Origin of the sequence: Hahella sp. HN01 (assembly GCF_018986435.1) — a bacterium.
Taxonomy (GTDB): Bacteria; Pseudomonadota; Gammaproteobacteria; order Pseudomonadales; family Oleiphilaceae; genus Hahella.
In genome coordinates, this window is record NZ_JAHMIN010000026.1 from 1 (window position 1) to 56,468 (window position 56,468).

The 56,468-nt window shown below is 55.5% G+C and carries 57 protein-coding genes (1 of these 57 running past the window's edge); 30 read left to right on the top strand and 27 right to left on the bottom strand.

What is annotated here, in order from left to right; translation table 11 throughout:
* Positions 1-305: 305 nt before the first annotated feature.
* Positions 306-944, top strand: a complete 639-nt coding sequence (locus KP814_RS21875) for an ATP-grasp domain-containing protein (RefSeq protein ID WP_216738770.1) — start codon at positions 306-308, stop codon at positions 942-944.
* Between the two features lie 79 nt (positions 945-1,023).
* Entirely contained in the window at positions 1,024-1,662 is a 639-nt protein-coding gene (locus KP814_RS21880; protein WP_216738771.1) for an alanyl-tRNA editing protein, read from the top strand.
* A 32-nt stretch (positions 1,663-1,694) separates the two neighbouring features.
* Here KP814_RS21880 and KP814_RS21885 read toward each other — a convergent pair whose 3' ends face one another.
* On the bottom strand, positions 1,695-2,444 hold the full coding sequence (locus KP814_RS21885; RefSeq protein WP_216738772.1) for a hypothetical protein: 750 nt from the start codon (positions 2,442-2,444) through the stop codon (positions 1,695-1,697).
* A gap of 192 nt (positions 2,445-2,636) precedes the next feature.
* On the opposite strand from KP814_RS21885, the gene KP814_RS21890 reads away from it, so the two are divergent.
* Positions 2,637-3,032, top strand: a complete 396-nt coding sequence (locus tag KP814_RS21890) for a carboxypeptidase-like regulatory domain-containing protein (protein ID WP_216738773.1) — start codon at positions 2,637-2,639, stop codon at positions 3,030-3,032.
* A gap of 10 nt (positions 3,033-3,042) precedes the next feature.
* Here KP814_RS21890 and KP814_RS21895 read toward each other — a convergent pair whose 3' ends face one another.
* Together KP814_RS21895 and KP814_RS21900 are read right to left on the bottom strand one after the other, a co-directional pair.
* The gene (locus KP814_RS21895; RefSeq protein ID WP_253938551.1) at positions 3,043-4,008 is read right to left on the bottom strand and encodes a D-2-hydroxyacid dehydrogenase family protein; all 966 of its coding nucleotides are present in this window, start codon (positions 4,006-4,008) and stop codon (positions 3,043-3,045) included.
* Between the two features lie 110 nt (positions 4,009-4,118).
* Positions 4,119-4,886, bottom strand: a complete 768-nt coding sequence (locus tag KP814_RS21900; RefSeq protein ID WP_216738775.1) for an SDR family NAD(P)-dependent oxidoreductase — start codon at positions 4,884-4,886, stop codon at positions 4,119-4,121.
* Positions 4,887-5,138: 252 nt separating this feature from the next.
* Between KP814_RS21900 and KP814_RS21905 the strand changes: the two genes are divergently transcribed.
* Positions 5,139-5,867: an ABC transporter substrate-binding protein gene (locus KP814_RS21905; RefSeq protein ID WP_216738776.1), complete on the top strand. Its 729-nt coding sequence runs from the start codon at positions 5,139-5,141 to the stop codon at positions 5,865-5,867.
* A 29-nt stretch (positions 5,868-5,896) separates the two neighbouring features.
* Here the strand turns inward: KP814_RS21905 and KP814_RS21910 are convergent, their stop codons facing one another.
* From KP814_RS21910 to norR, 5 genes are all read right to left on the bottom strand, one after another.
* Entirely contained in the window at positions 5,897-6,373 is a 477-nt protein-coding gene (locus KP814_RS21910; RefSeq protein WP_216738777.1) for a hypothetical protein, read from the bottom strand.
* A 29-nt stretch (positions 6,374-6,402) separates the two neighbouring features.
* The gene (locus KP814_RS21915) at positions 6,403-6,831 is read right to left on the bottom strand and encodes a hypothetical protein (RefSeq protein WP_216738778.1); all 429 of its coding nucleotides are present in this window, start codon (positions 6,829-6,831) and stop codon (positions 6,403-6,405) included.
* A 17-nt stretch (positions 6,832-6,848) separates the two neighbouring features.
* Positions 6,849-7,352 carry a hypothetical protein gene (locus tag KP814_RS21920; protein WP_216738779.1) on the bottom strand — a complete coding sequence of 168 codons (504 nt, stop codon included), beginning with the start codon at positions 7,350-7,352 and terminating at the stop codon, positions 6,849-6,851.
* 89 nt (positions 7,353-7,441) lie between these two features.
* On the bottom strand, positions 7,442-8,329 hold the full coding sequence (locus tag KP814_RS21925; protein WP_216738780.1) for a GyrI-like domain-containing protein: 888 nt from the start codon (positions 8,327-8,329) through the stop codon (positions 7,442-7,444).
* Between the two features lie 120 nt (positions 8,330-8,449).
* Positions 8,450-9,979, bottom strand: coding sequence for a nitric oxide reductase transcriptional regulator NorR (norR, locus tag KP814_RS21930; protein WP_216738781.1), 1,530 nt, complete (start codon positions 9,977-9,979; stop codon positions 8,450-8,452).
* 155 nt (positions 9,980-10,134) lie between these two features.
* Here norR and ytfE point away from each other — a divergent pair, with 155 nt between their 5' ends.
* The 5 genes from ytfE (at position 10,135) to KP814_RS21955 (ending at position 14,637) form a co-directional block, all read left to right on the top strand.
* Positions 10,135-10,803, top strand: coding sequence for an iron-sulfur cluster repair protein YtfE (gene ytfE, locus KP814_RS21935; protein ID WP_216738782.1), 669 nt, complete (start codon positions 10,135-10,137; stop codon positions 10,801-10,803).
* Positions 10,796-13,066, top strand: coding sequence for a nitric-oxide reductase large subunit (locus KP814_RS21940; RefSeq protein ID WP_216738783.1), 2,271 nt, complete (start codon positions 10,796-10,798; stop codon positions 13,064-13,066). Before ytfE ends, KP814_RS21940 begins: the two co-directional genes overlap by 8 nt.
* Before the next feature lie 116 nt (positions 13,067-13,182).
* A complete protein-coding gene (locus KP814_RS21945; protein WP_216738784.1) occupies positions 13,183-13,536 on the top strand; it encodes a helix-turn-helix domain-containing protein in 354 nt (117 codons plus the stop codon).
* Positions 13,533-14,372 (top strand): lysophospholipase, encoded by an 840-nt coding sequence (locus KP814_RS21950; protein ID WP_216738785.1) that lies wholly within the window; start codon positions 13,533-13,535, stop codon positions 14,370-14,372. The genes KP814_RS21945 and KP814_RS21950 overlap by 4 nt, the downstream gene beginning before the upstream one ends.
* A complete protein-coding gene (locus KP814_RS21955; protein WP_216738786.1) occupies positions 14,305-14,637 on the top strand; it encodes a hypothetical protein in 333 nt (110 codons plus the stop codon). Before KP814_RS21950 ends, KP814_RS21955 begins: the two co-directional genes overlap by 68 nt.
* Positions 14,638-14,659: 22 nt before the next feature.
* On the opposite strand, the gene KP814_RS21960 is transcribed toward KP814_RS21955, so the two are convergent.
* Positions 14,660-15,508 (bottom strand): ABC transporter substrate-binding protein, encoded by an 849-nt coding sequence (locus tag KP814_RS21960; protein ID WP_216738787.1) that lies wholly within the window; start codon positions 15,506-15,508, stop codon positions 14,660-14,662.
* Positions 15,509-15,719: 211 nt separating this feature from the next.
* Here KP814_RS21960 and KP814_RS21965 point away from each other — a divergent pair, with 211 nt between their 5' ends.
* Entirely contained in the window at positions 15,720-16,505 is a 786-nt protein-coding gene (locus KP814_RS21965; RefSeq protein ID WP_216738788.1) for an ABC transporter substrate-binding protein, read from the top strand.
* Positions 16,506-16,508: 3 nt separating this feature from the next.
* Here KP814_RS21965 and KP814_RS21970 read toward each other — a convergent pair whose 3' ends face one another.
* A complete protein-coding gene (locus KP814_RS21970; RefSeq protein ID WP_216738789.1) occupies positions 16,509-17,921 on the bottom strand; it encodes a PLP-dependent aminotransferase family protein in 1,413 nt (470 codons plus the stop codon).
* Between the two features lie 99 nt (positions 17,922-18,020).
* Here KP814_RS21970 and KP814_RS21975 point away from each other — a divergent pair, with 99 nt between their 5' ends.
* Complete coding sequence (locus KP814_RS21975) at positions 18,021-19,403, top strand: aminotransferase class V-fold PLP-dependent enzyme (protein ID WP_216738790.1); 1,383 nt, start codon at positions 18,021-18,023, stop codon at positions 19,401-19,403.
* A 169-nt stretch (positions 19,404-19,572) separates the two neighbouring features.
* Here KP814_RS21975 and KP814_RS21980 read toward each other — a convergent pair whose 3' ends face one another.
* A complete protein-coding gene (locus KP814_RS21980) occupies positions 19,573-20,322 on the bottom strand; it encodes a spermidine synthase (RefSeq protein WP_216738791.1) in 750 nt (249 codons plus the stop codon).
* A 429-nt stretch (positions 20,323-20,751) separates the two neighbouring features.
* On the opposite strand from KP814_RS21980, the gene KP814_RS21985 reads away from it, so the two are divergent.
* From KP814_RS21985 to KP814_RS22010, 6 genes are all read left to right on the top strand, one after another.
* Positions 20,752-22,344 (top strand): peptide ABC transporter substrate-binding protein, encoded by a 1,593-nt coding sequence (locus KP814_RS21985; protein WP_216738792.1) that lies wholly within the window; start codon positions 20,752-20,754, stop codon positions 22,342-22,344.
* A gap of 67 nt (positions 22,345-22,411) precedes the next feature.
* Positions 22,412-23,338 carry an oligopeptide ABC transporter permease OppB gene (oppB, locus tag KP814_RS21990; protein WP_216738793.1) on the top strand — a complete coding sequence of 309 codons (927 nt, stop codon included), beginning with the start codon at positions 22,412-22,414 and terminating at the stop codon, positions 23,336-23,338.
* Between the two features lie 36 nt (positions 23,339-23,374).
* Positions 23,375-24,280, top strand: a complete 906-nt coding sequence (oppC, locus tag KP814_RS21995; protein ID WP_216738794.1) for an oligopeptide ABC transporter permease OppC — start codon at positions 23,375-23,377, stop codon at positions 24,278-24,280.
* 17 nt (positions 24,281-24,297) lie between these two features.
* Positions 24,298-25,266 (top strand): ABC transporter ATP-binding protein, encoded by a 969-nt coding sequence (locus KP814_RS22000; RefSeq protein WP_216738795.1) that lies wholly within the window; start codon positions 24,298-24,300, stop codon positions 25,264-25,266.
* Positions 25,263-26,306 carry an ABC transporter ATP-binding protein gene (locus KP814_RS22005; RefSeq protein WP_216738796.1) on the top strand — a complete coding sequence of 348 codons (1,044 nt, stop codon included), beginning with the start codon at positions 25,263-25,265 and terminating at the stop codon, positions 26,304-26,306. The genes KP814_RS22000 and KP814_RS22005 overlap by 4 nt, the downstream gene beginning before the upstream one ends.
* A gap of 291 nt (positions 26,307-26,597) precedes the next feature.
* Positions 26,598-27,314: a hypothetical protein gene (locus KP814_RS22010; protein ID WP_216738797.1), complete on the top strand. Its 717-nt coding sequence runs from the start codon at positions 26,598-26,600 to the stop codon at positions 27,312-27,314.
* Positions 27,315-27,352: 38 nt separating this feature from the next.
* On the opposite strand, the gene KP814_RS22015 is transcribed toward KP814_RS22010, so the two are convergent.
* Both KP814_RS22015 and KP814_RS22020 read right to left on the bottom strand, forming a co-directional pair.
* Positions 27,353-28,714: a sigma-54 dependent transcriptional regulator gene (locus tag KP814_RS22015; protein ID WP_216738798.1), complete on the bottom strand. Its 1,362-nt coding sequence runs from the start codon at positions 28,712-28,714 to the stop codon at positions 27,353-27,355.
* The gene (locus tag KP814_RS22020; protein WP_216738799.1) at positions 28,711-30,579 is read right to left on the bottom strand and encodes an ATP-binding protein; all 1,869 of its coding nucleotides are present in this window, start codon (positions 30,577-30,579) and stop codon (positions 28,711-28,713) included. Before KP814_RS22020 ends, KP814_RS22015 begins: the two co-directional genes overlap by 4 nt.
* A 268-nt stretch (positions 30,580-30,847) precedes the next feature.
* On the opposite strand from KP814_RS22020, the gene KP814_RS22025 reads away from it, so the two are divergent.
* The 6 genes from KP814_RS22025 (at position 30,848) to KP814_RS22050 (ending at position 35,481) form a co-directional block, all read left to right on the top strand.
* A complete protein-coding gene (locus tag KP814_RS22025) occupies positions 30,848-31,006 on the top strand; it encodes a hypothetical protein (RefSeq protein ID WP_164887189.1) in 159 nt (52 codons plus the stop codon).
* Positions 30,999-32,360: a cytochrome ubiquinol oxidase subunit I gene (locus KP814_RS22030; RefSeq protein ID WP_216738800.1), complete on the top strand. Its 1,362-nt coding sequence runs from the start codon at positions 30,999-31,001 to the stop codon at positions 32,358-32,360. Before KP814_RS22025 ends, KP814_RS22030 begins: the two co-directional genes overlap by 8 nt.
* 10 nt (positions 32,361-32,370) lie before the next feature.
* Complete coding sequence (locus KP814_RS22035) at positions 32,371-33,366, top strand: cytochrome d ubiquinol oxidase subunit II (protein ID WP_216738801.1); 996 nt, start codon at positions 32,371-32,373, stop codon at positions 33,364-33,366.
* A gap of 561 nt (positions 33,367-33,927) precedes the next feature.
* Positions 33,928-34,437 carry a hypothetical protein gene (locus KP814_RS22040; protein WP_216738802.1) on the top strand — a complete coding sequence of 170 codons (510 nt, stop codon included), beginning with the start codon at positions 33,928-33,930 and terminating at the stop codon, positions 34,435-34,437.
* A gap of 8 nt (positions 34,438-34,445) precedes the next feature.
* Positions 34,446-34,922, top strand: a complete 477-nt coding sequence (locus KP814_RS22045) for an MgtC/SapB family protein (RefSeq protein ID WP_216738803.1) — start codon at positions 34,446-34,448, stop codon at positions 34,920-34,922.
* A 25-nt stretch (positions 34,923-34,947) separates the two neighbouring features.
* Positions 34,948-35,481 carry a MauE/DoxX family redox-associated membrane protein gene (locus tag KP814_RS22050; RefSeq protein ID WP_216738804.1) on the top strand — a complete coding sequence of 178 codons (534 nt, stop codon included), beginning with the start codon at positions 34,948-34,950 and terminating at the stop codon, positions 35,479-35,481.
* Positions 35,482-35,499: 18 nt separating this feature from the next.
* Here KP814_RS22050 and KP814_RS22055 read toward each other — a convergent pair whose 3' ends face one another.
* The 3 genes from KP814_RS22055 to KP814_RS22065 form a co-directional block, all read right to left on the bottom strand.
* The gene (locus KP814_RS22055; protein ID WP_253938552.1) at positions 35,500-36,531 is read right to left on the bottom strand and encodes a phosphoribosyltransferase family protein; all 1,032 of its coding nucleotides are present in this window, start codon (positions 36,529-36,531) and stop codon (positions 35,500-35,502) included.
* A 108-nt stretch (positions 36,532-36,639) separates the two neighbouring features.
* Entirely contained in the window at positions 36,640-37,053 is a 414-nt protein-coding gene (locus KP814_RS22060; protein ID WP_216738806.1) for a hypothetical protein, read from the bottom strand.
* 85 nt (positions 37,054-37,138) lie between these two features.
* Positions 37,139-37,432, bottom strand: coding sequence for a hypothetical protein (locus KP814_RS22065; RefSeq protein ID WP_127968264.1), 294 nt, complete (start codon positions 37,430-37,432; stop codon positions 37,139-37,141).
* Positions 37,433-37,804: 372 nt separating this feature from the next.
* Here KP814_RS22065 and KP814_RS22070 point away from each other — a divergent pair, with 372 nt between their 5' ends.
* Positions 37,805-38,413 (top strand): peptidoglycan-binding protein, encoded by a 609-nt coding sequence (locus KP814_RS22070; protein WP_216738807.1) that lies wholly within the window; start codon positions 37,805-37,807, stop codon positions 38,411-38,413.
* The gene (locus KP814_RS22075) at positions 38,302-38,631 is read left to right on the top strand and encodes a glycoside hydrolase family 19 protein (protein ID WP_371824076.1); all 330 of its coding nucleotides are present in this window, start codon (positions 38,302-38,304) and stop codon (positions 38,629-38,631) included. Before KP814_RS22070 ends, KP814_RS22075 begins: the two co-directional genes overlap by 112 nt.
* A 47-nt stretch (positions 38,632-38,678) precedes the next feature.
* Here KP814_RS22075 and KP814_RS22080 read toward each other — a convergent pair whose 3' ends face one another.
* The 6 genes from KP814_RS22080 to KP814_RS22105 all read right to left on the bottom strand — a co-directional run bounded on the left by KP814_RS22080 (position 38,679) and on the right by KP814_RS22105 (position 43,569).
* A complete protein-coding gene (locus KP814_RS22080) occupies positions 38,679-39,377 on the bottom strand; it encodes a zinc metallopeptidase (protein WP_216738809.1) in 699 nt (232 codons plus the stop codon).
* Between the two features lie 357 nt (positions 39,378-39,734).
* Positions 39,735-41,030 (bottom strand): ATP-binding protein, encoded by a 1,296-nt coding sequence (locus KP814_RS22085; RefSeq protein ID WP_216738810.1) that lies wholly within the window; start codon positions 41,028-41,030, stop codon positions 39,735-39,737.
* 61 nt (positions 41,031-41,091) lie between these two features.
* A complete protein-coding gene (locus tag KP814_RS22090) occupies positions 41,092-41,700 on the bottom strand; it encodes a chemotaxis protein CheC (protein ID WP_216738811.1) in 609 nt (202 codons plus the stop codon).
* Positions 41,701-41,702: 2 nt separating this feature from the next.
* The gene (locus tag KP814_RS22095) at positions 41,703-42,071 is read right to left on the bottom strand and encodes a response regulator (protein ID WP_127968254.1); all 369 of its coding nucleotides are present in this window, start codon (positions 42,069-42,071) and stop codon (positions 41,703-41,705) included.
* Between the two features lie 98 nt (positions 42,072-42,169).
* Positions 42,170-42,757 carry an ACP phosphodiesterase gene (locus KP814_RS22100; RefSeq protein WP_216738812.1) on the bottom strand — a complete coding sequence of 196 codons (588 nt, stop codon included), beginning with the start codon at positions 42,755-42,757 and terminating at the stop codon, positions 42,170-42,172.
* Between the two features lie 59 nt (positions 42,758-42,816).
* On the bottom strand, positions 42,817-43,569 hold the full coding sequence (locus KP814_RS22105) for an ABC transporter substrate-binding protein (protein WP_253938553.1): 753 nt from the start codon (positions 43,567-43,569) through the stop codon (positions 42,817-42,819).
* 338 nt (positions 43,570-43,907) lie between these two features.
* On the opposite strand from KP814_RS22105, the gene KP814_RS22110 reads away from it, so the two are divergent.
* A complete protein-coding gene (locus KP814_RS22110) occupies positions 43,908-44,597 on the top strand; it encodes a hypothetical protein (RefSeq protein ID WP_127968251.1) in 690 nt (229 codons plus the stop codon).
* Between the two features lie 29 nt (positions 44,598-44,626).
* Here the strand turns inward: KP814_RS22110 and KP814_RS22115 are convergent, their stop codons facing one another.
* Positions 44,627-45,898, bottom strand: a complete 1,272-nt coding sequence (locus KP814_RS22115) for an esterase-like activity of phytase family protein (RefSeq protein ID WP_216738814.1) — start codon at positions 45,896-45,898, stop codon at positions 44,627-44,629.
* 263 nt (positions 45,899-46,161) lie between these two features.
* Here KP814_RS22115 and KP814_RS22120 point away from each other — a divergent pair, with 263 nt between their 5' ends.
* The 3 genes from KP814_RS22120 to KP814_RS22130 all read left to right on the top strand — a co-directional run bounded on the left by KP814_RS22120 (position 46,162) and on the right by KP814_RS22130 (position 52,225).
* A complete protein-coding gene (locus tag KP814_RS22120) occupies positions 46,162-47,916 on the top strand; it encodes a di-heme-cytochrome C peroxidase (RefSeq protein ID WP_216738815.1) in 1,755 nt (584 codons plus the stop codon).
* Between the two features lie 39 nt (positions 47,917-47,955).
* Complete coding sequence (locus tag KP814_RS22125) at positions 47,956-50,274, top strand: cytochrome c (RefSeq protein WP_216738816.1); 2,319 nt, start codon at positions 47,956-47,958, stop codon at positions 50,272-50,274.
* A gap of 286 nt (positions 50,275-50,560) precedes the next feature.
* Complete coding sequence (locus tag KP814_RS22130) at positions 50,561-52,225, top strand: diguanylate cyclase (RefSeq protein WP_371824077.1); 1,665 nt, start codon at positions 50,561-50,563, stop codon at positions 52,223-52,225.
* Between the two features lie 77 nt (positions 52,226-52,302).
* On the opposite strand, the gene KP814_RS22135 is transcribed toward KP814_RS22130, so the two are convergent.
* From KP814_RS22135 to KP814_RS22150, 4 genes are read right to left on the bottom strand one after another with little or no spacing between them, the layout of a single operon-like run.
* Positions 52,303-53,091: an alpha/beta hydrolase gene (locus KP814_RS22135; protein ID WP_216738818.1), complete on the bottom strand. Its 789-nt coding sequence runs from the start codon at positions 53,089-53,091 to the stop codon at positions 52,303-52,305.
* A 29-nt stretch (positions 53,092-53,120) separates the two neighbouring features.
* The gene (locus KP814_RS22140; protein WP_216738819.1) at positions 53,121-54,374 is read right to left on the bottom strand and encodes an FtsX-like permease family protein; all 1,254 of its coding nucleotides are present in this window, start codon (positions 54,372-54,374) and stop codon (positions 53,121-53,123) included.
* A 20-nt stretch (positions 54,375-54,394) separates the two neighbouring features.
* Positions 54,395-55,168 (bottom strand): ABC transporter ATP-binding protein, encoded by a 774-nt coding sequence (locus tag KP814_RS22145; RefSeq protein ID WP_216738820.1) that lies wholly within the window; start codon positions 55,166-55,168, stop codon positions 54,395-54,397.
* Positions 55,169-55,185: 17 nt separating this feature from the next.
* Entirely contained in the window at positions 55,186-55,785 is a 600-nt protein-coding gene (locus KP814_RS22150; protein ID WP_216738821.1) for a DUF2796 domain-containing protein, read from the bottom strand.
* Positions 55,786-56,030: 245 nt separating this feature from the next.
* On the opposite strand from KP814_RS22150, the gene KP814_RS22155 reads away from it, so the two are divergent.
* On the top strand, positions 56,031-56,468 hold the 5' portion of the coding sequence (locus KP814_RS22155) for a DUF3299 domain-containing protein (protein WP_216738822.1). The gene runs 60 nt beyond the window's last position; only the first 438 of its 498 coding nucleotides appear in the window; its start codon is at positions 56,031-56,033; its stop codon lies off the right edge, out of view.

Consider the following 56,468-nt stretch of genomic DNA (forward strand, 5'->3'; position numbering starts at 1 on the left):
TTGCAGGTCCAGACCAATTAAGAAAGATGGCTTTAAAAATCCTTCGGAGCATGAAAAGAACGCCATCATTGATTCAAAGTTTATTTGGGCATCCAGAACTTAAATATATTATGGCTTAGTGATCGGATACTTATTTACGGGTTAGTAATGTCATATACAGCAAAACCCATGTAGCGATATATGACTTTAACTTCGAGCTGTTTTTCCAGTGTAGTCATCCCAGCTTTTTTGAGTCGCCATCCCTGTGCATATTGAGGGTTGGCGCAGTCGAAAACTACGCAGAGAAGTACTCTGAGTTGGCCGCAATGGGATTGCAGCCTGTAAACTCTCCAGACGAATTTCTGCGGGCCAGTGAACTGTCCCACTGGCTGCCTTATATAAAGGACATGACGCCCAAGACACTTTGTGTGGAACAATTCCCAGTAGCTGAGAGCATAGAAGTGCTATTTGGCTGGCCTGTATTTATCAAAGGGTCACGTCAAACCAGCCGACACAACCCAGAGCTATCTATCGCCCACGGGCCGGACGATTATCAACGCATCGTGGACAGTTACCAGCGGGATAAAATTCTGCATTGGCAGAAAATAGCGATACGGGAGTTCATCCCATTAGAGCCGGTCTCTGGTGGTATTCCGGGGAAAATAAGTCCCTCTCAGGAGTACAGGACATTCTGGTGGCATGGCGAGTGCGTCGGCTATGGCAGGTATTGGCCCTCGGATTACAGCGCCCCAGACCTGAAGCAGGGCTTACAACTTGCTCAGGAAGCCGCGGAGCGCTTGAAGGTCCCCTTTATGGTTATCGACATCGCCAAAACCCGGCAAGGGCATTGGATCATCATCGAATGCAATGACGCCCAGGAATCTGGTTACGCCAGCATCCCCCCACTACAGCTTTGGCGCAATATCCTGGAGCAGGTCAAAAGCAATAGTCAGGCTGATCATTGAGCGCCTCCCCTCTTGCAAACGCTGCAATGGTTGGCGAAGATTCCGCGTATCTGTTTAAAGGACTTTTTCAGGCAGAAGTATGACAAGAAAAATATTCTGGGAAGACCCCTATCTCACGACTCTCAGCACTTACGTCACCAGCGTCCAGGGCGCGGTAGTAACGGTTGAGGAAACTATCTTTTACGCATTTTCCGGCGGTCAGGAAAGCGATCATGGGACCATTGGCGGCTTCAGAGTGATCAGCGCGCGCAAGGAAGAGCAGGAAATTTTTTACGAGCTGCCGCAAGATCATGCGCTTCAGGTTGGCGACCCAGTGGAAATCACCATTGACTGGGAAAGACGGTATCGCCTTATGCGGCTGCACTTTGCAGCCGAGCTGGTGCTCGAACTGTTCTATCGCAAGCTGGGCGGCGTGGATAAAGTTGGCGCGCATATCGCGGAGGAAAAGGCGCGTATCGACTTTTCCTGGCCTCAAAGCATTTCTCCTCTGTTGCCGGACATCGACGCTGACGCGCAACGTCTCATCGACGAAAACCGCGACATCATCAGCGCGTTCAGTGACGCAGACGCGGAAAGACGCTACTGGCGGGTGGAGGGGTTTGCAGAAGTCCCTTGCGGCGGTACGCATCTGACCCGTACTGGCGAAGTCGGACGCATTTCCATGAAACGCAAGAATGTCGGCAAGGGCAAAGAGCGCGTGGAGATTTACCTGAGCTAAGCTCCGGGCGCGCCCGGAGCCGCTGTTCATGGTTATTCGCAGTATTTGATTGTCTTGGTCACGCTGTGCACTTTGACATTGGCTCCGGCGCGTATGACAAACTCGCTCAACCCCACTTCCGACTCCGGGTTGCCCCAGTCATAGGTGTAACCCAACCGGGTCCAGGGATAACCGTTTTCGCCGTACGACGTTTTGCGCAGATTTTTGAACCATTCCTTGTGCTCTTTGCTTATGGTGACAAACCGATCGGAAACCGGGTAGTCCAACTCCGCTTCATGGTCGCTGATTTCTGGATCTGGAGAGGGGCGGAACAAATCTGACGGACTCACCCACATTTCCACGAACTTGGTTTTATTATCCCCTGGCGGCAAACCCAGTAATTGCTCCAGTCGCAAAATGGTCTGTTCTGGAAACTTATAACGAGCGCGACAGAAGTTTTTCACTTCAGGAACCACCGTCACCCATACTTCTCTGGACAGAGCCTGCGTCTGGCCCACTGAGTTGTCGTAGCCGTCCCAGGATGTCCATGTCGTCACCAACACTTTTTGCCGGTCGCCACTCCATTCCAGAGCGGGATTCAGCGGCGTAATCGCCGTCAGGTTCTTGGATATCTCATTCGGCTCTACTATTTCAGCATCCCTGACCGCATCAGCATACGCCTGGCTCAGGTTTTTCTGTATGGGAGGCTTGGCGCTCTGATGGGCGCATGCGCCTAGCGCAAGCATCGCCCCCAGGGCGAGAATTTTTTTGATATCCCTATATCCATCTCTCCTGAAAATCATTCTTCACTCTCCGTTCTGTCCCGATTCTGTTGAGGCATGCATCTCCCTGGCCTGCGCCGAGCGCTATCGCCTATTGGGAGGCCAGCATGAAATATATATTAAAATTAACCCCTTACATAACCTTTACAGGGAAACATGCTATCATTCTCTACGCTAGCCATGATGTCTGCGCAAGACATGGGAGTCTTGGATATGATCGGCAAAGTATGCCTATTTTCAGAAGTTTACGGCGTGATTACCTACGCTGGCGAACCTGTATCAGGCGCCACAGTGACCCGCTGGGTCGAATGGCGTCAAAAATCCTCCGACAGTGTACGCACCGCTCAGGATGGGAGCTTCCGCCTGCCCGCTCTATATAAAATTTCTTTACTGGCGACGCTGTTGCCGATCCCGTTCCGTGCGGCGCAAACCATTTACGTCGATGTAAACGGCACTGAACACCTGATCTGGAGCACGATCAAAATCGGCTCAGAGCCCAATGACGAGCTGGCGGGACGCCCCCTGCGCTTTACCTGCGAACTGACGCGGAAGCGAAGATATGTACATCTGGGCGCAGCCAGCATTGAAAGTAACTGCGAGTGGCGCTAACCGCCAGGGATCAACCCATCACCCGAATCGGCGCCCCGTCCATATAAGCCTGAATCGCCTCGACGATCTGAGTGTAGTAAGTGCGGTAGTTATTCTCTGTGACATAGCCCAGGTGGGGAGTCGCCAGCACATTCGGCAGCGTACGCAGAACATGTCCTTCCGGCAGCGGCTCCTGTTCAAATACATCCAACCCCGCCCCAGCGATGCGCTTCTGCTGCAGCGCTTCCACCAGCGCCGTCTGGTCGACGATTTGAGCGCGGGAAGTATTTATCAACAGCGCAGACTTTTTCATCCGCAACAACGCCTCCGCATCAATCAGCCCCCGGCTGCGCTCACCTAACACCAGATGAATGGAGACGATATCGCTGCACGCCAGCAGAGCATCTTTCGAATCCGCAAGCGTCACGCCCATTGAGCTGGTCAGTTCCCCAGTAAGATTGGCGCTCCAGGCGACGACGTTCATGCCAAACGCCTGGCCAATCATCGCCACTTTCTGGCCAATATGACCAAACCCCAGCAAGCCGAGCGTTTTCCCTGCGAGATCAACGCCTACCGTGTTTTGCCATGGACCGTTGGCTTTGAATGCAGCGTCTTCTATCGCTATGTGCCGCGCCAGCCCCAGTATCAGCGCCCAGGTAAGTTCTGTCGGCGGCGCTTTCGAGGCCTGGGTGCCGCATACCGTCACGCCATTAGCGGCAGCGGCGGCAAGATCAATGGCGGCATTGCGGGGGCCGGAGGTCACCAGAAGCTTCAACCTCGGTAAACGATTCAATAACGTGGCGGCAAAGGGGGTCCTTTCACGCATGATGACAATCATGTCGAAGTCCGCCAGTTGCGCGGCGACCTCATCTTCATTGCCAAGATGGCGGTTGAACACCTGCAGATCTATGCGCGTTTCCAGCGCACTCCAATCCGCATAGGACTTAGCTACATTCTGATAGTCGTCCAATACCGCACAGCGCGGTCTCCTGCTCATCACCTCATCCATTACACGGCTACTCCTGTATATCGTATTAAGAGATATGGCGCGGCAGTATAGCAGGGCTCTCGCCGACCACGCAGCGAGCGAGCCCTGCATGAGGCGGGCTAATTGCGCCCCGCCATCACGCCGCCGTCTACGTCCCAAATCGCGCCGGTCACCCAGTCCGCCTGATCTGACAGCAGAAATATCGCCGCATTCGCCACATCCCCAACGTCGCCAATCCGACCAATAGGGTGGAATGCGTTTAACGTCGCCAAGGTCTCATCGACCTCTTCAGGGGCGATAAAGGCTTCATAGATCGGCGTTTTCACCACTGCCGGCGCGATGGCGTTGACGCGAACGCCATCATCCGCCAGCTCCATCGCCATATGCTGAGTCAGCGCGTGTAAGCCCGCCTTCGCCATGGAGTAGGCTGAGGAAGGTGTGGCTTTAACCGCCTGTTTCGCCCACATGGACCCAATGTTCAACACAGCGCCGCCGCCGTGTTTGCACATGTTCGCAGCGACCGCCTGAGAGATAAAGAACAGCGCCTTATTCAACCCCAGGTAGGCGTCGTAATCCGCTGGCGTATGCTGCAGGAACGGCTTGGGATTGAAATACCCGGCGGCGTTGACCAAATAGCGAATGGGCTCCCCCAAATCGTTCAGTTGAGATATCAAACCAGTGACTTGCTCGTCGTCATAAAGATCCACGCTAAACGTCCTGATTTCCGCAACGTCCCGCAATGCGTCGCCAGCCAGCTGCAGTTTTTCCCGACGCTTGCCAACCAGCATGATATTCACGCCCGCCGCCGCCATCCGGCGCGCAATTTCCAACCCCATCCCACTGGAGCCGCCCACGATCAACGCCCAGGAACCTTTTACCAATTGCATGATGTCTCACCTCTCTAAAGTCATTCGAAACAGGCCCCAGAGTAGGCTTCCAGAGAGAGTCAAAAAAGTAAGCACAAATTGGTCAGGTAGGCACTTATCGGTATAGATAGTTGATTCCAGACAAGAAAAAAATATTATTGCGCGACAACGCCAGTTAGGGACATACAGATAGCGCATCTCCTCCTTCGCATTGGACCTGGCTTGTACTATTATTCCGCCGGATATCCCGGGCATTATCTGATTGGACGCAAGATGCTCAAACCACTCGCATTACTTATTCTCACCAGCTTAATCAGCCACCTCGCCTGTGCGGAGGGGCCGGAACGCGTGACCTGGGCCACTCCAGAGTGGGAAGGCAGCGTGGAAAAAGACGGAACAGGACTGTACAACGAAGTCATTTTCGCCGCCTTCAAACATGTGAATATCGAGGTAAATCAGATTATCGTGCCGTGGAAGCGGGCCGAGCTGATGGTGAAAGACGGACACGCCGACATGTACGGCGGCCTCGATCCTACTGACGAGTACCCGCAAGCGCTCTACCCTATTTCCGTTATCACTGAAGCGGTCACTTTTCTGCCGGAGCACTTTGGCGAATGGAAAGGAGTCGCGTCGCTGGAGGGGAAAAACGGTGTATGGATTCGCGGTTATACGGATTATATCGACGACAAGGTGAAGCAGTATCTACAGGGAGAAGATCTGAACTCCCGGGAAAGCGCGCTATCCAAAGTCTATTTGAAGCGGGCGGACTACTACTTCGACAACCTGCGCCAGACCAACATTACTTTCAGCAATATTCTGGTGGATAAAACCCAGTTTCGCACTGAGCCGGTAACCCGGGTCTTCTTGTACATGACCTTCGCCAAAAACGAACGTGGCGAATATCTACGCGAGAAATATAACGAAGGCGTCTCTTACCTCATTGAAACCCATCAGCTCCTGCCGCTTTATGAGAAATACGGCAGAGAGTATCCCATTGAGTAGCGTCTCTTAACTGTCTATTAAGCAGCTGATTATTGTTCGCGCCAAAGGTGATGCGAGGAGTAGCTGTAGAGATATAACGCTTGCGCTATCCCCAGGGTAAACAACAGATCTATCGCCAGCGTCCAGTCCAGCGCAGGCGGCTCATTAAACGGAAACACTCCAAATACAAATGGCAGGATAAAGGCATACAGGACAAACCAGACCACATACCCCGCCAAAGCGATTTTCCATAGGACCCGGCCGCCGATACGCTTGGAGAAAGCATACCCAAACATTCCGATCAACATCACCCACTCTATCAGCGAGTCAAGGTAGTCCTGTAAGCCAGCGTTCAAGTCTATTTCCAGATAATCTTCACCAATGAAAGACATAATCAGAAATGGCGCCGTAACCAAATTCAACAACACATAAACCACAAAGAATATTTTCCATATGACGTTGGGCTCTTTTATCGAGATAACGTCTTCAGACACCTGACTTTTCGGCGGAGCGTACAAATCACTCATCATTGATCCTTAATTAATCTCTTCCCACTTCAAGCTACCGACGCCCCATCGAGATGGCGCGTCCACAGACGTTGCGACTTAAATCCATAGTTATAAATACAACGGGAGCTGACGGCGATAACGCCCAACGGGAATATCATTGTCCAGTTAGCGTGAGCCCGCATGCCCATCTGCGGGAAGTCATATCCAAATGGCAAAACAAACAGATATAACAGCGACCAGACAGGGTAAACCCAGAGCAGGCATTTCCAGAACCCGGCGCGCCCGAATCTTTTGTGAAAGGCGTAGCCATAAATCGCCAGTAAGTTGATGTAGAAAAACGCTAAATCCACATAGTCATGCCAGCCAAAAGACGTTTGCGTGACAATCACCGCAAACACGACTGCAATCAGCGCGCATAGGCAAAAATAAAGTTTCCACCCCAGACGCCACTCGGCCAGTTTCGCCGTCAATTTCATGTGAGCGCCGCACCCAGCTACTTGTCAGCGCCTTTGACGGCGATGGGTTTGATCGCTTCCGCCTTACTGGCGACCTCATCAATTCCTTGCTTGACGAGTCGGTCGATCGACTCACTGTTATAGTGATGGTACAGCACCTTATATTCTGGATTGTCGTCATTGCTGAACAAAATCAGCGTCTCCACGCCCTCCCCGTTTGTATAGGTCGTCTTGTAAGTGAGCGTCACAAACATACCGGACAGCCCATTTGTCTGCACTTTGTCCTGCGCGCGCCATGTATCAAGGGAGTAGCTACGCAAGTCGCCATTGGCCTTTTGCACCAACCGACGAATGCTCTCCCACTCTTCAGGGTCAACGGAATCGATAAAGTGCGGCGAGTAGAAGCGGTCCGCTCCGGGCCCGCCCTCTTTGATTCTGTCGTCAAAAAAAGTCGCGGCGGCGGCCTTGGCGTCATCAACGCCTTCCACAAAACCGCAACTGGTCAGCGACAGCAATAATAGAATCCCCAAAATACGCAACATCTTTATCTCTCATTACTGGTTCTCAACGTTGGCTCGCATTATTGCTGGATTTGGGCCGAAGAAGAACCTTTTTGGCGGCGCGCCGCTGATCAAACCAATGGCAAATAGATATCGATGATCGCTTCATGCTCAGGAACGTCTGGATACATTGTCACGCGTTGGAGAAAACAAGGCGCGTCGCGTAATGTTTCCCCACTCCCAGGCAGCCACTCGCCATATAAGAAGTGGAAAGCCGCCCGCATGCCGGCGTCGGGGCCAATATGACGCAGCACGGCATAACGTCCCGCCGGGATTGTTTTAGCAATGACGCCGTACGGATTTTCCTCAACCGCTGAGTTGACGCCTGCGCACAAGTCCATGCGGAACGCCTCCGCTGACGTAGACTCAGGATCGTTGTGCAGAATGTTATAAGTGGCGCTGACTGAGGGAGGCCGTTTGTTGGCTTTACGCCATTCGATAAAGCGTCGAATGGACTCGCCGAGACGCTCTGGAGCGCCGTGATGTTCCAGCGCCGCAACAGGAATGGCCTCCTGTTCCAGGAGATTGACTGAATAGTTCGAGTTATCCGTCTGCATAATGTCCGCCCTTGCTTTGAAAAGAAATTCATCATGATCTCGCCAAGGCTCCCACCGCGGTTGTCGCCGAAATTGGGAAGGCGTTTGTCCGCATGCTTTCTTGAAGGCTCGGGAAAAGGCTTCCAGGCTGTCAAACCCGGTATTCAACGCAATATCCGTCACGCTGTAACGACTGCGATAAGCCAGCTCATGAGCGGCTTTTTTCAACCGTCGCCATTGCACATACTTGTATACGCCCATTCCCATGCTCGCAGAAAACTGCCGGTGGAAATGAAATTTGGAGAAGTGAGCGACCTGACTCAACTCTTCGACGCTCAAGTCATCCAACAAATGCTGATCAATGTGCGCCAGCACGCGCCGCAGTCTGTTTTGATACTTGGTTACAGTCGTCTCATTCGCCATATTCGCCTCAACGAGGAGCAGTGTGGCAGCGCGGGCGCAGATTCGCCTGATTGATCTTGCTGACTATCGCTGACGGCGGCAGTCTGGGCTTAACCAGCAAAAACGCCGCCGAAAACTGGCTCACTTCAGCCCCAGTTTCTTGGCCATTTTATGCAGATTGCTCGAATCCACCTCCAGCTCACGAGCGGCGGCGGCCCAGGAGCCATCGTGACGATTCACCGACTCGCGGATAACTTCGCGCTGACAGTCCTCCACGGCGGCGCGCAGGGAGCGGACACGCGGATAACTCAGGCTTTCCGACGGCGCGCTTTCTCTGGGCGCCGACACCGCGTCGCCATAATCCAGGTCCAGTAACGCCGCATCCAGCGTCACAATGTCATTTCTATTAGCGCCCCGACTGATCGCCTTAAGCGCCGCGCGACTGATGACATGTTCCAACTCCCGCACATTACCCGGCCAGGAGTATGCGCACAGCGCCTGCTCCGCCGCACGCGACAGCCGCAGACTGCGTACGCCCAGACGGGAGCGGTTAAGTTCAAGGAAGTGCCCCGCCAGCACCAGCACGTCTGAGCCCCGCTCGCGCAACGGTGGAATCCATACAGGATAGACGGACAGGCGGTGATACAGATCCGCCCGAAAGTCGCCGGCGCGAACGCTGTCTTTCAACTGTCGGTTGGTCGCGGCGATGACCCGCACATCCACCTGCCTGGGTTTGTCCTCGCCCAGGCGTTGAATCTCGCCGTTCTGCAGCGTCCGCAACAACTTCGCCTGCACGCTGAGCGGCAGCTCTCCCACTTCATCCAGGAAGATCACTCCGCCTTGCGCCGCCTCAAAACGGCCTGCGCGATCCGCCGAAGCCCCCGAGAAGGCGCCTTTGCTATGACCGAACAGCTCACTCTCCACCAGCGATTCCGGCAGCGCCGCGCAATTCACGTGGATCAACGGCCGTTCCCGACGCGGCGAGCGACTGTGCAGCCGCCGCGCAAACAGCTCTTTACCCACCCCGGTTTCCCCCATCAGCAGCACCGGTAGTTCTGAGTCCGCCACCACGTCCAGTTCCCGCAGCAGGTTTCGGATGCTGTCGCTGGAGCCAATAATTTCGCCTTCCTCCTGCGCTACGCCCTGCCGATCGCCATCCTGCCGCATCAGCGCCAGATTTCTGCGCTCCTGCTCCAGTCGGGTCACTCTTACCGACGCTTCGATGATCAGCGTAAAACGCGCCAGATCCTGCTGCGCCTGGGCGTCAAAAGTGCCTTCCTGCAACGCATCCAGGGTCACCGCTCCCCACAGGACGCCATCCACATAGAGGCTCACGCCCATACAGTCATGTACGGGCAAAGGCTCGCCGACGCAGCTCTCCAGCAGACCGTCGTAAGGATCGGGCAAGCTCGAATCGCAGGGGAAACACACTGGCCGTCGACTGGCCAGAATCGCCGCAAGCCGGGGATGCTTTGCGATAATAAAACGGCGTCCCAGGGTTTCCACCACCAGCCCCTCCGCCGCCAGCGGCCGCAAACTGTCGCCATCAAGCCGTAGTAGCGCCACCGCGCCGCAGTGGAAATATTCCCGCATGGCGTTCATTAAGCGCTGATAACGCACCGCATGGGGCAACTCCGTCACCAGGTCCGCCAATAGACTGGCTTCAATCATGGTATAAATCACCTTAAAAGGGTTTTTATCACCCTATTCGATTTGGGTAAAAAACACCATATGTAATTTTTACTCTATAAATATCAATAACCTAATCAATGGCACAAAGGTTGCGATGGCTATGGCGAGTTAATCACTATCAAAGGAAAACCGCCATGACCTTACTGGATCGCCCCGTCGGCTGGATCGCTCGCAACCTCCCCGGCTCCACCCGCCTCTTTCGTGAATACCAACTGGATTTTTGTTGCGGAGGCGCGAAGAAGTTACGTGATGCGCTGGCTGAAAAAGAAATAGAGCCGGACCTTGTGCTGCAGCGGCTCAACGCCTTGCAGGAAGAGCCTGCGGACACTTGGAGCCAGGCCGGTCGTCCTGAACTGATCGACCATATCCTCACCCGCTACCACGCCCGCCATCGCGAGCAGCTTCCGGAGCTGATACACCTCGCTCGCCGCGTGGAGCATGTTCATGGGGAACGAGAGGAATGTCCCAATGGACTCGCCCAGCACCTGACGGAAATGCTCCAGGAGCTGGAAAGCCACATGATGAAAGAGGAGAACATTCTATTTCCGATACTGCTGGCGGGAATGAGCGGGATGCAGGCGCAAGGCCCTATTTCCGTCATGCGTATGGAGCATGATCAGCACGGCGACGCACTGGCGCATCTGGAGGCGTTGACTAACAACATCACGCCCCCCAAAGGCGCCTGCAACACTTGGCGCGCGCTATACGCCGGACTCGCCCAACTGCGCGACGATCTGATGCAGCACATCCACCTGGAAAACAACATATTGTTCGCCGACGCCGTGGAGAACGCCCATGTCTGACTATCGTAAACTCTGGTGGCTGCTCATCGCCGTATTGGGCGTCACCTTCTGCTTGCTTGGTTTCTTTGGCCGCGAGGTTTACCGGCAGGCGCCGCCGATTCCGGAGCGTTATGTCACCACTACGGGAGAGACCATTTTTACCCAGGAAAATATCCTCGATGGGCAAACCGCCTGGCAGTCCGTTGGCGGCATGCAACTGGGTTCAATCTGGGGGCACGGCGCCTATCAGGCGCCGGACTGGACTGCAGACTGGCTTCATCGCGAACTGGTGCGCTGGCTGGAGCTGGCGGCGCAGGAGGTCTATGGCTCCACTTACACGGACCTGGATGACGAACGGCAAAACATCCTGCGCCATCGCCTGAAAAACGAATACCGCACCAACACCTACAACACAGACAGTGGAGCGGCGACAGTGAGCCCTCGACGCGCTCAGGCCATGGCGGATATCTCAGATTACTACAGCCGTCTGTTCAGCGACGCAGTGGAGTTACAGGGAACTCGCGAAAGTTACGCCATGAAGGAAAATACCCTGCCCGACGCCCAACGCAGAGAAAAACTCGCCGCCTTTTTCTTCTGGACCGCCTGGGCCGCCGCCACGCAAAGACCTGACAGCGACGTCACTTACACCAACAACTGGCCCCATGAACCCTTGATAGACAACCGTCCCACCGCTGAAAACATCATGTGGTCCATTGTCAGCGTCGCCCTGCTGATCGCCGGCGTCGGCCTGCTGATTTGGGGCTGGGCGTTCCTGCATAAACATGATGAAGCGGAGCCCGTGGCGCCGCAATCAGATCCACTGACCCGTTTCGCGCTGACGCCTTCTCAACTGGCGCTGGGCAAATACCTGTTCCTGATTGTCGCCCTGTTCGCCTTTCAAGTGCTGGTCGGCGGCTTCACCGCCCACTACACCGTTGAAGGCCAGCATTTTTACGGTCTTGATGTCTCCCAGTGGTTTCCCTATTCGCTGGTGCGCACCTGGCATATTCAGAGCGCGCTGTTCTGGATCGCCACCGGCTTTCTTGCCGCAGGCTTGTTTCTGGCGCCCATTATTAACGGCGGCAAAGACCCCAAATATCAGAAGCTGGGCGTCGACATCCTGTTCTGGGCGCTAGTCGTGGTGGTGGTCGGTTCCTTTGTCGGCAACTGGCTGGCCATCGCACAGATTATGCCGCCAGAGCTGAATTTCTGGCTCGGCCATCAAGGGTATGAGTATGTGGATCTGGGACGGCTCTGGCAGATCGGTAAATTCCTCGGTGTCGCGTTCTGGCTGGTATTGATGCTGCGGGGCATCGTCAATGGCCTGCGACGTCCCGGCGATAAAAATCTGCTAGCGTTGTTGACCGCGTCCGTGATCGCTATTGGTCTGTTTTACGGCTCCGCCTTTTTCTACGGCGAACGCACGCATCTTTCCATCATGGAATACTGGCGCTGGTGGGTGGTGCACTTATGGGTGGAAGGCTTCTTCGAAGTATTCGCCACAACCGCGCTGGCGTTTATTTTCTCCACCATGGGACTGGTGTCGCGGCCCATGGCGACCACCGCCAGCCTGGCTTCGGCCTCACTGTTTATGCTTGGGGGCGTTCCCGGAACGTTTCACCACCTCTACTTCGCCGGCACCACGACGCCCGTGATGGCTGTCGGCGCCACCTTCAGCGCGCTGGAAGTGGTTCCTTTGATTGTGCTGGGCTACGAAGCCTGGGAGAACTGGCGTTTAAAAGCGCGAGCCCCATGGATGGAAAACCTGAAATGGCCGCTACTGTGCTTTGTCGCCGTCGCCTTCTGGAACATGCTGGGAGCAGGCGTGTTCGGTTTCCTGATCAACCCGCCGATTTCGCTGTATTACATCCAGGGGTTGAACACCACGCCCGTACACGCTCACTCGGCCCTGTTTGGCGTCTACGGCTTCCTGGCCCTGGGCTTCACTCTGTTGGTGCTGCGTTATATCCGTCCCCATATGGTCTTTAGCGATCGTTTGATGAAAACCGGCTTCTGGTGGCTGAACGCAGGATTGGCGTTGATGGTCGTCGTCAGCCTGGCCCCAATCGGACTGCTGCAATTCCACGCCAGCGCCAGCCAGGGCTTGTGGTACGCGCGCAGCGAGCTTTTCATGCAACAGGACATCATGGAAACTCTACGCTGGGCGCGCACTTTCGGCGACGTCATCTTTATCGTCGGCGCTTTCGCCATGGGCTGGCAGGTGGTGCGTGGTTTGTTCGGCGAATCAGGGGAATCGCTACAGGCTGACGCAGTGGCGGAATAATCCCTTCCGATGACGGAAGACCCGGAAATCTTATTTAGGTTTGCGGGTCTTTTTGTTTATTATCTGTGGTCGTTGCAGCCCTGACGCCATCGTCGTCCGTTTATGGTTTCGAGTCTATGTCCGAAGATACCGTCCCCTTGAAAACGCCCCCATTGGAAAGCGCCCGTATGGTGGAAACCATTTATGGCTGCAAATGGTCGCTGACCGTCTTCAGTCTGCTGGCGAACGGCGTCAATCGCCCCGGTGAGATGGTGCGTCGGGTGGATGGCCTGACGACCAAAGTGCTTAACGACTGCCTGCGCAAAAACCAGAGCTTCGGCATTATCAAACGCATCGCCTACCCGGAAATCCCGCCGCGTGTGGAATATGAAATCACCCCATTCGGGCGCAAGTTCATCCGCATTCTGGACGACCTGGAAAAGCTGCAGGACGAAATACTGGCCGCCAGCAAGGATGCGCATCAGCAATGAAGTCACAACCCAAATTAGTGATGTTGCCGGGCATGGACGGGACCGGGGATTTGTTTGCGCCATTTCTGGAGTGTATCCCTCAGATTGAGACGCAGATTATTCCGCTGCCGCAGACTGGCGCCCAGGACTATGACTCGCTGGCCGCTTACGTTCGCGAACAGCTTCCTGACGGCGACTTCTATCTGCTGGCGGAGTCTTTCTCCGGCCCCATCGGCGCGCTGTTGGCGGCGGATGGCGTCCCGGGCCTGCAAGGCGTCATCTTCGTCGCCACGTTTTTATCGATACCCAGTCCTTGGGCAGTATGCGTCGGTCGACGGCTGCCGCTGCAAGGAGTGATGCGTCTGCCTTTTTCCAGTTGGACGCAGCGACGCCTGTTGCTGGGCCCGGATGTCGGCGATGACTTCCTGCAACATTTCACTGCCGCAGTGCGCTCTATACCGACGGCGACGCTCAAGGCGCGCCTGGAGACGCTGCAACACCTGCACTGGCGTCACGAGCCGGTCTCTTCGCCCTCTATCTACCTGCAAGCCACCGACGATTATTTAGTGTCGCCGGCAAAGCGCTGGAAATCCAACAGCATTTCCCAGACAACCGTCTGGTGCGCATCCAGGGCCCTCACTTTCTGCTCCAGGCCAACCCCGCCGCCTGCGCCCGCACCCTGCTGGACACCTTATCCATTTGGGAAAGCCGCCGGCGCGCAGCCAGGTCCTGACGTCATCCGCCACAAAGGCGTATACTCGGATGAAGTCCATGGGATAGAGGCCGCTCATGTACAAACTTATAAGCTGGGTCGCTTTGGCGACTCTATGCGTATCGCCCTGGTTAGGCGGGTGTGACGCTCAGTTCCACATCGCCGTCAATTCAGGTTGCGATGATCCTGCGCCGCTGGAAGGCGACATTGCAGGCCCTAAAAGCGGCGCTACCGTGTTTCTGAAGTCTGGGAATGACGCGCTGAGCGAGGCGAACCGCATGTCCGAACAGTTCTCCATAGAAGTGGCGGCGATTGATGTGGATGGCGGCAGCTTCTTTATCTACACCTCCAGCTCCACTCTGGGCTCTTTGCGCTGCGAGGGCGTGGTCGCCAGCGTCCGCATATCCTGACCGGCTCAATCTGACTGCCGTCTCACCCTGGCCAAGCGGAGCCGCCCTCCACAGTTCTTTCCACTTCCAATAGCGCGTCCGCCGGCGGCTCCACGAAGTAGCGGCGCATCAGTTCTTTATCCCGTCCCGCCGCTTTCAAACGATCAAAGCTTTTCTGCAACGCCTGTTTGACGGCGTCAGACGTTTTCGGACTCACCACCGCCCACAAGCGTCCAGACAGTTCTTCGATTCTGAACAGTTTCTCGAAGTTGGACGGGTTGAGATTCACCTCTTTCAGACGAATCGGAAAGCTGACTTCGACCTGCATCATGAGATCTGTAAAGCCGCGATACTCGCGCATGATGTTCTGCGAGTTATGCACCACCGTCTCCACCATCGTATTGTCCGGCGGGAAGCCAATGCCCTTGCGTTTCAGCAGCTCTTCAAAGTTACTGCCGCTTTGTACGCTGATGCTGTAGCCCTTGCCAAGGATATCCTCCCAGCCCTTCGCTTGAATGTCTTCCCGGGAGCTGAGTTTATAGAGATAGACGTCGTAAGGCGCCACCCAGCCCAACCAGTGGAATTTGGTCTCACGCTCAGGGGTGCGCGACAGGGAAAAGAAGATGACGTTCGGCTGACTCTCCGCCAACAGCATCGCCCGCTTCCAGGGCGCGAACATAATGCTGCTCTCAATGTCGTTTTCTTTGGCGACATCCGCCATCACTTCCTTCATAAAGTCGATCACGAAGCCAGTGTACTCGCCATGCCCCGTCATCACCTGCAATGGAGGAAAATCCTGGGTCACCAGCAAAATCTTTTCTTTCGCCATCGCGCCGTCAATCATGGCGATAAGAGCAAGGGTAAATAATAGTCTTTCCGTCAGGCGCCTCATCAGGGTTCCTTAGATAGCAATTGAGCCGCACCGGGCGACGCTTTATTGAGTATAGTCTCGGTCGCTGCCCGCCATTGCGTTCCGTGCTTGCGTTTGCGAACTGGGACAATTCGCATACACTTAATCTATTAGCGGATTGTCATGATGACATAACGGGAAAGACTCAAAGTCTTTCGCAGGATATGTTTTTCACTTGCGCGGCCGTCTAACCATGAATACCTGTCTCTGGCGCTTCTTGCTTCTTGGGTGGGCTTTGAGCCTGATGTCCTTCGCTCACGCCGCCGACGCCAAACGCGTCGTCCGCCTCACCAATGGCGAATGGCCGCCCTATGTCTCTCAGGAACTCAAGTACGATGGCGTCGTATCGCTGATCGTCAAAGAGGCCTTCGCCAGTGAAGGTTACGAAGTCAAATTCACCTTCCTGCCCTGGAAGCGCGCCCTGCAGAGCGCACAGGACGGCGAGTGGGACGGCTCCATCCTGTGGGCCTATCGCGAAGAGCGCACCCAGTACTTCATCTATAGCGACCCGATCTCCAGCACCCAGTATGTATTTTTTCATCTGCGCAACGCCGAGTTTGACTGGAAAGATTTCAGCGACCTGAAAAAATACCGTTTCGGACTGACCCTGGGTTACAACTACAACGACAAATTCATGGACATGGTGCGCAATGAGGAAATTGCCCACGACTACGCCAGCGACATCGTCAGTAGCTTCAAAATGATGTTCAAACACCGGGTGGATGTGGTGCCGGAAGATGTCGAAGTGGGTTACTTCATCTTATCCAGCGAATTCGCCCCCGGCGTCGACCGCATGGTCACCAGCCATTTGAAGCCGTTGTCCGAGGAGAAGCACTATCTTTTGATGTCCCGTCGCACTCCCGACGCCAATGAGTTAATCGAGGCGTTCAATCGCGGCTTGAAGAAAATGCGTGCAAGCGGACGCCTGGAGTCGCTGTTTGAAAAGTCCCGCATGGGCGACTTCATTCAGAAAAAATAGGCGCTACCTCACTGCCTCCCGGCAGATTTCCCCCAGCCTGCGCACCGCCGCCTGCATCATTTCATCAAACGGCCAGCCCGCGTTCAATCGGATGCAGTGACGATAGCGTTCTGTAATGGAAAAAACCGTCCCAGGAGAAATACTCAGACCTTCCTGCGCCGCCCGTTGAAACACTCGCCAGCCGTCGCATTGCGGCGGCAGGGTCACCCATAGCACATACCCGCCTTCCGGTTCCGTGACGGTGGAGCCGGCAGGAAAAGACTGCAATATGGCCCGGCTCATGGCGTCCACCTGTTGCGCCAGACTCAGGCGCAACTTGCGCAAGTGGCTGCGATATTCTCCGCAGTGCATGAAGTCCGCCAAGGCCGCCTGCAAAGGCAGGTTGATACTGATCGTGAGCGCCCGGCGATGCTGCAACGCAGCCTGTCGCCATTTACCCGGTGCGCACCAACCCAGGCGATATGCCGGCGTCAGCGTTTTCGATACGGAGCCGCACCAAAACACCCAGCCCTCGTCATCCCAGGATTTAATGGGCAGCGGTCGCTGGCGGCCATAGCCGCACTCTCCGAAAATATCATCTTCAATCACCGGGCATTGGTACGCCGCCGCCCAGGCGGCGATGTCCTTTTTCTCCTGCGCTGACAGCGTAAACCCAAGCGGGTTATGGTTATTGGCGCTCAACAGACAGGCCTTCACCTCCGGCCGCGCCATCGCTGCACGCAAACGCTCCGGGTATATGCCCCGGTAATGCAACGGAATCTCCAGCACCTTGCGTCCGAGGCTTTCTATCACCTGCAACAGTCCACTGAAACAGGGGGTCAACACCGCCACCGTTTCTCCCGGTTGCGTACACAACTGTAACCCCAAACTCACCGCATCCATGCCGCCATTGCAGATCATCAGATCATCCGGCGAGAACGCCATGCCGTCTTCCTTGAAATGCCGCGCCAATGCCTCCCGCAGCCCCACGTCACCTTGCGCGGGACCGTAATGAAACAAACGCTCGCCCAGGCGCCGGGAAGCGCGGATCAGGCTGCGCTGCAGCAAGTCGGAAGGAACTAGCGAAGGCGCTAACAGGGAAACCCCGAAAGGCGCAAAACCCCGACGGCTGGACACAGCCTGCACTTCTTCGATCGCCCCAATGTTGGCGACCCGCGCAGAGCGCCCGGTGAATACCGGCAACTCGGGTCCCGCAGGAGGCTTTTCTTTATGCCTGACGTAAAAACCAGATTGCGGCCGCGCCTGGACAAAGCCCTCCGCCTCCAACTGGCGGTAGCACTGCAGCGCCGTTGTCAGGCTGACCTCACGCTGACGGCTGAAGCGCCGCACCGAGGGCAGGCGCTCCCCGGGTTGCAGGCGACCGCTATGGATATCTTGCATCAGGCTTTCCGCCAGGGTTTGATATAACGCAGGCAAATTGTACTCTTTTTATGGAAGTGAATTGTCACTGTTATGCTTTCACTCCTGCTCCGATAATGCAATGCATATTTAGCAACCTTACTCAGGAGCGCCGCCATGTCGCAGCTACACGACGATTTTCACGACCTGGACAGATTGACCACTGACGTTCGCCAATGGTGTCTGGACTTCATCCGTTCCGCCGACGATCGTCCTGCGGCTATGACCGCCGACATCACTCCCCCCGCATTAGCGGCGCCGGAGCTTGGTGAGGGCGCGGAGGCAGCCGTCACGCGCTTCATCAAGGAGGTCAGCCCCCATCTTGCCGCCGCCATAGGCCCCAGATACTGGGGCTTCGTTACCGGTGGAGTGACTCCAGCCGCGCTGCTGGGAGACTGGATCGCAGTAGCGGTGGATCAGAACCTGTCCACCCCGGGAGACTCCATCGCCTCAGCCCTGGAGGTACAGACCATTGAGTGGCTGCTCAGCCTTTGCGATCTACCGGACAGTTTTTCCGGTTGCCTGACCACCGGCGCCACCGCTTCCAATCTATTGGGGATTCTCTGCGGTCGTCAGTTCGCAGGCCAAAGACAAGGCGTGGATATCGCCGCTGACGGGTTATCCGGCGTTGCGGTGGAAGTGTTCTCCGCCACGCCTCACGCCAGCGCTCTAAAAGGCATGGCGATCACCGGACTGGGGCGCAAGCGCCTGGTTCAGGTAGCGCGGCTCGCCGACAGTGAAGCTATGGATGTGGACGCCTTGCGTACTGCTCTGGAGAACAGCGACTGTGCGGGGAAAGTCGTACTCGCCAGCGCCGGTACGGTGACAGGTACGGATTTTGACGACCTTGAAGCCATCGCCGACCTGTGTGAGCAACATGGGGCCTGGCTGCATGTGGACTGCGCTTTCGGCTTGTTCTCCCGCTTGCTGGAAGATCGACGCGGTTGGACCAGGGGGCTGGAGCGCGCCGACTCCATCACCTCCGATGCGCACAAATGGCTGAATACGCCTTATGATTGCGGCATCTTCTTCTGTCGTCATATGTCAGTGTTACAGACCTGCCTGGAAGTGCCCGCGCCTTATCTGGCGGTAAACAGCGTCACGCCGTCGTTCATGAATCTGGGAATCGAGAACTCGCGCCGTTTTCGCGCTCTGCCCTTGTGGATCAGCCTGTTAGCTTACGGCAAGGCAGGCATCCGTCAGATAGTTAAAGACAATTGTTCGCAGGCTGAACGCCTGGCTCAATGGCTGGAACAGTCACCTGACTACGAATTGCTCAAGCCGGCCAAACTCAATGTGGTGGTGTTTCGTCCTCAAGGAATAGATGACGCAGAAGTCGCCCCTTTCCTGCAGCGACTCAACGCCACCGGGGAAGTCTTTATGACGCCGGGCCAATGGCGGGGACGCAGCGCCATTCGGGCGGCATTCAGCAACTGGCGCACCACGCGGGACGATGTTGATCATGTCTGCGCCTTGCTGGAGAGAAACGCCCAGCGATAATCAGCGTCCGGAGCGCCAACAGGCCCAAGGGAACCTCTGAAAAACTACCTGCGTTGCCATTGCTGCGTCAAAAGTCGTCTCAAAATGCTCATTTATTCACGATAAACTGCGCTTTTTCAGCGACTTTTTCCTTGCACTGGCGGCCTCGCCAACGTTTTTCAGAGGTTCCCTAGGCCTGATATCGGGTCATGCGTTTGATGAAGGGCGCCAGGGAGAAGCCCAGCTGCGGCGACAGCTTTTTCGCAGCGGCGGTCAGCTGTTTTTCGGTGAACTCCACAGCGGGCTTGCCCGCCAGGATAATCCAGTTGCCTTCCTGGGTGGCGCATAGATAGACACTGCGAAAGCGCCGCCCCAACTCCGCCAGCATGACTTTTTCCAGGCGATGATCCACCCAGCAGTTCATCACCAGCCAGCCATCGTCGCTCAACAGGCGGTCGCTCTGCTCAAGAAAGTCCGGTTGCAGCAGGCGGCCGTCCAATCCCTCTCCGGTAAATACGTCGCACAGAAGCAGGTCTGCGGAATGCGCCGGGGCCGTCTCCAAATAGGACGCAAAGTCAGCAATGGTAACCTGAACCCGTTCGTCCCGCGGCAACTGGAAAAAGCGCTGCGCCACCCGCATCACTTCCGCCCGCAGCTCCACCGCCTGCAACTGCAGGTCAGGAAGCCGATGATACAGACAGTTGATCAGGCTGCCGCCGCCCAAGCCCAACATGACCGCCCGCCTCGGCTCATGCAGCAATAGACACAACAGCATGGCGCGGGTATAGCCGTGCGCCAGCAAAGAGGGGTTGTCTTTCAGCAGACAGCTTTGTTCATCGTTCGAGCCGAATCCCAGATAGCGTTTCTGGCCGTCGTCAAACACCTGAATGCACCCGAATTCGTCATAGGTGCGAAATATTTCTCTACCGGGAATCGCCATAAAAAGTACGCCAGGGCGTCATCTTCGTCTTAAAAAATCGCGCAAAGTGTAAATTGCGCCGGGGACAAAAAACAGTAGTCGGCGCCCCGGACACTATCGCCTTAATGGGAACTTAAATTAAGCGTTATGGCCATATACCCTCTTTCGCCCCGTTTTGATACGCCCAGCATGGTCGGCGCCCCACATCAATACGTAGATATACAAAAAGTACATATAGGTATACGGCATTTCGATTGACCAAGTTAGCGCCTCTCTCCACACTCGTTGTCCAATGACTGGCATGATGCGTAATTAACAATAACTTAAAACTGATGCTGTACCATCACAGAGGCCTCGTGCGCTCTGAAAACGGGTCAGCCTCGTAACCAGTCCGCTATGGAAAAAACAATAAAACCATTGAGGACATCAACATTAAGACGAGAGGATTTTATGAGTTTTAAATCTCGCACAGGGAAAATATTTTCCGCCTTAACGCTGACACTTTCTCTGCTGGGAGCGCCCATCGCCCAAGCTGACACAACACTAAGAATCGGCAACCAGGGTGAGCCGGCGTCACTGGACCCTCATTTCCTCAGCGGTGACTGGGAGAACCGCATCGCTGGGGATCTTTTTATGGGCCTGACGACCGAAGACCCTGAAGGCAACGCCATCCCCGGCGCCGCAGAGAGCTGGACCGTTAGCGACGACGGACTGGTTTACACATTTAAAATCCGCGACCACAAATGGAGCGATGGCCAACCTGTTACCGCACAGGATTTTGAATACGCCATGCGCCGGATCCTGTTGCCGGAAACGGCGGCGGAATACGCTTCACTGCTGTATATCATCAAAAACGGCGAAGAGCTGAACACCGGCAAAGCCAAGCCTGAAGACCTGGGCGTACACGCGCTGGACGACAAAACCCTGGAAATCACGCTGAAAGGACCTGCGCCTTTCCTGATCAGCATGCTGACCCACTACACCGCTTTCCCTGTGCCCAAGCATATCGTTGAAAAATACGGTAAGGACTGGACCAAGAAAGAACATATCGCCACCAACGGCCCCTACAAGCTGGTGGAATGGCTGCCTAACACCCACGTCAAAGTGACCAAGAACGAACTGTTCTGGGACGCGGCGAACGTGAAAATCGACAACGTCATTTTCTATCCACAGGAAGACGCTGCGGCGCTGATCAAGCGTATGCGCGCCGGCGAGATCGACTGCATCTACAAATTTCCTTCCGGCCAGATCGATTGGCTGCGTCAAAACATGCCAGAGGAAACCAAGATCGCGCCTTACCTCGGCACTTACTACTATCCGATCAACACCAAGCGCGCGCCGTTCACTGACAAGCGCATTCGTCAGGCCCTGTCCATGGCTATCGACCGTGAAATCATCATGGACAAAGTGCTGAAAACCGGCGAGCTGCCTGCCTACAGCATGGTTCCCCCTGGCACCAGCAACTACAAAGAGCCTTCTTACGTCACCTGGAAAAGCATGCCGATGGCGGACCGCATCACTAAAGCCAAAGAGCTGATGAAAGAAGCGGGTTACGGCGACGACAAACATTTGAAAGTGCAATTGCGCTACAACACTGACGACAACCACAAGCGTATCGCTATCGCTGTTGCGCAAATGTGGAAGAAGATCGGCGTTGAAACTGAACTGTTCAACAGCGAAGTTAAAGTTCACTACGCTGAACTGAAGCAAGGCAACTTCGAAGTCGCTCGCGCTGGCTGGGTGGCTGACTACAACGATCCGCAAAACTTCCTGTTCCTGCTGGAGAGCACCTCCAAATCGTTGAACTACGGTAACTACGACAATCCTGAGTACGATAAGCTGATGGAAGACGCTTACCTTGAGTCTGACCTGAAGAAACGCGCGCAGATCATGGGCAAAGCAGAAGCGATCGCCATGGAAGACGCTCCTATCATTCCTATCTACTACTACGTGTCCAAGAATCTGGTCTCCACCAAAATCAAAGGCTGGAAAGACGCTATCAACGATACGCACCGCACTCGCTGGTTAAGTATCGAGAATTAATCGCTAAACCTTTTCGCGGAGGCGCCCTTATGGGCGGCCTCCGCTCAGCCTATTCTGCGTAACCGTTATGTTGAACTATTTCATTCGGCGGGTGTTGGCGTCTATTCCAACCCTGCTCATCGTTATTACTATCGCTTTTTTCATGATGCGGATCGCACCCGGCGGTCCCTGGGATAAAGAACGTTCGCTGCCTCCGGAAATCGAAGCGAACATTATGAAAGCCTACGACATGGACAAACCCTTGGTGGAGCAATACTTCATCTACCTCGGCAAGATCCTGGTGGGCGATTTCGGGCCGTCATACAAATTCCGCGACTTCAGCGTCACCGACCTGCTCATGGGAGGTTTCCCGGCAAGCTTACAGATAGGCGGTATGGCGATTTTCCTCGCGGTCATATTCGGCACTTTATTTGGAGCGATGGCCGCCTTGCGCAAAAACAGCGCAGCCGATTACTCCGTGATGACCATGGCCATGACCGGCATCGCCATCCCCAACTTCGTCATGGCGCCGGTGCTCACTCTGATTTTCGGCGTATATCTATCCTGGCTGCCGGTGGCGGGCTGGGGCGACGGCTCATTCCAATACAAAATTCTGCCAGTGCTCGCCCTGGCGTTGCCGCAGATCGCTTATATTGCGCGACTGACCCGCGGCAGCATGATTGAAGTCCTGCATTCCAACTATATTCGCACCGCCCGCGCCAAAGGTCTGCGCGAGCGTCTGGTGCTGCTGCGTCATGCTCTGAAAGGCGCCATGTTGCCCGTCGTTTCTTACCTTGGTCCCGCCACCGCCGCCGTTATCACCGGCTCAGTCGTTATCGAAACGATTTTCGATATTCCCGGCATCGGTCGTTACTTCATCCAAGGCGCCCTTAACCGGGACTACCCCCTGGTAATGGGAACCGTCATTTTCTACGGCGTGCTCATTATCGTTCTGAACCTCATTGTCGACATGCTGTACGGCCTGCTCGACCCTAAAGTCCGTCTTCACGACTGATGGGAGGCGCAGATGAATCAATCCCAGGATCAAGCAATGTACAGTCAAAAAAGTAAGCTCGCCGCCATGATGCCCGATGCGGAAAACACCATCGAAGGGCGCAGTTTGTGGCAGGACGCCAGACGCCGTTTGTTCCAGAACAAGGCGGCGGTGGTGTCCATGGCGATTCTCGCCATCATCGCGCTCATGGCCATTTTCGCGCCTTTCCTGAGCCCGCACCCACTCGATGAAATCTATTGGGACCGCATTCAGGCCGCTCCGGATTACGCCAACGCGCACTGGTTCGGCACCGACAGCAGCGGGCGCGACCTGTTTATCCGCGTTCTCTACGGCGCTCGCGTGTCTTTGATGGTAGGCATTCTCGCCACCGGCGTGAGTCTGATTATCGGCGTCACCTATGGCGCTATTTCCGGCTACTTCGGCGGCAAGGTGGACAACTTTATGATGCGCTTCGTCGACATCATGTACTCCCTGCCGTTCATGTTCTTCGTCATCCTGTTGATGGTGGTGTTCGGCCGCAATATATTCCTTATCTTCGTCGCCCTGGGGGCGGTGGAGTGGCTGACCATGGCGCGTATCGTGCGCGGTCAGACGCTGTCCATCAAGCGCAAGGAATACGTGGAAGCGGCGCATGCAGGCGGCGTCAGCAACCTGAAAATTATCTTCCGTCATATCATTCCGAATGTTCTGGGCCCGGTGATCGTTTACGTCACTCTGACAGTGCCCCAGGTCATTCTGACCGAGAGTTTCCTGTCGTTCCTGGGCTTAGGGGTGCAGGAGCCGCTGACCAGCTGGGGCGTGCTGATTTCCGAAGGCGCCAAGCTGATGGAAATGGCTCCCTGGATGCTGATTTACCCGGCTATTTTCCTGGCCACCACCCTGTTTTGCTTCAACTTCATCGGCGACGGGCTGCGTGACGCGCTCGATCCCAAAGACAGATAACGGCGGAGATTTTCATCATGCAACCCTTATTGGAAGTAAGCCACCTGGAAACCAAGTTCAACACCCCGGATGGGAAGGTGAATGCGGTTAACGACGTGAGCTTTCAGTTGTTTCCCGGGGAAAGTCTGGGCATCGTGGGAGAATCCGGTTCCGGCAAAACCCAGGTGTTCATGTCAATCATGGGACTGCTGGCGGATAATGGTAAGTCCACCGGCAGCGTGCTTTTCAAGGGAGAGGAAATTCTCGGCCTGTCGAAAGAAAAGCTGAACAAAGTGCGCGGCAGCGATATGTCACTGATTTTTCAGGACCCAATGACATCGCTGAACCCATTCCTGAAAGTTTCCAAACAATTGACGGAAGTACTGGTGGAGCACACTGGCGTCTCAATGCAGGAAGCGCGCGCCCGTTGTATTGAGATGCTCAGCAAAGTCGGTATTCCCGAACCCGCCAAGCGCTTCGATATGTATCCCCATGAGTTCTCCGGCGGCATGCGTCAGCGTGTGATGATCGCCATGGCCCTGCTGTGTCAGCCGGACCTGCTGATCGCCGACGAGCCCACCACAGCTTTGGACGTGACCATTCAGGCGCAGATTCTCAAGCTCATGGCGGAGCTGAAGCGAGAAATGAATACCGCGATCATCATGATCACGCACGATCTGGGCGTCGTGGCGGGGCTTTGCGATCGCGTGCTGGTGATGTATGGCGGTCGGATTGTGGAGTCAGGCACCGTACGGGAGATTTTCTACAATCCCAAGCACCCGTACACCATGGGACTGCTGGCCTCCATGCCGCGTCTGGACGGCGCCGGACACAGCTCTCTGCAGGCGATTCCCGGGCAGCCGCCCAACCTGCAGAACCTGCCTCAGGGATGTTCTTTTCATCCCCGCTGTCCGTACGCCCAAGACCGCTGCAAGCTGGATGATCCGCCGTTGCGTAAAGTCGGCGAGAATCGCTTGAGCGCCTGCCTTCTGGAGACTCATTCATGACCCAAGCCAACGCAATTGAACAAAGCGCGGGAAATAGCGCCATTCCCACAGGCAAGACCATACTGACCGTCAACGATCTGAAAGTGCACTTCCCTCTCGGCAGTGACGGCTTTTTCAAGAAAAACGACCGCTTTGTAAAAGCCGTCGACGGCGTCTCCTTTGAAGTGCGCGAAGGGGAAACACTGGGCATTGTGGGCGAATCCGGCTGCGGCAAGTCCACACTGGGGCGGGCCGTATTGCAGTTAATTTCGCCAACAGACGGCAAGGTCGTCTGGCTGGGACAGGACATCGCGGGACTGGACAGTAAAACCATGCGTCCTCACCGCAAGTCCATGCAGATTATCTTCCAGGACCCACTGGCCAGCCTTAACCCGCGCCGCACTATCGGCGATATCATCGCTGAGCCGCTGATGACGTTCTATCCAGAACTCAGCAAGCAGCAGCGTCGCGACAAAGTCAAAGCCATGATGGACAAAGTGGGTCTGCTGCCGCAGATGATCAACCGCTATCCGCACGAGTTTTCCGGCGGCCAATGTCAGCGTATCGGCATTGCCCGGGCGATGATTCTGCAGCCCAAGCTGATTGTCTGCGATGAGCCGGTTTCGGCGCTGGACGTCTCCATCCAGGCGCAGATCATCAACCTGCTGACGGAACTGCAAAAAGAATTCGGCATGTCGCTGCTGTTTATCAGCCACGACCTGTCGGTGGTTCGCCACGTGAGCCATCGGGTGATGGTGTTGTATCTGGGCAAGGTGATGGAGCTTGCGGACAAAGAGTCGATCTATCGGGAGCCCAAGCACCCTTACACCAAGGCTCTGATTTCCGCGGTGCCGATTCCGGACCCGGATATCGAGCGCCAGAAAGAACAGATCGTTTTGAAGGGCGACCTGCCCTCCCCGATCAACCCGCCCAGCGGCTGCGTCTTTCGCACGCGCTGCAACTACGCAGAAAGCCGCTGCGCGGAGAAGATCCCGGTGCTTGAACATACCGGCGCGGACCATCAGGTCTCGTGCCTGAAATGGAAGGAAATCACCGACTAATCTTGTGGCGCCCGCTTCCACTTACCCAGGCGGAAGCGGAATTTCCAACAAGTCCTGCAACAAAAGTTTATTCCACTCTCGCCGGCGTCGCAGTTTGACTGCCGGCTCTTTTTTGCGTGTTGCTTAAAGTTTGGCTTGTCTTGACGCCCCATAGAATACTTCACAAAAAAGCTAATACTATCCTTTCATTTAAAACAGCGCTGACAGCGGTACAAGTGTTCCACTTACATCATTTGCAGGGTATTATGCCCGCCCTTTTTTTCAGTTTGACTATTCACAAGGACTAACTTAGTGAACGCAGTATTCAAGTTCATTTCTCTAGCTATTTTTCCTGTTTGCACTTTTGCTGCTGAAGGCGGCGTCGCTAACACCAACTTCGAAGCAGGCATCAATTACTCCCAATCTCGAGACTCTGAAAATTATTCAGTAGGGGGTAGCGTCACTCTACCGGTATATAGTTTTGTGGGCGCTAACCTCAACGCAAACGCCAGTCATCAGGACGGTAAAGACGACCAAATTGATTCCGACAGCCATGGTCTCGGCGGAAATTTATTTCTGCGAGATTTCAATATAGGCAAAATCGGCTTGGGCTACAGTTACAGCAAAACGTCATTCGACTTACCTAGCTGGCTTAGCCCATACGTCGATGATGACTCGGAATCGGATCATTATCGTATATTTGGGCAATACTACCTTGGCGACTTTACCTTATCCGCAATTCGCTATGTTTCAGAGGCTAAGGAAGCGGATGAGCGCTTCAATGGGCTTGCACTTAGCGCAGCGTGGTACGCAACTGAAAACGTACGTACATCGCTTGATGCTTCCGCCATGGATTCAAAAGACAACTACGGTATTACCGTCGAATACCAGCCAGAGTTGTTTCAGAATGCAGCAAGCGTCAGTTTTTCCTACGCCGATGGTAGAAAAGATGACACCTTTTCTGTGGGCTTCAATTACTTCTTCGGAACCAAAGTCAGTCTGAAAGACAGAGACCGTAAGTACCGTTAAGCCTTTGAGCTGGACGTCGCCTCCGCAACGTCCAGCGCTCATCCCCCCACGCCATATCGCGCCATTTTCTTCAGCAACCCCTGTCTTGTAAGCCCTAATTGCGCAGCGGCCCGGGTTTTGTTGCCTTGTTGTTCGCTCAGGGCCTGCTGGATCAGGTGGATCTCCAGTGAGCTGACTTGTTCATCCAGCGTGTCGCCTTTTATCTGCGCGACCGGTGCGGAGGCGGTTCCGCTGATCAGGTTGACCTCTTGCATAGTCAACACGTCTCCCATGCAGATAGCGGCGGCGCTTTCCAAAGTGTTCTTCAGTTCCCGAACGGCGCCAGGCCAGGGTTGCGCGCAGAACCAGCGCATGGTTTCTCCATCCACTTGTAATTCGCGCCCGCTCTTACGCGCCATTCCCTGCAGAAAGTGTCGCACCAGCAGCGGAATGTCGGAGCGTCGTTCCTGCAATGGCGGCGTCATCAGCGTGAGGCCCTTGATGCGATAGTACAGATCGTCACGGAAGCCGCCTTCCTGAACCGCTTTGGGCAGGTTGCGGTTAGTGGCGCTGACCAGACGCACATCAATATGCTCCACTTCCCGACTGCCAACCGGGTAATAACATCCCTCCTGCAGCACCCGCAGCAGCTTCACCTGCATGGGCAGAGGCATCTCCCCTATTTCGTCGAGAAACAGAGTGCCTTTATCCGCCAGGAACAACAGTCCTTTACGGTCTTTATCCGCGCCGGTGAACGCGCCTTTTTTATAGCCGAACAACTCGCTTTCCAACAGTTCACCTGGAATCGCGCCGCAGTGAACGGAAATAAAAGCTTCCGCCGCGCGCTGACTGAGACGATGCAGCGCCTGAGCGATCACTTCTTTACCTGTGCCGCTGGGGCCCTGGATCAGGACAGGCACGTCAGTGGGCGCAATACGCCGGATCAATTCGCGCAGAGAATCCATGCTGGCGCTGGCGCCGATCAGACCCAAGTCATCGGACTCCGTTGGACGCCCCACCACCCGCCGCAGACGCTCCACTTCCTTCGCCAGACGTCGCCGCTCAATAGCCCGTTGCACCACCACCCGCAGCATATCCGGGTCGACAGGCTTACCGATAAAGTCCCAGGCGCCCGCCTGCATCGCTTTAATCGCCAGCTCCTTTTCATCATGCCCGGTCAACACCACCACCGGGGTATCCGCGTACAGGGCGATCAGTTGCAGTCCCTCTTCCGGCAAAAAAGTCGGCGGCAACGCCAGATCCTGCAACACCAGATCAAAATCCTGCTCATTGAACAGACGCCGCGCGGACTCTGCGTCGCCGCAACTGCTGACCTTGTATCCCGCTTGCTCAAGCCATAATGCGCACAGCTCGCAAAAGGCGCTTTCGTCATCCACTATCAAAATTTTCGCTGCGCTCATGCTGTTTCCTTCTCATCATGTTCAAGGGGAAGATGGATCATAAAACTCACCGGCCATCCCTCCTCATCGCTATGCCAGACATCGCCGCCATGGGCGTCGACAATACGCCGGACGATCGCCAGTCCCAGCCCGCTACCGCCGGCTCGCTTGCTGACAAAGGCCTGAAACAGGCGCGGCTTCATCGCGTCAGGCACCGCCGGCCCATTGTTGTGAATCGCAATCAGAGCCCCACGCTCATCCTGTGCAAGCGCCACCAAAATTTTGCCTTGAGGCGTCTGCCTGACAAAGGCGGCGGCGTTATCCAGCAGGTTGATCAACACTTGCTGCAGACGTTGTGGGTCAACGGATAACCAGACTTCGTCGGGGGACTCCAGCTCTATCTCCACCTCATGCAATTGCCGAATTTGCGCTACTGTGGCGGCCGTTAACGCGCATAAATTGGTTGGCTTGAGGTCCAGGCGAATCTGTCCGGCGTAGGTAAGCACGTCCTTGATCAAGAGCTCCGCCCGCTCTACTTGTTTGGAAATATGCTCGCGGATACGTGGGTCGGTCTGCGCCGCCGCCATGGTGATGATATTAAGAGGATTGCGGAGTTCGTGGGCAATCGCCGCCGTCAGGCCGCCCAGCTCCACCAGATGCTGCTGCTCCAGGCGTTTGCGCTCCGCCTCCGCCAGCAACAGCGAACGCTCCAGCGTAGCGCAGGCGGACGGCAACAGTTTCGCCATAAATTCCGCCAGACGCTGGTGCGATGGAGCAATGTCCTCCCAGCCTTGCAAACGACAATCCCACTGATCGCGCTTCTCGCACACAAACACCGGGCCTGACGGGGAGTCGAAGCGACCGTCAATATTCACGCTGGCGGTCACTCCGCTCTTTTTCAGCCAGAGCTGTTCGGCAGTCTGACGCAACTCCCCCCATCCTCTCACAGCATTAAGACGGGTAACCCACTGGTCCAGCGTGGACTTATCCAGCACCGCGCCCGGATACACCAGACGATCGGCGAATTCTTTGGCGGGCCCATACGCCAGCCAGGCGAATGCCAGCAAAATGCCGGAGTACACCACCAGCTGACTCAACGGCGCCTGCGCCAGCTCAGCCAGCCCCAACGGCGCCAGTAGCGCCAAGATCAACGACATGGCCAGCATGCTGGTGGCGAGCAAGGCCAGCCAGATCACCGCCTGATTCACCCAACGGTTCACCTCCACCAGGCGATAACGCACTACGCTGTATACCACCAGCACGGCGTAGCTGGGCAGGGCCAGCATGGCGTAGGGGAACAGGTTGATATCCAGGGAGGGAAAGATAAAGCTGGTAGAAAGGGTGAATCCCCAGCCGCCGGTAATGAACATGGCGGTAATGGAACGTCTCAAGTTGCCCTTGCTGCGCTGAAACGCCATTAACAGCAGTAAGTGCCCGATTACGCCAATCGCTACGGTATATGCAAGATTCAGCCACCCCGTGAAGGCCAGATGAAAAAATCCATCGAACTGCATCCAGGGAGCGATATAACCGCCCCCTGTCAACCAACTGGCCAGCACAACCGCAACAGCGGTGAAGTAGAAGAGCGGAGCCAGCCTTCGCAATTGCTGCGGCAGCTCCAGCGGATCACCCAGCCACAACAGAACGAAGTGCAGGAAAGCAGTAGGCATCAATGGGTTGCCCAACAGGATCAGCGTTCCTATCCCCTGATGATCTTCCAGCACCAGAATATGGCCAAAACACCAGATTGCCATCGACAGACAAAACCCGGACAATGCCCTTAGCGCAGGCTCTTGCCGCCGTCGCGACCATAACCATAGTGAAACGCCCCCGGCGGACAGCACCGTGGTCCACATGGAAACGGAAAAAAGCTGAATCGTATTCATGTCCCCAAGCGTAAACTTTGTTTACGCCAGCCTCCCCAAAAACAGTAAACGAAGTTTACACCCAGAACCATAAATTAGGAAAAATTTGCCGCATATCAAGGCGTCTCAGCGCGTTTTGTGATTGGCGCGCATGTTGCTCTTATTACTGCATAGCGAATTTCGTACCCAGCCGCCTTCGGGGTGACAAACGATCACCTCAGCCGACGCGGCGAAGTCAAAGTTGTGAAGTCATAGAACGTTTGAAGTAATAAGAGATAGGAGTATTCGTATGAGCGCCTGGTTAATCGATCTGCTTTCCGTATCCGCTGTCATCCTGTTGGCTTGTGGCATGACTCTCGCCCCAGTGCTGCAGCGCAATCGACGCTCCCGCAAAACCGCGCTCAGAACCGCACGCCTGCAATTCGAGGGAGGAGAGCAAAATGCCTGATCCCGCGTTACTGTCACGCATCCAGTTCGCATTCACAATTAGTTATCACATCATTTTTCCCACCATCACCATCGGGCTGTCGCTGTATCTGGCCCTGATGGAGGGGCTCTGGCTTAAAACCGGTCGTCAGGTCTACCTGCAACAGGCCCGTTTCTGGCAGAAGCCCTTCGCCATTACGTTTGGTATGGGCGTCGTCTCCGGCGTCGTGCTGTCCTATGAATTCGGAACCAATTTCAGCCGCTTCTCAGAAATCGTCGGACCGGTACTGAGCCCACTACTGACCTATGAAGTGCTCACTGCGTTCTTTCTGGAAGCGGGCTTCCTCGGCATCATGCTGTTCGGCTGGAAAAAAGTTTCCCCGAAAGTGCATTTCATCGCGACCTGTGTAGTCTGCGTCGGCACCATGATATCCGCATTCTGGATTCTGGCGGCCAACTCCTGGCTCCATACTCCGGCGGGTTATGAAATCGTTGACGGCGTATTTCATCCGACTGATTGGTGGGCGGTGATTTTCAATCCCTCATTTCCCTATCGCCTGACTCATATGCTACTGGCCAGTTTCCTGTCCGCATCGCTGTTGTTCGCCGGCGTCAACGCTATTTACCTGTTGCGGAAGCAGCATACCGAGTTCGCCAAAAGCGGTTTTTCCATCGCCATGTGGGCGATCCTGGTTCTGGCGCCGCTGCAGATCCTGGCGGGCGACATGCACGGCCTCAATGTGCATGAACACCAGCCAGTAAAAGTCGCGGCGATGGAAGCAGTATGGGAAACTGAACAGGGCGCGGGATTTCGCTTGTTCGCTCTGCCCAATCAAAAAGAAGCCAAGAACGATTTCGAGATTGTCATTCCCAAGGCCGCCAGTCTGATTCTGACGCATGACATCAACGGCGAAATCGCCGGACTGGATCAAGTGGCGCCGGAAAACCGGCCGCCTGTGGCGGTCGTGTTTTTCTCTTTCCGCATCATGCTGGCGCTGGGCGGGCTGATGCTGCTGCTTGGAGTATTGGGTGTGTGGGCGCGCAGCAAAGGTCGTCTGTTCGACAACCGTCTGCTATTGAACCTCTCCCGCCTGATGATTCCTGCGGGTGTCATCGCGACTCTGGCGGGCTGGTATGTCGTAGAGGTGGGTCGTCAGCCCTGGCTGGTGCAGGGGCTGGTGCGCACAGTGGATGTGACGTCGCCGCTGCCGGCCTCGCAAGTCTTGTCTACGCTGATTCTTTTTGTAGCAGTGTACTCCCTGTTGTTCGGCGTCTATCTGTACTTCATGCGTAAGCTGATCCGTCAGGGTCCTGCTGACGTCTCCGGCGCAGCTCAGGATGAAGAGCTGCCCACTACGCTAAACCCCGCACACTAGGAGAATCGCCATGGACATTGCGCTTATATACCTGTTACTCATCGCCATCGGCGTTCTGATGTATGTATTGCTGGATGGCTTTTCTCTGGGCGTAGGCATCCTGTCGCCCTGGCTCAACAAAGCGGAAGACCGCGCTATCGCCATGAAGAGCCTGTCTCATCTCTGGGACAGCAATCAAACCTGGCTGGTGTTCGGCGGCGTGGTGCTGTTCGCAGGCTTTCCCAAGGCGTACGCAACAGTACTGTCGCAGCTGTATCTGCCGATTATCCTGATGCTGATTGCGCTGATATTTCGCGGCGTGGCGTTTGAGTTTTACTTTAAATCCCATACCAGTCGCGGCTGGTGGGACTTCAGTTTCAGCTTCGGGTCCACGTTGGCGACCTTAAGCCAGGGCATTGTTCTCGGTTCGCTGGTGCAGGGATTCACTCTCACGCCTCATGCATCCGAGCAAATTGCCTGGTTTACGCCATTCTCGCTGATGACCGCCATCGCCCTGGTTTGCGGATACGCCCTGCTCGGCAGTTGCTGGCTGGTGCGCAAGACATCAGGTCGCCTGCAAGTGTCTGCCAGACGCCTGGGCATCATCAGCCTGTTCGCCGTCATGTTCTTTCTGGCGCTGGTCAGCGTCTGGATGCTGCTCGCCCAGCCTCAGGTGTTCCAACGCTGGCTGACCTGGCCCACCGGACTTCTGTTGGCGCCCGTTCCATTGTTGAGCGCTTATGCAGGTCTCCGTCTGTGGCAAACCCTGCGCAGCGGCGAAGGCAATGATTTGAAGCCTCTGGGTCTGGCCATGGCGTTGTTCGGGCTTTCCTTCATTGGATTAGCCGCCGGCATGTTTCCTTACATCATTCCCGGACAGCTCACTATCTGGGAGGCTATTGCTCCCGAGCGCAGCACCACGTTCACCCTGGTGGGAATCGTGCTGTTCCTGCCAGTGATCATCGCTTACAACATCTACAACTATCGGGTGTTCAGCGGTAAAACCACTACTCAGGACGGCTACTGATGAACAAATGGCGTCAGACTCGCAATGCCGTGCTGCTTTACCTGGCGGGAGTCGTCGCTCTGACGCTCGCCGCCGGCGCAGTGCGTATGGCTCTACAGGCATTATCTGCTTGAGAGCCCGGGGAGTTGAGTGATGAATGAATTAGCGGACATTTGTTGTCATTTACTCCGTTGGTAAGCGTCGTTTATAGGGTTGGCGGCGCTCTGCCTATGCTCTTGCTCAGGTTAATGTGGCGCTAATCTCTCTTTTAAGCCTCATATACCAGGAAACGATGGGCCTTGCCTTTCACGTTTTCCTGGTCATGTTTTCCTGATGCGATAAATTCCCTGAAGTCCGCTCTATCTCCATGTAAGCCTTACAAATTCTTGGAATAATTACCCCTAGACACTCGCATTCCACGCGACTCGTCAAACGTTTAATTCTCTCTAATCCAACGCGTCCCAAGGGCTTCAGCAAATCGGCACACTTTCTGCGTTTTAGGATCAGGCAGCCGCGCAAAATTGTTAGCGCGGCGATGAACATCATTCATTGAGTCACTAAAAACGAAAAGGAAAAGTAGCCATGAAACACTTAATTACCGCCATCAGCCTGATCGCCATCCCCGTCGCCGCTTACTCCGCCCCTGATGTGGGAACACAGGAATTTTCGATTTCCGGCTCGGGCTCCAGCGATAAAGACTTTGATAGCAACATCTTCTCCATGGACGGCGCTTACGGACAGTATCTTTCTCCAGACGCAGAAATAGGGGTGCGCCAGTCGGTCAGCGTCTCTGATAACGAAGGAGAAGAGAGCGTTTGGAACGGCTCCACCCGCGTTTTTTACGACTACCATCTGGGCCGCGACAATCTGAGACCTTATCTGGGAGCCAACCTCGGCTACATTTACGGCGAATCGGTGGATGAGAGCTTCATCGCCGCCCCCGAAGCCGGCCTGAAATATTATGTGGCGGACAACACCTTTGTGGTCGGTCAGGTGGAATACCAGTTCTTGTTTGAAGATGCGGACGAGGCGGATAACCGCTTCAGCGACGGCGTATTCGTCTATAGTGTCGGTATGGGCTACAACTTCTAATTCCAGATATGGAAAGCTTTATTACCGAATATCAAGGGCAGTTGTGGGTGCTGATGCATGTCTGCATCGCCCTTGTCCTGGGTGGCGCCATCGGCTTTGAGCGGGAAATGAAAAAGCGACCCGCCGGGTTTCGCACCCACATGCTGGTGGCCGCTACCGCAGCGCTGTTTACGGATTTGGCGACCCTGCTGACGTCGTCTATCGACGCCAACCTCACTTCCACCATCAATGCCGATCCGACCCGGGTGATCGTCGCCATCGCCACGGGCATCAGTTTTCTCGGCGCCGGCACTATCTTCCGTAGCGAAGACGGCGTCACCGGACTCACCACCGCAGCGACATTGCTGATGGCCAGCGCGCTGGGCGTCGCAGCCGCACTGGAGCAGTATGTGCTGGCGGTCGGACTCACCATTATCGTATTGATTGTCTTGAGAACCCTGGGATGTATCAGCAACCGCTGGACGGATAACGGCGACAAACGCTGACGCCCAAACCCGCAAGGAGGATACTATGAACAGCAAACCCGGCTTTCAGGTGCGTGAAGAAGAGCGAGGCGCGCACCTTTCCGACTATCGCCCCCTATTCGCTTTACTCGCCGTCTCCGCTCTCGCCGCGTTAGCGGCGTCCTTACCCGGACCTTTCACCGCAATGGTCTGGATGCACTACTTCATGGGATTCTTCCTGTGCATTTTCGCCATGCTCAAGCTGTTTCACCCCGGCTCCTTCGCCAACGGCTTTGAAATGTACGACCTGCTGGCCAGACGGTTTCGCGGCTACGCGTACATTTATCCTTTTATAGAGCTGGGACTGGGCCTGGCCTACTTATCCTTCGCTGCGCCTTATCTCACCTATGCTTTGACGATTATCGTACTGTCCTTTGGGGCAGCCGGCGTACTCTCCGCTTTGCGTAAGGGGCTGGACATCAATTGCCCCTGCATGGGCACCGTACTGGACGTTCCCCTGAGCACGGTGACGTTAACGGAAGATCTGGGCATGGCGGCGATGGCGCTAATGCTCATCCTGATGCGCAGCGGCGTCATATAAACGCCGCCGCACCAGGCGCTACGCCCGCGCTTTGGCGATCGCGTAGGTTTCGCTGAAGCCCAGCAGGATACTGCCGCCTTCGTCGGTATCAATCTGTAGCGATGCGCTACTGGCGCCATGAGGCGATTCAGCCAGACGCTTGGGACAAAAAATGGAGATTTCATGAGGTTTGCCGGTGTCGAGCACGCTGAGCTGAAAGACATCGTCCCGCGCGTCATAATCCAGGCTCTCCAAAGGCAGGTTCTGAAACTTCATTTCCTTGTTACGCCGCGCCTCCACAGGCGCAGGCGTTTCTTCTCGAAAAGAGACTAACCAGCCATGATGCTCATGGCTGAATTGCCGACAGTATTCAGACCAGTCTGTCTTCTCCAAAGTATGAGGCTCCTCGTCTGAGCTTTTCGACTCTTGCGCCCAGGCCGCCTTTAAAATATCAATGACCTCGTTATCTGAGGTCTGGCCAAAGTCCGTGTAACAACCGCCAATGGCGTAAAAGGGCTCCGGCGTCGCCAGACACACCACCTCATCGACCATCCCCTGTAACTCCGTTACCGTTTCGCTGGGCGCGACAGGGATAGCCGCCACAATCGCCTCCGGCTGCATTTGTCGTAACGCAGCGACGCCGGCTTTCATCGTGGCGCCAGTAGCCATTCCGTCATCCACCACAATCACACAGCAGCCTCGAATCTCTGGCGCAGGCTTATCGCCGCGATAGGTCTGTTCTCGTCGGCGCAGCTCCTTCTCTTCTCTCTTCCTGACGCTGGCGATTTCCTCTTCACTGATTTGATGAACGTTAACAACATCTTCATTCATAACGATCGCGCCGCCGCTGGCGATTGCCCCCATAGCCAGTTCTGGATATCGGGGCGCGCCGAGTTTGCGCACCAATAGCAGATCCAGCGGAGCCGAGAACGCCACAGCGATTTCATTGGCGACCGGAACGCCGCCTCTGGGTAAAGCCAAAATAAGAAGATTGTTGCGGGAACGATAGGCATCAAGCGCTTGCGCCAGCATCCGGCCGGCGGAGACGCGGTTTTTGATCGGGAGGTCCATGATTATCCCCCTGCAAGACGATGAATTGAGAAAGTAAATATCGGGAGCGACCATACCGCTCCTGATAATAACTGTAACGCGCTCAACCCAGGTCTGCACAAGGAAACATCAAATTTCCCCAGCATTCTTGGCGACAGTAGCCAGCAGGCTCTGCAACTGCTCCCGATCATTGGCGGAGAAACCGGCGGCAAAGGCGATCGCCACCGACTCCAGAGGGTATTTTTTGACTAAAACAGCGGCGCTGGCATAAGGGTCATGGGCTTCCGCGCTTGCCGCAAGGGCTGGCCGTCGCGCTTTTCTGCGCATTCCAATCCACATCAACAGGCATGGCGTCGCCAGTAAAACAAAGCAGGCCAGCCCTGTCAGGGAATAGGCCGCCGCGGCGCCCAGCATGGGCTGCAGCACCATGACCAACGCCTTAAACTGTAGAGCCAGGCCGCCAAGAATCAACGCCAGCGCCAACAACCATATTCCCATTGCCGTCAGCACATAGAACAATAGCCATCGCACTGCTTCTTTCATGGTCATTTCCTCCGGGCCGGAAAAAACAAGGCCGCCACAGCGGCCTCTTTACGCCCATTAAACGTGAGCGGGGCTCTTTGGCGCATCAGGAGTGCTTTCTTGAATCCAGCACCTTCGCCATCACCAATCCCAATACAAAGCTCATCAGCAGACTCAGAAACGGACGTTCGCCGATCTTTTCTTCCGCCACGTGCACCGCTTTGTTGGACTTTTCACTGACCGCGTCAATGGCTTCTCCTGCGCGAGATTTGGTGTCGTTGTAGACGCCGGCGGACAGCTTGGCGATATCTTTACGCAGAGCGTCCAGATCTCTTTTCAGGTTGGTGTAATCTGGGTTTTCAGTTCTATCGCGAACAAATGCTTCTTCTCTGACACTCATTTTCAGTCTCCTTGTTGATTAGCAGGCGTCGCCTTACGCTCGCCTGTCTGCAACAGGGAAACGGCAATAATCATGCCGCCATGTCGAGACCACGGTAATCGCGCCGAAGGACTGGAGATTCATGAATATCATCTGGGGGACACGAGAAATCACAGGTTTCTCTCAACGTAATTTTTGCAACGCTTTTGCGTAAAATTGCATATTTTGCAAAACCGGTAGCGTGTAACGTTCTATTACAGCGAAAGAGAATTGCCTCTGCGTCAAACTTGGACCAAGCTTAAATCTATCCCGAGTCTTTTCCGGACCAGTCCAGGGAGGCGCGGTGGAAACTTCCGGTTGCTCTTAAAACGCATCTATATCGGGGGTGGGATTATGGTCGACACCTTACACGACACACGCAACATTCCTTCCGTCGTTCGCGAGGCGCCCGCCGCCGAACGAACTTCCAGATTCCAGGAACTGACAGAAATCGCCTTTGCAAGGCCATTGGAAACCCTTAGTGCGGAGCAACTGCGTGAATTGCAGATCGCGCTGCATCGCCTGGGTTATCCGGTGGGCGACATTGACGGCCTGTACGGACCGAAAACCCGCAGCGCCTGGGCTGAATTCAAAATTGACGTGTTTCCAGGCAATCCAACGCTGGTGGGCCCCCAATCCCTGGCGGAATTGATCCGACGCGCCACGCAGTGCTACGAGTCCGCACACTATGACTTCTCCAGCATGGCTCAGGTCAAGCAGGCCATCTGCGACGAATGTAAAAAGCAAGGCATAGGTCTGCCGCAACAAATCGCCTACGTGCTGGCGACCGTGCAATGGGAAACGGCTCAAACCTTCGAACCGGTCAAGGAAGCTTTCTGGTTAAGCGAGGAATGGCGCAAACACAACCTGCGCTATTTTACCCCTATTACGGCCGCGGCTATGTGCAACTCACCTGGGAGAATAATTACCGCAAATATCAGCAGCTCCTGGGCGCGCCACTAGTGCAGGAACCTGACCTCGCCATGCAGCCGGAAATCGCCCTGTTTGTGCTAACTCACGGCTTCATGACCGGCGCCTTCACCGGTCACAAAATCTCGGACTACATCAACGAGAACAAGAAAGACTTCCTCAACGCCCGCCGCTGCATCAACGGACGCGACCGCGCCCATGAGATAGCGGAAATAGCGCGTGGGTATCTGGCTAGTGGAGATATCACTTAAGAGTATAGGGAAATTAAGTTGGCGCGATTTCTAGCCGCGCCAATGCCCTAACGCGTCGCCCCACGCAATATGGCGATCCAGCGCCATAGGCGGAACATGTCCGCCAGGGTGTTGGCGACGTAGGTGAAAGATTCCGCTCTGAGTATGCGACGCACGGCGGCTTCCTGTCGGGGAGTGATGTATTCGCCGTCCACCAAAATCGGCAGCGCTTTGTTAAAGCTGGCGTCCCATTCCAGCGGCAATACGACCATCTGCGCCGCCACGGAAGCCAGTAAGGCGATCAGGCCGGTGGCGATGGTCAGCAACACCAGTTGCGGGACGTGCAGCACCGCCAGAATGACGGGGGAAAACATGAAAATAGTGAGAGCCAGTTTTTCCGCGGACTGAGCCGCCGGGGAGTATTTCGCGCGCAGTTTGGTGATGTTTTCGCCGCGAGCGTATTGGATTGCGTGGCCGACTTCATGGGCGGCGACAGCGACGGCGGTCAGGGATTTGCCACGGAATGTCTCAGGGCTCAGACGAATGGTTTTTTCTTCCGTCGAGTAGTGGTCGCCGCCGGATTGCGCCATAACCACTCTGACGTCATCCAGTCCGAAGCGTTGAACCAGATGAGAAGCCAACTCGCCGCCGGTACCTGGCATATCGACGATATCAGCAGAATACTTTTTCTTTACATGGCGGACCCACAGGTGCGGACCAGCGATGACGACGACTAATACAGATGCGATTATTATTATCAGGTGCATACTATTACGCTCTCACAAAAACCAAGCCTACATTCACTACATCCGCACCGGTTATCCGATGCATTTCGTGCAGCAGTTTCTGCTTCGCCTGGGAGCCCTTCGAGCCAGACGAGTTTCGGGCTGTCTTCGCCAAGCCGGCTTCCTGCCGCCTTCTTAGTAAGGAGTTCAGCGTAGGCGCGCTGCGCCGTCGCAAAAGAAAGTTATTTCAACCCACTTTTTTATTCCTTAGACAGGGATAGAGTGTAGCGTCAATATTCAGCTTAGGCAAAAAAGACTACTTGATGAGAATTATGGGCTAATCCCCTCTTATTTACCCATAGCGTCATCTTGCCGCCAGAGGCCTCAATGAATGTTTCTTCATTCTTCTCCCGCCTCTTCTTCAGGCTGGGTGACGGGAAGCCAGATCGTGAATGTCGTCCCTTCTCCCGGCTTGCTGGTCACCTCCATACGCCCGTGATGTTTCTGCACAATACTGTAGGACACGGACAGTCCTAATCCGGTTCCCTTACCCACGGGTTTGGTCGTGAAGAACGGTTCGAAGATGCGGTTAAGATTCTCGGTCGAGATGCCGGAGCCGGAGTCAGAGACTCGAATGAACACCATGTCGCCCTGCAGACCGGTGGAGATTTTGATGACGCCCTGTTTTTCAATCGCATGCGCCGCATTGACGATCAGGTTCATGAATACCTGATTGATCTGCGATGCGATGCATTGCACCCGGGGAATATCGCCATAGTCTTTTTGAACTTCGGCTTTGTATTTCACCTCGTTCCAAACCACATTGAGCGTGCTATCCATGCCATTGTGCAGATCCGCCAACTGCCAGTCGGATTCGCCGACGTGCGAAAAGCCTTTCAAATCCTGCACGATGCGTTTGACTCGCTCAATGCCATCCTTGGATTCATTGACCAGCGTCACCAGATCCTCTTTCAGATAATCAAAGTCATACTCTTCTTTCGCCTTGTTGACGGCGTCCCGAACCGCTGCGTCGCCAACCTTCTCAAACTGTTGTTCATAAACTTCTATAACCGCCAGCAGGTCATTCACCATATGTCCCAGAGATCCCATGTTGGAGTACACGTAGCCGGTAGGGTTGTTGATCTCATGGGCTACGCCCGCCGCCAACTGGCCGATGGCCGCCATCTTCTCTGACTGCAGCAGTTGATTCTGCGCCTCTTCCAGCTTGACGATGAGTTTCTTCTGCTCTTGCTTTTCGTGCTCCAGACGGGCGGTCAGCTGCTCCAGTTGCAGGGTTTGCTCCGCTACCTCAGTGACATCTGTGATCATGATCAAGACGCCGGTGACCTCGCCTTTTTCATCTGTCAGCGGGGAGAAAGTGGCGTTCTGATACATCACATCAAGCCCTCCGGTCATCGGACGGCTGGTAGGGAAACGAAAGACGTAGGGGCGTTTTTTCCAGTCGGTGAACGCCATGTTCTGAATGGTGTACACCGTGTCGATTTTTTTCTTGAACCAGCTTCGCGGCAGGTCGGGAAATACGTCAAAGATGCTTTTGTCGATCGCGTTCGCTTCGCCGCTGTTGATCTGCATGAATTCGTTCCAAAAGCAGATCCGGCAGTCCTGATCCAGAATGACGATTCCCATGCTGATTTGCTGCAGCACATTCTCCAACAGCTTTTGTTCGAACGACATCCCCACTCCTTCCCGCAAGTCCTTTACTTACGCGCGTCTTTCGCCAAACGCGCGCCATGGGTCAAACGCCTTTGAGCAACTTATCCACTGCGGTGACGACAGTGGCGATGGATTCATTCGCAATACAGATCAGCAATTCACAGAAAAAGGCGTGCGCTTCAATTTTGAACTGGATTTCCACCAGCAGCGCTTCTGAATCCTGAGGCAAGCGTTGGTTTTCGAGAGCTTCCGCCACGGTTTTTCCTTCCACCAACAGCCCGGGGGTGGAGAATGACGATTTAGTGAAATTCAGCTGCTGGCTCAAGCCAGTAATACAGGCGCCCACCAGAATATTGGTAACGTCGAGAATCAGCTCTTCCTTAATTCTTTGAGCATCGCCGCCGTCCTGAGAGTATCCCATTAATTCAGCCAGCTCATTGGCGCCGTTCATGCCGAAAAATATCACCACTTCGCCCCGCAAGGGCCCCACAAACGACTGTCGGGTGGCGATGATGGGCGTATCGCCAAGTCGCTTGCTCAGTTCCGGATCGGCCTGGGATTTAAGGGAGTAGAGCTTCGGCGCGGACAGGACAACAAAGGTTTCAATCAGGCGAGCAAGCCTGTTAGCGCCCTGCCCCATGGCGATATTGAATATTTCCTGCAGCGCGTCTAACTGGTCTCGAGTAAACATCTTTAAAGTAAACCGATATCGTGAATACGCTTTCTCAACAATTCCGTGGTGACGGGTTTACCGATAAAGCAGGCCGCCCCCAACGCCAGCACTCTCTGCTGCGCCTCGGGCTGAATATCGGCGCTGATGACGCAGACAATTGTGTTCGCTTCCGCTTCCTTCAGCTTTTTTAGCACGGTGTAGCCGTCCATTTCCGGCATGGTTAAATCCAGAAACATAACATCAGCCTTACCGGCATAATAGGCGTCCATCGCTTCTTTACCATTACGGGCGAACGTGATTTCCACATCGCTAAGCTGCGGAGGCAGAGCGTTCATCACCATTCTCCGTGACAGTGACGAGTCGTCTGCAATAACAATATTCATTGTCATAGGCATTCTCCATTGCGGGCCGTACCGTTTAAGTATAGACAATGAAAAACAGCTGGTGCGGAATCGCCTCTAGCTGAGGGAAATAAGCGTTTGGGAAGCTACAGAGAATGGGTGTCGATGTTTTCGACGTAGTCCAGCAACTGAGGGTAAAAGCCCATAAAGCAGGCTTCCAGCGCCTGATAGTGCAGTTCCACTTCCTCGCCTGCGCCATACATCGTGGTGCGCCGGCTCAGTCTGGCGGCGATGTTGTCCAGCGATCGGTAGATATTCGGCAGGCGCGCATAGCCGTTCAGCCAGTCATGTTCGGTCATATGGCTCACAGTGCGTTGCGCCCTTGGCGGCATCAGCTCATATTCTTCCAGAAGTGACGCATAGACGCCGCCAGCGAACGCTTCCAGTGAATCGGCATGCCAGTCTCGCCAGCTCCGAGCCAGGTAATGATCAAACGCCACATCCACAATAATTCCAGCGAAACGGCGCCGGGCGGGAGAAATCAACGCCATGGCCTCTTTGACCAAAGCATGATTATCCGTATACAGGTCGATAGCCCGGTGCAGACGTATTCCTGTGGCTACCGACGCCGGCAAATAATGCAGCTCCGCGCCCTTTACGAAATCGCCAAGTAAGTTACCGGTGAATGATGTCGCGGAAACATCCGCCAAATGGAAGTGCGCCAGGAAGTTCATAAGAAGCTAAGTAGAAAGGAACAACGGTATACGGGAAGCCCTCCCTGGCCTCCATGCGGTTAACGATAGCGGGCGATAATTTCGTCGATTTTACCTTCGCTGCGCATCTTCGCCAGCGTCTCGTTGAGCAAGTCAACGTACTGTTGCGGCGTATCCACATTCAACGCCAGATACATCTCCGCCTGGTTGAAAACATAGGCCGGCTGCGGAGAGGGATATCCCGCCTGTTTCGCATAATACGGGCCGGAATAAGGGCCGGAGATCCACAAGTCGATGTACTTGCCATAAAGACGCTTTAGGTTCAGCGTATCATCATCGATCAGGCTGACGTTCACGCCTTTCTCAATCAGATACTCGCTGGCGATATCGCCTTTGTATCCGCCCACCCGGTACTTCTTCAGATCCTCAATGCTGGTGATGCTCATGGACTCATTGGGGCGACTGAACGCCACCCAGGAATCCTCCACCAGCGGCCCCACCCATTTGAACATGCTCTCGCGCTCTTCTGTACGAGTGGTGGAGAATACGCCGCGATAGGCCTTGCGCTGGGCGTGTTCAAAGGCGTAATGCCAGGCGCGCAGCTTCATGTTGTAAGGCAGTTTGGTGCGTTCGAACAACATTTTCACAATATCCGCCGAGACGCCGTATATCTGGTCGCCGGAGTGTTCGTACTCACTATTGTTCATGCTCATGTTGTACGGCGGGTAGTTTTCCGTAACTAGAAGAAATGTCTCCACTTTTTCCGCTGCAGACGCGGCGCCCGCGCACAGAGTCAGCGCCAGCAGTAGAGATTGAAAAGAATGTGCGATCAAAAATTTAAAGACCCGCATTTCGAACAGATGCTCCCCTTTTGGAAATAGTTTTGCTCAAACTAGTTTGGTTCTTGTTTGGAAGATTCGCCAGTATATCAGCTAATTAGCATAGGAACGCGGAAATAGCGCTGACGCGCCGCAATTTCAGCGTTATGATGATCACCTGAAGAGACCGGAAACACCCGAATCCCCCTGACATGCAAAGACAGGGCGAAAATGAATTTAATCGTGTAAAATTAATTGGCCCAAAGTTGATAAGTACAGCCACATGGGCTATTTACGATAAAGGGAAAGCAGAGCAAACTACTCGGAAATAAAATGGATTTAAGGTGATGGACATGCCGACTCTGGTGCAAGCAATATTCGGAAGGGGACAAGCCAAACTCAAACGGCTGCTGAAGGACTACCCGCCCTATCAGGCCCCGCATTCACAGGAACCGTTTTCCTTAACGATTGAGCAAGCCTACGCCAATCTCAACTACCTGATCGCAGAAAAAGCCAACCGTCTGGTTATTTACGGCGAACTGCTACGCAAGTTCGGTCTGGACCTGGACGAAGGGCTGCACAACGCTTCGCCGGAAGCCTTCTTGCGCGATCTTCACGCCTGGGCCTATAAACACTGGCCGGAAGTCTACGAACCGCATCTGGCGCGAAAAGACATATGGTTGAATTCCAAACGGGACGGCGATCATATTGTTTTCTCCATGTTGATGGACACCGCTATCGCCCTGGGTGAAATCGTGGTGAAGCATCGCCCGCGCACTTATTGGGGCCTGGATCTAAGCAACAGCAGCTGGCGCCTGCGTTACGTCAGCTATCAGCGGCCGGTATTGCTGGGCGTTCCCGACCCATACCAGAATAATGCATTCATGGCGCTGGACTTCGAGAACACCGCCTTCTTCCATTATTCCAATATTCTGGCCACGCCCCAGCCGGCGCAGCCATTGGGCGTCAAAGTCCTGTACGCCCTGCGCGAAGAAGAAACCCTGACCCAGGACCCCGCCGGCTTGTTCGGCAGACGGGCGTAGCTTGCGCCGTACGCCCGTAGCGTTGTGAGTTAGTCGCTGTTCAGGGGTTTCTCCAGGTCAATGACATACAGGGTGTTGGCGTCTACGCGCCCTGTAGCTGGTATTATTTTTTGCGCTACATTCCCATTCTGCTCAGCCACCGCGAAATCATCGTCATTGATCACCGCCACTTTGTTGGCATCCATAATCCACAACCCTTCCAGCTTATCGTGCGGATAATTCATCTGCGCCAGCAAGTCGACCACCAGGGTCTTGCGCACGGGTTGCACGCCCGCCGCCGCAAGCTCGTCCCAGCTTAGCTCCTCCAACGCCTTACCATTGATTTGCATGCCGGTCTGCGAATCAAAGTCTCCGCTGACGTCCGTCGCCCCACGCAGATCAATTTTATATAAACGCTTATATTTGGCTTTTTCACCCGCGAACCCGCCGTCCCTTTCCACCATCAGAAACTCATCTTTGGAAATCGCGGCGATTTCCGAGTTGGACAGGTTGTCCGCTTCCTGACGATACAGATACTGATGGGCCTCACCTGTCGCAATATCCAACGTCAGAATGCGCGTCAGGGTTTTATTCTTCACCGCTTTTTTAGAGGGATTGAACAGCGTGGATTGCATGACGCCTACAAGACGTTGCTCATCCGGCGTAATCGCCAGTCCTTCCATGCCGCGATTAGGTCTTCGATTGGCGAACACTTTCGGCAGTTTACGACCGCCCGTCCCTGTTCCGAACGGATTAAGACGCTCCAGCTCATAGCCTGCAGAAGAGTAATGCACGATATGGGGGCCATATTCATCGCTCACCCAAAAGCCCCCATCCTTGAGCGCTGCGATACCCTCAGGATCAAGTCCGTAGGGATCGAAACCCAGTACGCGACCAGCGTAATCATAAGGCGTTTCCCCCGTCGCCCCCATGCCTTCCGGGTTAGGCAGCCCCGTAATAGGCTCACCGCCGGGCGCATGCAGGGTCAGCGTGCGTGCAATTCGCAGCTCGCCATTGCCGAGGCGCTCCACTTCAGCGATACGTGGCGAGTAACCTGGCACAGGGAACTTTTTACCTTTCCCCTCTGGCCCATCAAAGTCCACATTGGGACCACGATCCGTCAAGACATAGAAATGGTTGGGTTTAAGGGGGTGTCCCGTCATGGCGGAGCCAAATCCGCCATTGCGTACTTCCACGCCATTATCCAGTTTCTTTATTACCGAATAGGCGAGCGCGCCGACCAGTTCTTCCTGCGCTGACGCGGTGGCGACAATAGCGCTCAAACAGAACGTAAATGCGCCCTTACTGAGAAATGTTCGCATAGTGATTCCTTAAAGAAGACGTTAAGCCCTCTTCTGATATCAACCTTGCATGACAAATTCATGAAAATTTATCATTTTTTGAACAACTCTCTGAAAAATAAGCAATAAACTCTCACGGTTTCACAGAAACATGAACTATAGTTAATGCGTGCGCGAAGGACATTCATTTTGCGTGCGGCCGATCAGTACCTCGTTAGCTAACTGGCGGCGATAACAACTAAAGATACCAATCCGCTTTTCAGGGACATCCAGGACTGTACACAATGCTTTGCTGTTCATTCGGCCGCGGTTTACTGCGCGCCTTGCCCAGACATTCCTTATTACGCGGCGACGCCAAATCGCCACTCTCCAGTTCTCCCACTCTGCGTGCGCGGCGCTTGGTTCTGGCGGTATGCGCGCCGGCGTTGCTACTCAGCGTCGCCGCCTGCCGGCAGACTGAGGAGGCCACGGACACAACGCCAGATGCGCCTAATACAGGTAGGCCAGAGGTGGTTCATTTGCAACAAGGCTGGTCCAACGCCACCCGGGACCAGGCTCAGTTCGCCTCTTTCGGTTCGCGCATCGTTCCCTATGACTGGCTTCTACATCTGGAACAGGCGGATAACGCAGCGCCGTTCCTGGCCGCTGCGCATATGGATGAACTGGGATTCCTGAGCGCGCCGGCGTCCGAACACAACCCTGACGCACTGCCTGTAGGCTTCGCCAAAGATGTGGACGCCAACGGAGTCGCCTGGGCGGGATTGGGATGCGCCGCCTGCCATACGGCGGAAGTGCGTTATCAGGGAAAAAGCATCCGTATTGACGGCGGCTCAGCGCTGATCAACTACAGCGGCCTGGAATTCGCTATTCGCGACAGCATACAAGCGACGCTGGCGCAACCCGAGAAATTCTCCCGCTTCGCAAAAGCGTTATCAGCCGAATCAGAAGCACAACTGAAAGCAGCCCTACAGCAGCGCCTGGACTATTTCTCAGAGCGTTTCGCCATGAACAGCACCGAGGTCCCCTACGGTCGCGGAAGGCTGGATGCATTCGGGCAGATCTTTAACGTGGTCACCTCTGAAATCACTCATCAACCGGAAAACCGCCGCTCGCCCGATGCGCCAGTAAGCTTTCCCGTACTCTGGGGCACTCCACGCATGGATCTGGTGCAATGGAACGGCTCCGCCAGCAACGCCGCTCCAGGACCATTGGCGCAAAACGTGACTACCGCGTTAGCGGTATATGGCGCAGCGACTGTAGATGGCCACAGCGAACTGCCCGGTTATCCCAGCAGCGTCAATTTCGGCAATCTGGGCGATATTCAAAAGCGCAATGAAGCCCTGCTGGCGCCGAAGTGGCCGGAATCGATTCTTGGCAAGTTGGATACGCAGCGAGTAGAGCAAGGGCGCAGTCTATACGCGGAACGCTGTCTCTCCTGCCATACGCTGACGGACCACAACGCGCCTGACGCGAAGATCAATGTCGCTCTGACGCCGCTTGATGAAGTCGGCACCGACCCGAAAATGGCCATGAATTTCCTGCTCGCCAGCGCACAAAGCGGACCTTATCAGGGACGAAAGCTGATGGTATTCGGCGGCGCGGCGCTCGGAGCGACGGAGCCCAGCATCAAGCTGGTCATTCACGCCGCCATCGGGGCCATCGTGCGTCATCCCATCGCCGCCACTCTGGATGTCGCGGAAGCCTCACATCCCAGCGGCAAACCCAGCGCGACGGCGATCCCACGCTATTACAAAGGGCGCCCGCTGGATGGCGTCTGGTCGTCCGCTCCCTATCTGCATAACGGCTCCGTTCCCAACCTGCAATCACTGCTGTCGCCGCCGGAACAACGCCCGCAAACATTCTATGTCGGCGATCGTGAGTTCGATCCCGTTAAGGTTGGCGCCAGCACACAACAGGTTCCCGGCGCGACGCTGTTCGACACGCGTCTGCCCGGAAACAGCAATGCAGGGCACGTATTTGGCGTGGATCTGAGCGCTGACGAAAAGCAGGCGCTGCTCGAATATCTGAAATCTCTATAACAACGCAATAAGAACGAAATAGGTGCGAAAGGAAAGGATATGACCTCCAAGGGAAGTATGAAGTTTGTCCAGCAAAAACGCAGCGCGCCGCTGCGACTGATCAAATGGCTAACGCTCGCCGTTATCGTATTGGTCGTCGCCGCATGCGCCGGGTTCGCCTGGTTTGTGCTGTATCCCAATAACAGCCTGCCGGCAGCGGAGCCTGTCGATAAATATGTGTATCTGGATCAGGGCTGGGATGGGGACAACGCGTCCTTGCGGGAACTTTACTATTACACTCCGCAGGGGGTTTCCATGCCCCAGGGCGCATCCGCTGGGGCGGTGCGCTATAACTGGTTCATACACTTGGAGGAGCCATTCAGCGAACAACGTCTGGCGGACCCGGAACGCATGCGACTTTTCCGCTTTGTCGTCGACCCTGTTCCCAGCGCGGCCAACCCTGATCAACTTCCGTTGGGCTTCAGCAAACACCTTGATCCAGCAATCGGCGAGGAAGTACTGGATGTCTCCTGCGCCGCCTGCCATAGCGGCGAACTGCACTATCAACGCGATGGCGTCCGTTATGCCGTGCGCGTCGATGGCGGTCCCGCCATGCACGCGCTCACCAGCATGGAGCGCGGCGCGTTTGCGCCGACTTTGGTGGCCTCTCTGTTTTATACCGCCGTCAATCCCTGGAAATTCGACCGCTTTGCGCAGAAAGTGCTGAGCGATCGCTACCCGGAAGGCAAAGATGAGCTGCGCTCCGCCTTGTGGAGCAGTGTCGGCGGGTTTGTCGGCGCAGGCCAGAACAACCCTCTGCGTAAACTCTACCCGGTGAATGAAGGCTACGGCCGCACCGACGCCCTGGGCCGCATCGGCAATACACTGTTCGGCGACCACCTGAGCGCGTCCAACTATCAAGTCGGCGCAGCGCCAGTCAGCTATCCCTACCTGTGGGATATCTGGAAATTCAACTGGGTGCAGTATAACGGCTCGGTGGCGCAGCCTCTGGCGCGCAATATTGGCGAGGCGCTTGGCGTCGGCGCGCGCATTGATCTGGTCAACGCCGACGGCTCCCCCGTCCCTCCCGGCGAGCGCTTCCACAGCGCCGTGCGTATCGAAGATCTCGCCCGTATCGAAAGCGCATTGCAAACGCTCAAGGCGCCCACCTGGCCGGAAGAAGTATTCGGTCCCGTGGATCAAGACCTCGCCGCCCAGGGCGAAGGATTGTTCCGACGCTATTGCCAGGGTTGTCATGGTCCTCATGAAGCCAATGTCGCCGATCTGGAGATCAATGCGCCCCTGAAACCCGCTCCCTGGTCGGAATGGATGATTTCCGTAGCGCCGCTCAGTGTGGTCGGCACCGATCCCAGCGCCGCCCAGGCCTTTATCGACAAGCACTATGACCTGTCAGCGACCGGATTGAGCAATCAGGATATCGACGACGCTTTACGCCCTTTGTTTACGCAACGCCTGATCCGTGAGGTGCGCGCCGGACTGAGACAGATCATCGCACTGCGCCAGGAGCGGGAGTTGCCTCTTGGCGACCTGCCGGAGCTGCTGGCGGCTTACCCCGCCAACGACGTCGTTCCCGTCGTCGCGCCGATTGGCGATTTCTCCGCTATTGCCGCAGCGCTTAACAGTCTGTCCACACAAGAAGATAGCGCTTCCTCGAAAACGTCCTATCGTCCCCATTACGTGGAAAGCTGCGACTTGCTCTGCCTTAACGGGAAATTGTTAAGACTCACCCAACAGGGAACCAAAGACATCGACAACCTGCTGGCGAAGCAGGACATCCACAGACTGTCGGAAGGTTTGGCGCTAAATCTCATTGGCGTCCTGGTGAAAAACCGTTACTACGCCGACAACAATATCGACTATGCGCAGCGCCAATGCCTGGAAGGCTTCGGCACGCTTGACCTGCCGCAGGAAGTCGCAGGTTATAAGCCACGCCCTCTGGCGGGAGTCTGGGCGACGCCGCCCTTCCTGCACAACGGCTCGGTGCCAAATCTCTATCAGCTGTTATCGCCGCCCGAGCAGCGGGAAAGCCGTTTTCAGGTGGGCTACAGAGATTTCGATCCCCAACGCGTCGGCTTCGTTTCACAGCCGCCACAGGGCGCAGACGCCAACGGCTTTTGGTTCGACACCCGTTTGCCCGGCAACAGCAACAGCGGTCACGCGTTCTCCGCCTCCGTGACGGATTGGCGCGCGTTCCTGCGGGACTCGGAGGCGAATCCGCTGCCCAAAGGCGTCATCGGCCCCATGCTCACGGAGAAGCAGCGCATGGCGATTATCGAGTATCTGAAAGTGCATCGTGATGCGCCGGAAACGCCTCTGGAATTCAGGCCTCCCGGATGCGCGACAGCCTCGGCAAACTGAGCGCCGAGCGGCGCTTGCAGCGTCTGACGGTGAAGAAAAGAGGCCTACAAAGGGGGCTTGCAACAGCCTGCTGTTAAGTCGACAATGCGGCCTTTATTGGTAATACTAACCGACTATTGCGCCTTTCCTCCGGCGTACGCTAGGAGAGGGCATGGAAGCTATTTCTTCCAAAGGAACATAAGTTAGTCAACTTTTTGGAGATGGCCAAATGCCTCGCCATAGCTATACGCTAGCTTGCTTAGTGTTTGTGTTGCTTTTTGCCCGAAGTTTGGAGGCGGCCGATGGCGTGCCTCCGTTCAACGTGGACAAAGGCCTCGACATGGCAGGGCTGACGCCGCATCTGGCGTTGCTGGAGGACCCATCGCAATCCCTGCGCTTTGAAGAAGTCAGCTCCCCTGAATTCGCCGACCGCTTTAAATCCACGGGAGGCCAATCCCCTAATTTCGGCTTTTCAGAATCCGCCTGGTGGGTCAAATTCACGCTGCATAACACCACTGCGGAAGAGTTAGCGGTCACGTTACGCCAGGACTATCCTCTGATCGATCACCTGACGCTTTGGGAGCCACTGGCTGACGGTTCCTGGAAACGCCACGCCACAGGCGACCGCCTCTCTTTCTACTCCAGAGACGTCGAGCACCGCGACTACTTATTTCCTCTGAAGCTGCCAGCCAATGCGTCCTACACCTACTACATGCGCTTCAGCAGCGACGGCTCCATGAACATCGGCCTGTCCCTGTATGCGCCAGATGCTCTGCTGGAACATATCGGCAAGGAGCAACTCGCCTACGGCGCTTACTACGGCGGCTTCCTGGTCCTCGTTATCTATAATTTTTTCATGTTTATCGCGGTTCGCGACCGCACTTTCGCTCACTATCTGCTGTACGTCACCAGTTATGGCCTGTATATGGCGGTGCATAACGGACTGACGTTCCAGTTTTTGTGGCCGAATTTTCCCTGGTTCGCCAATCACAGCCTGTTGATCCTGCTGATTCTTTCCTTGCTGGGAGCGTTACAGTTCGCCCGCTCGATTCTGGTGACGCAGCAAATTGCGCCCCGAACCGACTTCGCCGCCAGAGTGTTGGAGTGGCTGATGCTGATCAGCCTGGCCTGTACGCCGTTCTTTACCTACCACACGATGATCGTGCCGATATCCCTGCTGACCTTCGTCATCGCCGCCCAATTACTGTTGATGGGCGTACTGGCGTTAATGGCGGGATCGCGCCCTGCGCGCTATTACATGACCGCCTGGACGGCGCTGTTGATCGGCGTGCTGGCCTACATGCTGAAAACCTTTGGCCTGCTGCCCCATAACGTGCTGACCCAGAACGGCTTTCAGATCGGCTCACTGACGGAAATGGTGTTGCTGTCTCTGGCGCTGAGTAGCCGGGTCAACGAACTGCAGCGTAAAACCTACACGGACGCCCTGACCGGCCTGTTCAACCGCCGCCATTTCGATGACAAGTTCGCAACGGAATTTCATCGCGCTCAACAAAGCAAACAGCCGCTGACTCTGCTGGTCATCGATATCGACTGCTTCAAGCAGTTCAACGACACTTACGGCCACAACGTCGGCGACCATGCGTTGAAGGAGGTCGCCCGCATACTGGCGAAAGGCGTACGTAAGCCGAACTGTCCCTGCCGTTACGGCGGCGAAGAGTTCGCTGTCATCCTGCCCAATACCGACCACGAAGCCGCCATGAGCCTGGCCAATCGCCTCAGAGTCAAAGTGGCGGAAGAAACCGAGTCTGGCTACAAGCTATCCATCAGCGTTGGTGTGGCGAGTATGAATCACGATGAATTCGACTGCCCCAACAAACTGTTCGAACGCGCGGACTACGCGCTGTACACGGCGAAACAGCAGGGCCGCAACAGAGTGGTGGATTATCGCTCCTGCGCCCCGCGCCGGGAGTCGGATACATCGAAAGAAGGTCTGGTGGGCGCTGAGAGCTGATCAAAGCCTGTCACCGCAGCGGCGATGATGGTTACGCCAAGGAATAGGAACTATTCATGAGAACAGTTCCTGACGATTTAAAGACTCTCAATAAACTGACTGATCGCGCGCCAGTATTCGGGATACATGCTGATGTCGTTGTGATCCGCTCTATCCAGCGTGACTGTCCGTTGCGGACCGCCCCAGGCCGCCATCAGCCGCTGCCCGTGCTCCATCGGCACAACCCGGTCCCTCCCCGCCAGCAAAGCCAGCGCAGGCGCTTTGATCGTCGCCGCATGAGCCAATGAATTAAAAGGATGACGCACCAGCAGACCGACCGGCAACCAGGGGTAATGTTGCTTGCCAACGGCAGCCAGACTGTCAAATGGCGTGGTCAACACCACCGCCCGCACCGGACGGCGATCCGCCAGCTGCACCGCCACGCCGGAACCCAAACTACGTCCCAGCAGAACGATATGTTGGGGGTCGATTTTCAGCTTGCGCGTGAGATGGTCATATAAGGAGACGGCGTCGCCCACCAACGCCTCTTCTCCCGGAGAGCCCTCGCTGTCGCCGTAGCCCCGGTAGTTCATCAGCAGAAAGGACTCCACCGGTAACTTTTCCATTTCCCAGGCGTTCCAGGACACCTCTTCGCCATTGCCGCCAAAGTACAGCAGCAACGGCTTGCGTGCGGAAATCTCTCCCCGTTGAAACCAACCGGACAAGGTCACGCCATCATGCTCAAACTTAAACTCTATGGACTTCAACCTGCTGCGATTGCCTGCGTCCACCGCCTGCGGGAAAAAGATCATCCGGTCCTGATATAACCAGAAGAACGCTACGCCGGAAAAGCAGATAAGCAGAAGAGTGCTGATAAGAGCCCACATGAATGTTCGCGCCTTAGCCCAGGATTGTCTCATGTTCTAATTGTCATTCCGTCCGCCAGAGAATAGCGATAAGCCCGATAGGCCGGCGCTGCTCCGATTAATACGCCCGCCAGGATGATGCCGCCCAGGACGGCCAGGTTATCCACGGTCAGCGGGTCCACGCCGATAAACAGACCGAAGTAACTCTCCAGCGCCGGCTGAGCGGCGAACAGCGTCAGAAACAGCATTGCGACGCCGACCAGCACGCCGCAAACCGCCATCAAACCGGCTTCGATCATCAGTAGAACGAAAATATGACGCGGCTTGGCGCCAACGGAACGCAGGATAGCCATTTCCCGGCGGCGTTCGTTCAACCCTGACCAGATTACCGTCAACATGCCGATCAAGCCAGTCGCGACGACAAATGCCGACACGGCGAGCAAGGCGACCTCCGCCACGCCCATCATGCTCCACAGCTCCTGCAGCGCTACGCCGGGCAGGATAGCCAGCAACGGCTCTCCGCGATAATTATTGATCGCACGTTGCAGAGTGAAGGTGGCGAGTTTGGAGTCCAGTCCAACCAGAAAGGCGGTTATCAGCTTGGGTTGTAAATCCGCATGCCGCGCCTGCTCCGCGCTAATCGAACCACTGGGCGCGCCGCTGTCCCATCCCAAATGGATAGCTTCAATGCCTTCCAGGGAGACGTGCACGGTGCGATCCACCGGAGTGCCGGTCTTCTTCAAAATGCCGACGACTTTGAAAGGCTTATCATCATGATTGGCGAAACTCACTTCGCCGGCGCCGTGAGAAATCACAACGGACTGACCAAGTTTATAACCCAGTTTCTCCGCCACTTCCGCGCCTAATACGGCGTCGTATACATCCTCAAAACGGCCGCCGTCGCTAAACGCCAGCTCACGTTTGGCCCCGTAGCGGAAGTGCTCAAAGTAATCCGTATTGGTGCCCAGCACGCGAAAGCCGCGATGTGAGTCGCCTAACGATAACGGGATGGTCCATTTCACCCGTTTCATGCCGGCCACTTCCTGGTAGCTATGCCAGGAAATATTGTTAGTGGCGTTGCCGATGCGGAAAACCGAGTACAGCAAGAGCTGCACGGAACCGCTGCGAGCGCCCACAATCAGATCGGCGCCGGATATGGTGTTGGCGAAGCCGGCTTTGGCTTCCCGACGAATGTTGTCCACGCCCAACAGCAGCATAACGCTGACGGCGATGGAGAAAATAGTCAGCAGCGCCGTGGTCTTGCGATTCAACAGGCTGCGTAACGTCAAACTGTAAATAGACATCGAAAAGCGGCTCCTGCAGGTCAAGATTCCGGTGGCTGATAAGCGCGATTGATTTCCGCCAGGCTGACAGTGCGATCAAACAGGTCCTGCAAAGCAGGATCATGGCTGACGAACACCAGCGTCGATCCACTGGCGGCCACTTCCTGAAACAGCAGCTCGATAAACGCCACACGGGCGTCCGTATCCAGGGCGGAGGTAGGCTCATCGGCGATAATCAGCCCTGGCGAGCCGATAAGGGCCCGCGCCACGGCGACCCGTTGTTGCTGCCCCACACTCAGGTCAGTCACCGGCCTGCGCCCGAGTTTGGCCACATCCAGACGCAAATGAGAAAGCAGGCGCTCCGCTTCCTGCGTCAGACTCGCGCCGCGGGCGCTCACTCTTTGCCGCCGCGCCTTGGAGAAGCGGCAGGACAATGTCACGTTATCCACCAGTGACAGGTAAGGAATCAGATTAAACATCTGAAAAATGAAGCCGATGTTGTCCGCCCTGAAACCGTCCCGGCCTGAAGCGCCAAGCGCGCTCAGTTCGGTATCCATCACCCTGATGCTTCCCTCCCTGGGCTGGATCACGCCTCCAAGCAGGCTCAGCAGCGTCGTTTTGCCGCTGCCGCTGGCGCCGCGCAGAAAGATGCGTTCCCCCTCCCGCACCTGCAGCTCGGGAATATCCAACACATCATCATCGCTCCCTGGCCAACGAAACTTCAGACCTTCCAGCTGCACAAGGGCGCGGGCCGGCGCAGGTTTAACCGTCGCGTCTCGCTCAGGCGCGATGGCGGGTTCGCTCACATTCTGCATGACGCCATTCTCACTACTTACAAATTAATCTGATGTTTTTCCGGGCTCAGTTCTATGGCAGTCTGCCCCTTCGGCCCGATCACCTGTACGTCCAGATCTTTCAGGCCAGGGAAATACTTGAACAACAAAACGTCCACTGCGGTAAGCTTGCCCGCGTCGCCGCACTCGAAGATGTAAGAGGCGTCGATATCGGAGTGGCCGTGCTCATGATGGTCATGATCATCTTCGTCATCACCGTGTTCATGCTCATCATGAGCCGCTTCCTCGTGCTTGCCGCCGTCTTCGTCGTATTCGAAAACATCGCCGTCCACTTCCGCCGACAGCAGCTTACAACCTGCGGCCGGGGTCAGGCCAAACAGTTCTTCACCCTTATTGAGCAAGACCGCCGCCTTCTCCACCTGCTGACGTTCCGCCTCAGTAGCGGGAGCATGTTCAAAACCCACTAGGTTCATCGCGGGGCTTTCCAGCTCAACGACCAGATTTCCCTCTTCCAGCGCCAGCTTCATCGTCGCCGCGCCATGCACATGCGCCCCATGCTGCTCAAATTCTTCGGCGTGCGCGAACTGGCTGGCCGCTAACACCATCATACCGACCCACAGGCGATTTCTATAACTCATAAATTTAATGCTCCTGAACTTAGAGAGTGATTCTTCCGCTTGGTTTTTTATGTTATAACATAACGAAACGAAATTGTTATAGGGCGAATTAAATTCAAAAAAGTTAATCTTGGGTTCGCGCAGCCATACAGTATGTTGCACTTGCTGTTGCGTGGTGTTGCGCCTGGCCAGGGTTGGGAACGGCTGTCAGCGGTCTGGATCGCCTTTCCACGTTTTGACGAAACTACTGATTCCATAGGATATTTATGAACAGATTGCTCTCGACGCTGATCGCGCTCGCATTCTCCTCCCTGCTTTCCAGCGGCGTACTCGCGGAGGATTTCAAGACCGTACAATGGCAGGACCTGATCCCCAAGTCCGCGCAGCAAAAAACTGTTAGCGGAACCGTGGAGCATGGCCAGATCGCCATGGAGCCGCCGCCCCAGGCCAGCGCGCCAATCGTCCCGGAGCTGAACAAACAGAAAGTTCGCATAGCGGGCTTTGCAGTGCCTTTGGAAGGCGACGAAAGCGGGGTGACCGAGTTCCTGTTGGTGCCGTACATGGGCGCATGCATCCACGTACCGCCGCCGCCCTCTAACCAGATCGTTTACGTCAAAGCCAAAAAGAAACCGTTACCGTTGGACTACCTCTACGACGCGTTCTGGGTATCCGGGGCGATCAGCGTGGAGACAGTAAGCAGCGAG

Bases quoted from the DNA above. Each gene is read 5' to 3' on its own strand.
- KP814_RS21985 (WP_216738792.1), top strand. From the start codon at position 20,752: ATGAGTTTTAAATCTCGCACAGGGAAAATATTTTCCGCCTTAACGCTG.
- KP814_RS21950 (WP_216738785.1), top strand. From the start codon at position 13,533: ATGAAGTCACAACCCAAATTAGTGATGTTGCCGGGCATGGACGGGACC.
- KP814_RS21925 (WP_216738780.1), bottom strand. From the start codon at position 8,329: ATGGCGAATGAGACGACTGTAACCAAGTATCAAAACAGACTGCGGCGC.
- KP814_RS22075 (WP_371824076.1), top strand. From the start codon at position 38,302: ATGGCGCAAACACAACCTGCGCTATTTTACCCCTATTACGGCCGCGGC.
- KP814_RS21960 (WP_216738787.1), bottom strand. From the start codon at position 15,508: ATGAGGCGCCTGACGGAAAGACTATTATTTACCCTTGCTCTTATCGCC.
- KP814_RS21905 (WP_216738776.1), top strand. From the start codon at position 5,139: ATGCTCAAACCACTCGCATTACTTATTCTCACCAGCTTAATCAGCCAC.
- KP814_RS22125 (WP_216738816.1), top strand. From the start codon at position 47,956: ATGACCTCCAAGGGAAGTATGAAGTTTGTCCAGCAAAAACGCAGCGCG.
- oppB (WP_216738793.1), top strand. From the start codon at position 22,412: ATGTTGAACTATTTCATTCGGCGGGTGTTGGCGTCTATTCCAACCCTG.
- KP814_RS22065 (WP_127968264.1), bottom strand. From the start codon at position 37,432: ATGAGTGTCAGAGAAGAAGCATTTGTTCGCGATAGAACTGAAAACCCA.
- KP814_RS22140 (WP_216738819.1), bottom strand. From the start codon at position 54,374: ATGTCTATTTACAGTTTGACGTTACGCAGCCTGTTGAATCGCAAGACC.
- KP814_RS22025 (WP_164887189.1), top strand. From the start codon at position 30,848: ATGAGCGCCTGGTTAATCGATCTGCTTTCCGTATCCGCTGTCATCCTG.
- KP814_RS22080 (WP_216738809.1), bottom strand. From the start codon at position 39,377: ATGCACCTGATAATAATAATCGCATCTGTATTAGTCGTCGTCATCGCT.
- KP814_RS22135 (WP_216738818.1), bottom strand. From the start codon at position 53,091: ATGTGGGCTCTTATCAGCACTCTTCTGCTTATCTGCTTTTCCGGCGTA.
- KP814_RS22150 (WP_216738821.1), bottom strand. From the start codon at position 55,785: ATGAGTTATAGAAATCGCCTGTGGGTCGGTATGATGGTGTTAGCGGCC.
- KP814_RS22120 (WP_216738815.1), top strand. From the start codon at position 46,162: ATGCTTTGCTGTTCATTCGGCCGCGGTTTACTGCGCGCCTTGCCCAGA.
- KP814_RS22015 (WP_216738798.1), bottom strand. From the start codon at position 28,714: ATGAGCGCAGCGAAAATTTTGATAGTGGATGACGAAAGCGCCTTTTGC.
- KP814_RS22030 (WP_216738800.1), top strand. From the start codon at position 30,999: ATGCCTGATCCCGCGTTACTGTCACGCATCCAGTTCGCATTCACAATT.
- KP814_RS22060 (WP_216738806.1), bottom strand. From the start codon at position 37,053: ATGAAAGAAGCAGTGCGATGGCTATTGTTCTATGTGCTGACGGCAATG.
- oppC (WP_216738794.1), top strand. From the start codon at position 23,375: ATGTACAGTCAAAAAAGTAAGCTCGCCGCCATGATGCCCGATGCGGAA.
- KP814_RS21965 (WP_216738788.1), top strand. From the start codon at position 15,720: ATGAATACCTGTCTCTGGCGCTTCTTGCTTCTTGGGTGGGCTTTGAGC.
- KP814_RS22005 (WP_216738796.1), top strand. From the start codon at position 25,263: ATGACCCAAGCCAACGCAATTGAACAAAGCGCGGGAAATAGCGCCATT.
- KP814_RS21915 (WP_216738778.1), bottom strand. From the start codon at position 6,831: ATGAAATTGACGGCGAAACTGGCCGAGTGGCGTCTGGGGTGGAAACTT.
- KP814_RS22115 (WP_216738814.1), bottom strand. From the start codon at position 45,898: ATGCGAACATTTCTCAGTAAGGGCGCATTTACGTTCTGTTTGAGCGCT.
- KP814_RS21900 (WP_216738775.1), bottom strand. From the start codon at position 4,886: ATGCAATTGGTAAAAGGTTCCTGGGCGTTGATCGTGGGCGGCTCCAGT.
- KP814_RS21885 (WP_216738772.1), bottom strand. From the start codon at position 2,444: ATGATTTTCAGGAGAGATGGATATAGGGATATCAAAAAAATTCTCGCC.
- KP814_RS21890 (WP_216738773.1), top strand. From the start codon at position 2,637: ATGATCGGCAAAGTATGCCTATTTTCAGAAGTTTACGGCGTGATTACC.
- KP814_RS21910 (WP_216738777.1), bottom strand. From the start codon at position 6,373: ATGAGTGATTTGTACGCTCCGCCGAAAAGTCAGGTGTCTGAAGACGTT.
- KP814_RS22090 (WP_216738811.1), bottom strand. From the start codon at position 41,700: ATGTTTACTCGAGACCAGTTAGACGCGCTGCAGGAAATATTCAATATC.
- KP814_RS22055 (WP_253938552.1), bottom strand. From the start codon at position 36,531: ATGGACCTCCCGATCAAAAACCGCGTCTCCGCCGGCCGGATGCTGGCG.
- KP814_RS22040 (WP_216738802.1), top strand. From the start codon at position 33,928: ATGAAACACTTAATTACCGCCATCAGCCTGATCGCCATCCCCGTCGCC.
- KP814_RS22035 (WP_216738801.1), top strand. From the start codon at position 32,371: ATGGACATTGCGCTTATATACCTGTTACTCATCGCCATCGGCGTTCTG.
- KP814_RS22110 (WP_127968251.1), top strand. From the start codon at position 43,908: ATGCCGACTCTGGTGCAAGCAATATTCGGAAGGGGACAAGCCAAACTC.
- KP814_RS21975 (WP_216738790.1), top strand. From the start codon at position 18,021: ATGTCGCAGCTACACGACGATTTTCACGACCTGGACAGATTGACCACT.
- KP814_RS21945 (WP_216738784.1), top strand. From the start codon at position 13,183: ATGTCCGAAGATACCGTCCCCTTGAAAACGCCCCCATTGGAAAGCGCC.
- KP814_RS21980 (WP_216738791.1), bottom strand. From the start codon at position 20,322: ATGGCGATTCCCGGTAGAGAAATATTTCGCACCTATGACGAATTCGGG.
- KP814_RS22050 (WP_216738804.1), top strand. From the start codon at position 34,948: ATGAACAGCAAACCCGGCTTTCAGGTGCGTGAAGAAGAGCGAGGCGCG.
- KP814_RS22000 (WP_216738795.1), top strand. From the start codon at position 24,298: ATGCAACCCTTATTGGAAGTAAGCCACCTGGAAACCAAGTTCAACACC.
- KP814_RS22070 (WP_216738807.1), top strand. From the start codon at position 37,805: ATGGTCGACACCTTACACGACACACGCAACATTCCTTCCGTCGTTCGC.
- KP814_RS21895 (WP_253938551.1), bottom strand. From the start codon at position 4,008: ATGAGCAGGAGACCGCGCTGTGCGGTATTGGACGACTATCAGAATGTA.
- KP814_RS22020 (WP_216738799.1), bottom strand. From the start codon at position 30,579: ATGAATACGATTCAGCTTTTTTCCGTTTCCATGTGGACCACGGTGCTG.
- norR (WP_216738781.1), bottom strand. From the start codon at position 9,979: ATGATTGAAGCCAGTCTATTGGCGGACCTGGTGACGGAGTTGCCCCAT.
- KP814_RS21920 (WP_216738779.1), bottom strand. From the start codon at position 7,352: ATGTTGCGTATTTTGGGGATTCTATTATTGCTGTCGCTGACCAGTTGC.
- KP814_RS22045 (WP_216738803.1), top strand. From the start codon at position 34,446: ATGGAAAGCTTTATTACCGAATATCAAGGGCAGTTGTGGGTGCTGATG.
- KP814_RS21880 (WP_216738771.1), top strand. From the start codon at position 1,024: ATGACAAGAAAAATATTCTGGGAAGACCCCTATCTCACGACTCTCAGC.
- KP814_RS21940 (WP_216738783.1), top strand. From the start codon at position 10,796: ATGTCTGACTATCGTAAACTCTGGTGGCTGCTCATCGCCGTATTGGGC.
- KP814_RS21955 (WP_216738786.1), top strand. From the start codon at position 14,305: ATGTACAAACTTATAAGCTGGGTCGCTTTGGCGACTCTATGCGTATCG.
- ytfE (WP_216738782.1), top strand. From the start codon at position 10,135: ATGACCTTACTGGATCGCCCCGTCGGCTGGATCGCTCGCAACCTCCCC.
- KP814_RS22085 (WP_216738810.1), bottom strand. From the start codon at position 41,030: ATGTCGTTCGAACAAAAGCTGTTGGAGAATGTGCTGCAGCAAATCAGC.
- KP814_RS21875 (WP_216738770.1), top strand. From the start codon at position 306: ATGGGATTGCAGCCTGTAAACTCTCCAGACGAATTTCTGCGGGCCAGT.
- KP814_RS22145 (WP_216738820.1), bottom strand. From the start codon at position 55,168: ATGCAGAATGTGAGCGAACCCGCCATCGCGCCTGAGCGAGACGCGACG.
- KP814_RS22100 (WP_216738812.1), bottom strand. From the start codon at position 42,757: ATGAACTTCCTGGCGCACTTCCATTTGGCGGATGTTTCCGCGACATCA.
- KP814_RS22095 (WP_127968254.1), bottom strand. From the start codon at position 42,071: ATGACAATGAATATTGTTATTGCAGACGACTCGTCACTGTCACGGAGA.